Raw genomic sequence first — 57,671 nt, 5'->3', positions numbered from 1 at the left:
GAGATGCTCCCGGCTCGGTCAGAACGAAACGGGATCGGAGGACGGCTTGGACGTCCGTGCCGAGGAGGGCCGGATCACCCTGTCCGGCAGCCTGCCCCATGCAGTCCCGGCTCCGGTCCTGGAAAGGCTGGTCCGGTCCGGTCCGTGCCGGGCGTGGTCGGCGTCGAGGTCAGGCCGGGCGCCCTGGCCTGACCGAGGACGTGGTGACCGGGCCCGTCTCCGTCGGTCGGGCGTGCTGACCCCGGCCGAAGACCGGTGATGTCCCCTTGCGGGGTTACTCCCTCGTGGCGCCCACGCAGGGTGGGGCGGACTTGCGGTGCGCCGTGCGGTCAGGGCGCGCAGAATCAGTGTCACCGGTGCGACCAGTCAGGGAGCAGGCCATGGACACCACCGAACCCACCGTCTCCGAGCCGCCCGTTCGGGTGTTCCTGCTGGACGACCACGAGGTGGTCCGGCGCGGCGTGCGTGACCTTCTGGAGGCGGACCAGGACATCGAGGTGGTCGGCGAGGCGGGCACCTGTGCGCAGGCGCTCGCCCGGGTGCCGGCGTTGCGGCCGGACGTGGCCGTGCTCGACGTGCGGTTGCCGGACGGGGACGGGGTGACCGTCTGCCGGGAGCTGCGGGACCGGATGCCGGACTTGGCCTGCCTGATGCTGACCTCGTTCGACGACGACGACGCGCTGCTTGACGCAATCATGGCCGGGGCGGCCGGATACGTGCTGAAGCAGGTCAAGGGCGCCGACCTGGTGAGCGCGGTGCGGACGGTGGCCTCGGGGCAGTCGATGCTGGACCCGGAGACCACCCGCAAGCTGATGGAGAGCCTGCGCCACCACGAGGAGGACACGGCCGACTCCGCGCTCGCCCAGTTGACGCCGCGCGAGCGGGACATCCTCGTCCTGGTGGGCGAGGGCAGGACCAATCGGCAGATCGGGCGGGAGCTGTTCCTCGCGGAGAAGACGGTGAAGAACCACGTCTCGCGGCTGTTGGCCAAGCTCGGCGTGGAACGGCGTCTCCAGGCGGCCGTGATCGCCGCGCACGCCGAGTCGGCCCACCACCCCCGGTAGGTGTCGGAACCGCACCGGTCGGGCCCACCAGGGCCTCAGGGATGCGGCAGCGGGACGCGCCACTCCAGCGCCGTGCCGCCCTCGGGCCGGTTGCCGATGGCGAAGGTGCCGCCGAGCGAGGCGGCCCGGTTGGCGAGGTTGGCCAGACCACTGCGTCGGCCGTGTTCGGGGAGGCCGACGCCGTCGTCCGTCACGGTGAGCACCAGCTCCGTCCCGGCGGCGAGGGACACCTGGACGGTGCTCGCCTTCGCGTGCCGGGCGGCATTGGACAGAGCCTCCTCCAGTACCGCGACGGCGGCGTCGGCGACGTCGACGACGACGGCGGTGTCGAGCAGGCCGGTCAGCCGCACGGACGGGGTGAAACCGAGTGCCCGTGAGGCCCGCTCCACCGACTCGATCACCCGGGTCCGCAGGCCGGTGGCCGCCGGGCCGCTCTCGCGCAGGCGCAGACCGAAGATGGTCGCGCGGATGGTCCTGGCCGTGTCGTCCAAGTCGTCGATGGCCCGTAGGACGCGGTCGGTCGCCTCCGGGTGGTCGATGAAGCGGGTGGCGCCCTGGAGGGTTATGCCGGTGGCGAAGAGCCGCTGGATGGCCAGGTCGTGCAGGTCGCGGGCGATCCGGTCGCGCTCCTGGAGCAGGGCGAGTCGTTCGGAGTCGCGGCGCCGCTCGGCGAGCTCCATCGCGACCGCCGCATGGCCCGCGAAGCCCAGGAGGGGCCCGGACTCGTCCTCGTCGAACAGGGGGGCGCCGATCGCCCGGGCCAGCATCAGCACCCCGTGCACTCCGTGCTCGGGCGTGCCGATCGGAACGGCGACGGCCGGGCCGATGCCCTCCCAGCGAGGGGGTCCGACGGTGATCCTGGGGTCCTTCTGCACATCGGTGGTCGTGACTGGGCCGCCCGTGAGGACGGCCGCCCCCACGAATGACCCCTCTATCGGTAGGACCAGGTCCCGGTGTCGCTGTTCGCCCAGCCCGCAGGCCATCCGCACCTCCAAGTCGTCGGTACCCGGCAGCGGTACGGCTACTACCGCAAGGTCTGCCCCGGCGATATGGGAGGCCCGGGTGACGAGCAGGTCGAGCATCTCCTGCTCGGTACGGCCGGACAGCAGGCCGTTGGTGACCTCCGCGCTGGCCTCAAGCCAGTGTTCGCGCAGCTTGGCCTGCGCGTACAGGCGCGCGTTGTCGATGGCGACGCCGGCGGCGACGGCGAGCGTGGCCAGCACCGACTCGTCCTCGGCGTCGAACTCGCCACCGCCGTGCTTCTCGGTGAGGTAGAGGTTGCCGAACACCTTGTCCCGGATTCGGATCGGTACCCCCAGGAAGGACCGCATCGGCGGGTGCCCGGTCGGGAAGCCGTAGGAGGCCGGGTGGTCGGAGATCCGGGCAAGCCGCAGCGGCTGCGGGTGGCGGATCAGTTCACCCAGCACGCCGTGGCCGGCCGGCAGGCCGCCGATCAGCGCCGTCTGTTCGTCTGTGACGCCTACGGGGATGAACTGGGACAGCCTCCGGTCGTCGCCGATCACGCCCAGCGCGCCGTACTCGGCGTCCACCAGGGTCACTGCCGCTTCCACGATGTGCCGCAGAGCCTGGGCGAGCTCCAGGTCGCGCCCGACAGCCAGCACGGCCTCCAGCAGGCTGTGCACCCGGTCACGGGTGCCCCGGGCAGCGTCCAACCTGGTCTGAAGCTCGTCCAGCAGCTCGTCCAGTCGCAGCCTCGGGACAGCAGCGGAACTCTCCGATGCGCTGTCCAAGGGGCCCTCCTCGGCTCGCCCGATGCCACTGACCAGCGTAGACGCGGACGCGGGACCGCGCCGGGCGGGAGGCGGTGCGGATCCGGGCCGCAGGGACGTCGGTCGGCCCTCCCCTGGCGACGTTCCCGGTGTGGAGGAACGCTTGAGGCGGGAGCGGAGCCGGCCTCGCTGCTTCGCGGCCCCGGAGGAGCGAGCCGGTCGCGCTGGTCCCGATGTGACGCGCAGTGTCCGAGAGCCGAGGAGCCCACCGTGAACCACACCCCTGACCTTGGCGCCGTACAGCGGGCCGAACCCGCCGACGTCGCCCGCCGGATCAGAGACCGCCGCAGCCGTCTCGGTCTGACGGAGCAGGAACTCGCCTACCAGGCGGCCATGGCACCGCAGTATCTGCGCCATCTGCTGAAGGTGGGCCCGGCGTTCGACCCTGCCGCATTCGTCCGGATCGCGGTCGCGCTCGGCACCACGTGGCCGGTGCTGCTGGAGGGCCGTGCCGACGCTCCACCGGGCCAGACCGACGCCGGCGCGCGGCCGGTGCTGTTCCACCTCACCGAGCCCGAGTGCTGGGAGCTGATGGGCTCGCGGGGCATCGGCCGGATAGCCCTGAACGCAGAGCCAGGACCGGCGGTCTACCCGGTCAACTACGCCGTGGACTCCCGGACGGTCGTCTACCGGACGGCACCACGCGCCGCCGCTCCGGCCGACGAATCGCCGGTCTCGTTCCAGGTGGACCACATCGACGACCGTGGGAGCCGGGGCTGGAGCGTCCTCGTCGTCGGCCGGGCCCGTCACGTGGAGGATCTTGACGAACAGCAGCGGCTGTCGCGGCTCCCCGGTACCACCCCGTGGGCCGGTGGTGACCGTCCGCTGTGGATTCGCATCCATCCTGACGAGATCACGGGACGCCGTATCGGCCGCGAGTGAGGGGACCCCGAACGGGAGGATGTCGAAGGCGACGTCCTCGTGGACGAGTTCGGCGAACCGGTCGAGATCGCCGGAACTGAGGGCATCAACCGCGCGCCGTGCGATGTCGCCAGGAGCCGTCGGAGAGGTGTGCGTGCTCATTTCCTTCTCTTGGTACTGCCGGGGACGAGGAGCATCCGTATGCCCTTCCAAGCGTTGCTCGGGACGCGCGGGGAAGCCAACCGGCCGGACCTGACGGGCGCCGTCGCGGTTGAGCGGGACGCAGGTCAGAGGCCGGCAGCGGCCTCACCGAGCAGCGCCCGCGCTCTTGCGGCATCGTTCGCCCGTGTCGGGTTCGCACGCCGACCGTCCGGGTCGACGGGGCCGAGCGGTCGAGGTCCCGTCGGGAGGCGGTCGTCCTCAGCGCCCGCCGACCGGGACGGCGGGGACGGTGATGACCGGGCAGTGGGCACGGTGCAGCAGGCCGTGCGGGACAGACCCGAGCCGCATGCCGGTGAAGCCGCCCCGTCCACGGCGCCCCACCACGACGGCGAGCGCGTGCTCGGAGGCCTTGGCGAGCTCCTCGACGGGGTGGCCGCGGATCACCTCGTGCGTCAGCGTGATGTCCGGGTGCGTCGCGCGGCGCCCGGCCGTGGCCTCGTCCAGCAGCCGCCGCAGGGACTGGACGGTGGCCTCCTCGTCGACGTGAATGTGGCCGACGAGGTGGGACTGCCAGATGAGGAGGGTGCGCAGCGCGGCCTGCCTTGGCGCGGCGAGGTCGAAGGCGAAGTCGATCGCGGCGGCTGACGAGGGGCTGGCGTCCACGCCGACCACCACGTACGGAGGTTGCTGGGTGACATGCTCCGGTTCGCGGACGACGACCACGGGGCAGTGGGCCTGGGCACTCACCGGGACGGTCACCGAGGAGGCGCTCAGCACCTCTTCCAAGCGGCTGAGCCTGCGCGACCCGAGGACGACGAGTTCGGCCTGCGCGGACTCCCGGCAGAGAGCCGGCGCCGGAACGTCCTCGGTGACGGCGGTGGTCATCGGCAGGTCCGGGCGCCGGTGCCGGGCGAGGGCAGCGGCCTCGCCCAGAGCCTGTTCGCCGTGCTCACGCAGCTCCTTGTGGTGCCGAACCAGCCCGAGGACGTGCGGGTCCTGGGACAGCGGTGGAAGGGCGTGGACCAGCCGCAGAGGCAGACCGCGGCGGTGGGCCTCGTCGGCCGCCCAGGCCACCGCCATCGTCTGGGGGGCACGTGCGTCCACGCCGAGAACGATCGAGTGCGTGTTGCTGGCGGATGTCATGGTTTCTCCACCGGACCAGGGGCCGACCGGGTGCGGCCTGCCCTGTGCTCCACACTAGGGAGGTCGTGGTACCCGGCGCGAGGGTCGACCGGCCCTCGCCGTCGGGCCGGCCGCACCGGTACCGGTCGTCCGGCCTCGGAGCGGCGTCCGGGTGGGCCGCCGACCGGCGCGCTGTCGGCGGGCAGGTACCAGCGTGACTGCGGTCTGCTACGGCGGACCCGGCTCCGGCGGCGGCGCCGCGCACCCGGTGCGGTGGATTGAAGGACGGGGGAAAGCCCTCAGGAGGGCACGCCGCGGACGACGACCACGGGGCAGTGGGCGTGTTCCACGCAATGCCGGCTCACGGAACCGAGCAGGGTGCCCGTGAAGCCTCCCAGGCCTCTTGTTCCGACGACCAGGAGGCGGGCCCGGCGGGAGGCCTCCAGCAGGATGTCCGCGGGGTGGCCGTACTCGGTCCGTTGGCGGATCGGCACGGGAGGGCGTATCGCCTCCGCTTCCCGCTTCACCACGTCCGCCAGGGCCAGGCGGGCCGCCTCCTCGATCTCCGGGCCTGGGACCGACAGTCCCCAGCCGCTCAGCGGAGGATAGTCCCAGGCTGCCACGGCCTCCACTGCGGAGCCGCTCAGTCGGGCGAATTCTAGGGCCCAGCGCAGTGCCGCCATCGAGGACGGCGAGCCGTCGACGCCGACGACGACGGCCTGGGTACTCTCCTGCGTGGTCTCCACGACGTGAACCTCCTTGTGACGATGCGGCGATGGCGATGTGGGGTCGGCGAGGTCACGGCCCGACGGTGGGCCGGTGGCCGTTCAGGTCGAGGATCTCGTTGACCGGACGCCGTGGGGTGGCGGGCCCGGGAGGGCCGTAGCCGATGCCGGCGGGTCGGTCTTTTCACCGCCCTCTTCAGGCCGTGTCGGCGCGCACGACGACGACCGGGCACCGCGCGTGCTGCACGCAGTGCTGGCCGACCGATCCGAGCAGCGCGCCGGCGAATCCGCCGTGACCCCGGCTGCCCACGACGAGCAGGTCAGCCCCGTGCGACCTCTCCACCAGAACCTCGGAGGCGTTGCCGAGTACGGCTGTCTCCCGGAGTCGAACCGGCCGGACGTCACCGATCGCCTCGCCGACGGCTTGAGCGAGTACCTTCTCGGCGGCATGGTCGAGTTCGCGGTTCACCGACACGGGAGCGCGCCCGTACACCGTCGGGAGCGTCCAGCAGAGGACCGCCTCCACTGTGGCGCCGGTCAGCCGCGCCTGCTCGACCGCCCATCGGAGTGCCTGCCGCGACGAGGGTGACCCGTCCACTCCGACCACGATTGCGCGTGCCACCGGGGGGTCTCGATCCATGGCGTACCTCGCTCACCGAGTGTGCCGAGCGGCCGAAGCCCCTTGCGATGGGACCGCAGAGGGCACGGGGCCCTGTCCGTCCCACTCTCCGCCCTCTGCGGGCTCCGTGCACACGGCCGGCCGGACCTCGCGGACCTCCGGCTCCGGAGAGACCATGAAGGTGTCCGAGAACGCGCCGCACCGGCACCCGCCGGCGGCGGCGCGTCGCTCCGGAGGTGATCGCCGTGGCCGCCACGACCCCGTCACCCGTGCGGGTGGAAGCCCGGTTGGACCCGCCCCTTTCTCGCTGGCTCTGGCTGGTCAAGTGGATCCTGGTCATCCCGCACTGGATCGTCCTCTGCTTCCTGTGGGTGGGCTTCGTCCTGCTCACCGTGGTCGCGTTCTTCGCGATCCTGTTCACCGGTCGCTACCCGCGCGGGGTGTTCGACTTCAACCTCGGTGTTCTGCGCTGGTCGTGGCGGGTGTCCTACTACGCTTGCGGAGGTCTGGGCACCGACCGGTATCCGCCGTTCAGCCTCGGTGAGGAACCCGACTACCCCGCGACGCTGTACATCGCCCCGCCGGGCGAACTCTCCCGGGGCCTGGTGCTGGTGAAGTGGTGGCTGCTCGCGCTTCCGCACTACCTGGTCGTCGGAATCCTCGTGGGCGGCTACCACGAGGATTGGGGCGGGGGCGGCCTGATCGGCCTGCTGACACTGTTCGCGGGGGTGGCGCTCGCCGCCACCAGGCGCTACCCGCCGGGTCTCTTCGACCTCCTCGTCGGACTGAACCGTTGGGTGTTCCGGGTGGCTGCGTACGCGGCCCTGATGACCGACTCCTACCCGCCGTTCCGGCTGGACCAGGGCGGCCTCGATCCGGCCGCCCGAGACATCGCATGACACGGACGGCGAGCCGTCCGACCGGTCTGACCGAGGAGCGGGCAGCCCGGATTCTCGCCGAGCACGGGCCGAACGACGTCGGGGCGGTGCCGACCCCTCCGCTGTGGACCAGGGTCGCCGCACAACTGCGCGATCCCCTTATCCTCGTGCTGCTCGCGGCCGTCGTGCTGACGGTGGCGACCGGTGACCACGCCGATGCGATCGTGATCGGCCTCGTCGTCGTGGTGAACACGACCGTCGGTGTCGCCCAGGAGGTCCGCGCGGACAACGCGGTGGCAGCGCTCTCGGCGCTCTCCGCACCGGCAGCCCGGGTGCTGCGCGACGGCCGGGAGCGCGAGGTGGCGGCCGCCGCCGTGGTGCCGGGCGACGTCCTTCTACTGGCCGGAGGAGACATCGTCCCCGCCGACGCCGAGCTGTCCGAGGCATCCGCGCTGCTGGTGGACGAAGCGATGCTGACCGGCGAATCCGTCCCCGTGGAGAAGGAGGTCACCGCTGAGGGCGGTCTCAGCGCGGGAACGGTGGTGGTGCGGGGCCGGGCGATGGCGACCGTCACCGCGACCGGTCCCGACAGTGCCCTCGGCCGGATCGCGACCTCGCTCCACCCGCGGCCCCGGGCCACCCCGTTGCAGCGGCGCCTCGCCGGACTCGGCCGGGTGCTGGCCGCGGTCATCGTCGCCCTCTGCGCGGTGGTCTTCGCCCTCGGGCTGGCACGTGGCCAGGCCCCCGAGGCGATGGCGGTGACGGCCATCAGCCTCGCCGTGGCTGCCGTACCGGAGTCGCTGCCCGCCGTGGTGACCCTCGCGCTCGCGATCGGCGCCCGTCGGATGGCCGTGCGCCACGCCGTTGTCCGTCGGCTCCCGGCCGTCGAGACGCTCGGCGCGGTCACCGTGCTCGCCACCGACAAGACCGGCACGCTCACGGAAGGCCGGATGGTGGTCGAGCGGCTCTGGGCACCCGGGTGGGAGGCCGCGCTGACCGGCACCGGCTACCGGCCGCAGGGCGAGGTCCTGGTGGAGCCACCGGGCGGGCGGGCCGGGGTCGGGGCGCTGCTGCGGGTGGTGGCATTGTGCAACGACGCCTCGCTGCGGCCGCCACAGCCCGGCGTGGACGGGCCGTGGACGGCCCTCGGCGATCCGACCGAGGCGGCCCTGCTGGCGGCGGCGGCCAAGGCGGGCCTCGACCCGGCCTCGCTCGCCGAGCAGTCCCCGCGGGTGGACGAGCTGCCGTTCGACAGCCTCCGGAAACGGATGACGACCGTGCACCGGACGCCCGGCGGGCGGTACGAGATCTGTCTCAAAGGAGCGCCCGAGGCCGTCCTCGACCCTGCCGTCCTCGACGAGGACGCCGACACGCTGGCGCGCGCCGCCGACCACGCGGCGCGGCTCGCCGCCGACGGCTACCGTGTCCTCGCGGTGGCCTCCGGGACCCGGGACACCACCGACCGCCCGGTCGAGGCGGGCCTCCGGCTGCTCGGTCTGGCGGCGCTCAGCGACCCGCCCAAGCCCGCGGCCGCCACGACCGTCGCCGCCTGCCGGCGCGCCGGGATCACACCGGTCCTGATCACCGGCGACCACCCGGCGACGGCCCGTGCCGTCGCCGAGCGGGTCGGGCTCCTGGATCCCGGGACGGGCCCGGTCGGCAGCCGGGTGGCCACCGGACGTGAGGTCGCCGCGGGTGCCGTCGGCGACCTCACGTCCGTGCGGGTCTTCGCCCGCACGAACCCCCAGCAGAAGCTCGACATCGTCGAGGCCTGGCGCTCCGCCGGCGCCGTCACCGCGATGACCGGGGACGGCGTCAACGACGGGCCGGCGCTGCAACAAGCGGACATCGGGGTGGCGATGGGCCGGCGAGGCACCGAGGTGGCCCGCCAGGCCGCGGACCTCGTCCTCGCCGACGACGAACTCGCCACCCTGGTCGCGGCCGTGGAGGAAGGACGCCGGGTCTACGACAACATCCGCCGCTTCCTGCTGTACGCCCTCTCCGGTGGAGCGGCGGAGATCCTGGTCATGCTGCTCGGCCCGCTCTTCGGCCTCGCGCTGCCGCTGCGCGCCGGTCAGATCCTGTGGATCAACCTGCTCACCCACGGTCTGACCGGTGTGGCGGTCGGCGCCGAACCGGTCTCCGCACAGGCCATGCGGCGGCCGCCGCGGTCCCCCCGCGAGCCCGTGCTCGGAGCCGGTCTCTGGCAGGGCGTCCTCGCGCTGGGTGCGGTGGTCACCGCCGTGAGCCTGGCGGCCGCGCTGTGGGCCGAGTCGGCCGGGAGGCCCTGGCAGACCGCACTGTTCCTGACCTTGCTGGCGGCGCAGCTCGGTGTGGTGCTCGGGCTGCGTGAGCGGCTGTTCACCCGGGCCAACCCCTTCCTCCCGGCCGCCGTACTGGCGTCGGCGGGGCTCGCGATGGCGGCGCTGTACCTGCCGCTCTTCCAGGACGTCCTGCTGACGGTTCCGCTGTCCTGGCCGGACATCGCAGTGGCTGCGGCAGCCGGGGTGGTGGCCTTCGGCGCGGCACGGCTGGGTGCGCGTCGGCTGATCCTCCCGTCACGCCGGAGGGGCTGAGATGGATCCCGTGTTCGACTCGGCCCGGGCACGGGGTGTTCGCCTCACGGCGCGCGGCGGCCGTGTTCGGCGGCGATTCGGCGGGCGTGGGCGACGATCTCGTCGGCCGATTGCTCGCTGACACCGAGGGCGTGCGTGAGCCGGTGGGCGCTCCAGCCGTGGCGTGCGAGGAGGACGGCGAGCGGGTGGTGCCCGGAGGTCTCGGTGCTGTGGCGCACCGGCGCAGGTGCGACGGCGACCGGCGCGACGTGGCGTGCGGCGCGGTGGCGCACCAGGGCCCTGCGCAGCTCGTCCGCGCCCCAGACGACGAACGGGAACGGCACCACGACGGCCAGTTGCCCCGGGGTGAGCGCTGCCGTCCCAAAGACGTGCTGCAGCGGCGGCAGGTAGACGATCGCGGCCGCGAAGGCGAGGGAGAAGCCGATGCCGCCGAGCAGCCGGGGATTGCTGAGGACGCCGATGGAGCGCAGCGACGCGCGGTCGGTGCGGGCCGCGAAGGCGGTGCCGATCTGGCAGGTGACGATGCCGAGCCAGGTGACGGTGGTGGCCTGCTGGTAGGTGAGGTGCAGCGCGGTGCCGGTGCCGGTCGGGTCGCCGGGGTGCCAGCCTCCCAGCGTCAGCGTGAGCAGGAACCCGGCCATTACCAGGACGGCCGAGATCAGTCCGAGGAAGCCCCACGCCCGGGCCAGCATCGCGGGCTGGATCACCCGCTCGTCGCGCGGGCGCGGGGGGCGGTCCATCAGTCCCGGTTCGGCGCGTTCGCGGCCGAGTGCGAGAGCCGGCAGGGTGTCGGTTCCGAGATCGACGGCCAGGATCTGCATCACCGTGAGCGGCAGCGGAACGGCACCGCCGGCGAGGGCGAACACCAGGAAGGGGACGACCTCTGGGACGGCGTGGGCGAAGATGTAGACGATGAACTTGCGGATGTTGTCGTACGTCCGCCGTCCCGCCTCGACCGCCGCGACGATGGTGGCGAAGTTGTCGTCGGTCAGCACCATGGTCGCCGACTCGCGGGCGACGTCGGTGCCGGAGCGCCCCATGGCGACGCCGATGTCGGCGCGCCGCAGGGCGGGGGCGTCGTTGACGCCGTCCCCGGTCATCGCCACGGTGTGGCCCTCGGCGCGCAGCGCGTCGGCGATCCGCAGCTTGGCCTCGGGAGAGGTGCGGGCGAAGACCACCTCCTCGCCCCGGGCGAGCAGCGCGTCCAGCTCCGTCTCGCTCATCGCGGCCAGTTCCGTGCCGGTGACGATGCGGGAACCGCGGTGGCCGATGCCGACCTGCGCCGCGATGGCGGCCGCCGTGAGGCCGTTGTCACCGGTGACGACGTGCACGCTGATACCGGCCCGGTGGGCCAGCCCGATCGCGTCGGCGACCTCGGGCCGGGCAGGGTCGGCCATGGCGATTAGGCCGACCAGGCACAGCTCCCGCTCGGCTTCCTCCCGTCGGGCAGGTGGCGGCTCGCCGGGAGTCAGTGCCCGTCGGGCCACCGCCAGCACCCGCAGTCCCCGGGCCGCCAGGACACCGACGGCGCCGACCACCGCGGTCCTGTCGTCCGGTGTGAGGGCACGCTCCACTTCGTGGTCGAGGAGCCGGGAGGCACGGGCGAGGACCTCCTCCGGCGCACCCTTGGTGTGCAGTACGACCGTGCCGTCCACGGCGTCGGCGGTGGTCATGAGCTTGATGCGCGGGTCGAAACGGAACACTGCCCGACGGTCCAGATCGCGCCGCTCGGGCGGGCACGGCACGCCGAGCCGGGCGGCCAGCGCGAGCAGCGCGAGCTCGGTCGGGTCGCCGTGGCCGGCGGCCGGGTGGGCCGTCGTGCAGGCGGCTGCGGCCCCGGCGAGCAGCAGCACCTGTGGCGGCGCCTCCACCGTGCTGTCGACGGTGCTCTCGCCGTCCGGCGTCCACACCGTCGTCACCAGCATCCGGTTCTCGGTCAGGGTGCCCGTCTTGTCGGTGCACACGACGGTCGTGGAACCCAGCGTCTCGACGGCGGACAGCCGCTTGACCACCGCGCCGCGCCGTGCCAGGTCGCGGACCCCGGAGGCAAGGGCCAGGGTGATGGTCGGCAGCAGGCCCTCCGGAACGTTCGCCACCAGCAGGCCGATCGCGAAGCTCGCGGCGGCGGCGAGTGAGAGGCCTGCGGCGAGGCCGATGGGCAGGAAGGCCAGCCCGACGCCGACCGCGACCACCGCGATCAGCCGGGCGGCCCGCTTGACCTGGTGCTCCAGCGGGCTCTCCTCGCGCCGGGTGCGCTGGCTGAGTGCCGCGATCCGGCCGAGCTCGGTGTGCATGCCGGTGGCGGTGACCACCGCCCGGGCCTGGCCGCCCGTGCACGTCGTGCCGGAGAACAGCAGGTCCCTGGCGTCCGACAACGAGCCCTCGGCATCCACCTGGTCCGCCGAGCGGAACACCGGCACCGACTCGCCGGTCAGGGCCGACAGGTCGACCTCGACGCCGCCCGAGAGCAGCCGGGCGTCCGCGGAGATCCGCTCGCCCTCCTCGACCACCAGGACGTCGCCCGGGACCAGTGACCGGGCGGGCACGTCCCGCTCGACACCGTCGCGGACCACGGCCGCCTCCTCCGGCAGGAAGGCCGCCAGCGCCTCCACCGCACGTTCCGCCTGCTGCTCCTGGACGAAGGCGAGCGCGGCGTTGAGCAGGATGACGGCGACGATCGCCACCGCGAGCGCGGGGGCGCCGCTGGCGGCGGCGAGTGCCGCCGCCAGCGCCAGCAACACGGCCAGCGGGTGGGTGAACTGCTGGGCGAGTTCGCGCGGCCAACGGCGACCTCCGCGTCGCGCGAGGGTGTTGGGGCCGTAGACGGCCCGGCGTCGGGCGGCCTCTCGCTCGGAGAGGCCCCGGGGTGAGGTACGCAGATCACGGAAGAGCAGCGCGATCGGTTCTCGCGGGTCGGGGCCTTCGGAGCGGTCGGACGGCCGCTCGGCGGGATCCGGTGCCATGGCTTCCTCTCCGGCGCGGTCCTCGGATGTGAAGGCCCGCAGGCTCGGGGCCCTCAGCGCACCAGAACGCGCTCGCCCGAGCGCGGGACGACGGCCGTCCAGCCCAGTTCGCGGTCGATCCGGTCGCGCAGTTCCCTGGAGCCCTCCGGTTCGCCGTGCACCAGGTAGGTGGCGCTGGGTGGTGGGGCCTTCCTGAGCCAGTCGATCACCTCGGAGGCGTCCGCGTGGGCCGAGAACGCGGGCACGTTGACCACTTCGGCGCGGACCGGCACGTAGGTGCCGTACATCTTCAGTACCTTGGCGCCGTCCACCAGGTCACGGGCCCGGGTGCCGGCCGCAGCGTAGCCGACGACGACCACGGTGTTCCGCGGGTCGGGCAGGAGCCGGCGCAGGTGGTGGACGACCCGCCCGCCGGTGGCCATGCCGGAGGCGGAGACCAGGACGGACGGCACGCTGGATCGTTCCAGTTCCAGTGATTCCCGGAGCGAGTGGATCAGGGAGAAGGGTTCTGGGTCCAGGGCCGTCGTGCCTTCGCGGAGCACGTCGGGACGCAGTTCGGGGGAGTGGGCGGCGAACGCCTCACGGTAGATCTGCAGGGCCGCGAGCGCCATCGGGCTGTCGACGTACACGGGTGCTCCCGCGGGGAGCCGGCCGGCCCGCCGGAGCTCGGCGAGCTGGTGCAGGACGACCTCGGTGCGGTCGACGGCGAAGGAGGGGATGACGACGGTGCCGCCGCGGGCGAGGGTCCGCTCGATGGCGCGGGCGAACCATTCGCGGGCGGCCGTCTCCTCGTGATGGCGGTTGCCGTACGTGGACTCCATCAGCAGCACGTCGGCGCCGTCGAACGGCTCGGGCGGTCGCAGCAGTGGGTGGACGGGGCGGCCGAGGTCCCCGCTGGCGGCGAGGGTGTGCCCGTCCTCCAGCGTGACGTGTGCCCAGGCGGAGCCGAGGACGTGTCCGGCGTGGTGAAGCCGGAGGAAGGTGCCGCCGATGATCTCCACATCGGTTTCCAGCGGGAGGGGGTCGAACATCCCGATGGTGCGCTCCACGTCGTCCTCGTCGTACAGCGGCCGGGCGGGCCGGTGCTTGGACCAGCCGTGTCCGTTGGCGTGGTCGGCGTCCTCGCGGAGCAGGTGGGCGCTGTCGCGCAGGATCAGCTCGGCCAGCCGCGCCGTGTTGGCGGTGGTGAGGATCGGTCCGCGGAAACCTTCGCGGACGAGGCGTGGCAGGTAGCCGCAGTGGTCCAGGTGTGCATGGGTGAGTACCACCGCGCGGACGTCGGCGGGATCGAGCGGCAGCGCGCGCCAGTTGCGGCGGCGAAGCTCCGCGTGGCCCTGGAACAGGCCGCAGTCGATCATGATTTGGGCGTGGTCGGTCTCCACCAGGAACTTGCTCCCGGTGACGGTCCCGACCCCGCCGAGGAACGTGAGCAGGCCCGGGCGGCGCGGTTCCGGGGGAGCGGCACTGCCGCTTGTCGTCATGGCGACCTCCGGATCGGGATCCCCCCGGTCTCCCATCGTTCCCCCGTTTCGACGGGCTGTCCTGGTCACGGGTTCCCGGCTTCGGCCTCAGCGGCGGCGACGTGCCGCTTGACGGCGGCGAAGCTGTCCGGCGTCACCGAGACGGAGCCGATTCCGGCTCCGACCAGGAAACGTGTGAACCCGGGGTCGTTGCTCGGGCGCTGCCCGCACAGTCCGACGGGCGCCCCGGCGGCGTGCGCGGTGGCGATCAGGCCCTCGATGCTGCGCGTGACGGCGGGGTTCCGCTCGTCGAAGAGGTGCGCCGGCAGGTCGGAGTCGCGGTCCACACCGAGGGTGAGCTGGGTGAGGTCGTTGCTGCCGATCGAGAAGCCGTCGAAGCGCTCGCCGAACTGCTCGGCGAGCAGGATGTTGGCAGGGATCTCCGCCATCACGTGGACCCGCAGCCCGTTGCCGCCGCGAGCCAGGCCGTTCTCCGCCATCACGGCGAGTACCCGGTCGGCCTCCTGCGGTGTCCGGCAGAACGGGATCATCACCACGACGTTGGTGAGGCCGCGCTCGTCCCGGACCTCGCGCAGCGCCCGGCACTCCAGGGCGACCCGGTCGGTGAACAGCGACGCGTAGCAGCGTCGGCAGGCGTCCAGAAGGGCCCCAGGGCCCCGAACGTTCAGAAACGTCTCCTGCTGACCCGCGAAGCTCGCCTCCGGCAGGTCCTCCGCCGTCGCACTGCTGCGCACCGCCACATCGGGGTCCGACCTCCCGGTCCTCAGGGCCAACTGCCCGTAGCTCCGGACCAGCTCGTTCTCCAGACCGGTGGGCAGTCGGGTGGCCAGTACTGCGGCGCGCACGGCGGTGCCCACCTCGGCGAGCCGGGCACCGCCGTGCAGCCGGTCGATCTGCTCCCCGATCCGCCCGCGGAGCCCCCGGTGTGAAGGAACTCCCGGTACGCGTCGGACGTCGTGGCGAAACCGTCCGGCACCCGGACTCCCTGGGGGCCGAGGTTCCCGATCAGCTCGCCCAGCGAGGCGTTCTTGCCGCCGACCGAGGTGACGTCCTCGCGCCTGAGGTCGGTGAACCACATCACGCGGCGCATGTCCGCTCCCAAGGTGGTCGTCAACGAGCGCCGGCCGACCGATCCGGGCCGGGCGGCGGTCAGGAGGGGGGCTCCCGTGCCTCCAGAGCACCACCGGGGTGCTGTATCCGCCAGGACCGACCGGCCCCACCTCCCGGGTCTCCTCCGCCCGGGAGGGCCCGAACCGCGCCGAACCTGCCGGAAGCAGCCCGGGCGTGGGACGGCAGCACGCGTCGGCGGCTCCGACGTGCTCCCGATCGCGCCTCCTCTGCCCGCGCAGCACGATGGGAGGAGCGACCGACTGAGGAGATCGAGATGGCCGGGACGGACCGGAGAGCGTACCTCCGGTCCTCACCCTGACGGTGAACCCCACCGTTGCGAGTCCCGCTGCCGTCCGGCGAACCGCTCAGCGACGCCGGTGCCGGATACGGAGGCTTCCCGTGGTGTCCGGTGTTGCCATGACCGTAGGACTTCGAAAGCACTCAAACTCAAGTCCGACACCGCAACCCGGTCCGTCTGCCACGCCACGGACGGTGCCTCAGGGGCTGATGCCGGGCTCGCTCGTGAACCTTGGGTCGAACCGAGGCCCCACCAATCACCCGCCGGAGCACTCTACTGTCCGGCAGCCCTTGACGAGCATGTGAGACCCCGGGGCACAGCCGTGCCGGGAGCAGTTCGAGGGCGGCCTCTGGCTGGTGGTTGTCGCCCCTGGCTGCGAGTCTGTCGCACACCCTGCGTGTCTCGCCGATTCTCCGAAGCGGCCGGCCCAGCTGGGCGCTCGGCAGCGCTGGTCCTCGCGGCTCTGGGCTCTGGGCCGGCCGGCGGCGGCACCGGGCAGCACGGGACCCAGGGGTGTTAGGCCGGCCGGATGGCAGAAGCCGTCCGGTGGTGATCCGTAGGGGGTGTCATGTGATGGAGCGTCGTTTCTGTCATATGAAGGGCATATACGCTTTGATGATCATCCGGGAGAGCCATGCAGGTCTGCACCACCGGCAAACCGCTCCACCGTCCGGGGACCCTCGCCGTCAGACGCGCCGCCGTGGGATCCGTCGCCGTGCTCGCCCTGCTCGGGACGGCCCCGACTGCCTCGGCGGCGCAGGAGCAGCCGACCGCCGTGAACGGGACGATGGCCCAGCCACAGGCCCCGAAAGGGGGGCTCGTCACCGCGGCGCCCGACTTCTGGGAGGGCAGTGGCGACCTCTATTCCGCCGGCCTGGCCAAACACCCGTCCTACTACCAGGCGTTCGATCTCAATGACGGAGCCACCGGGTACCTCACACAGACCCTGCAGAACATCAGGAGCGGTGCCGTCATCACCGTGCGATGGGACGACTCGCCGAACCGCTACGACGGCAACACCGCCCAGCGGCGCTACGAGGTGAGCGCCACGGGCGGCGTCGCCGAGCAGTTCACCACACTCTCCGGGACGACGGTCGGCACACCCTGGCGGAACACCAACACCTACCGGTTCACCGCGGCCGGCGACAACCCGATCCTGCGGTTCACCTCACTGGAGACCGGTGTGCTCGGCGCACTGGTGTCCAACGTCCGCATCGACCAGGGCGCTGCGGCGGCGACGGATACTCCCTCACCGGCCGTCCCCACGGCGGGTACCCCCGCGCCGGAGCGGCCCGCGATCCCCTCCGGGGACAAGCCGCCGGTGGCCGACTCCGACGCCTGCGTGCCCTTCGCGGACGGCTCGCTGCCGGACGGCTGCACCGCGCAGACCGCCAACCAGCAGGCCATCGACGCCTGCCCGCCCGACAGCGCCCCGTGTGTGGCGAAGTACGCCACCGACGGTGCGGCCACCAAGCAGGACACGGCGTCCACCTCGGCCCTGGTGAACAGCATCGTCAACAAGGACCGGTACTCCGACCCGAAGACCGCGGCCGGCCAGATGTGCGCGATCTCCGCCCAGCACACCGGCGCCTACCGGCCCGACCAGTACGAGTACGACCCGAGAACCTGGAACTGCCGCCCGGGCCTGTCCGACCAGGACGGCGAGCAGACCCGCCCCACCCCGGGTGGAACGCTCACCCCGCTCCCCACCCCGTGACCTGCCGCCCCCGCCCGGCCCGCCGCCCGTGCACGCCGCGGCCCACCGCAGCACGCAGTGCGGGCGTACCGGGCCCCATCAGGAGGAACCCGTGCCGATCGGACCGATCAGGACTCCCGCCTCGTACGTACTCGGCGGGGCCGTCGCCCTCTCCCTGGCGTTCGCCGCGACGCCCGCCGCCGCCGAGGACCCGTGGACGCCCGTCGCCGTCGAGAACTCCGACTTCGCCTCCCCGCCGGTCGCCTCCGCCACCAACCCGACCGCGACGGTGCCGACCGGCTGGTACGGGGCGAACCCGACCCGGCTCCAGGTCTTCTCGGCTGCCCTCGCCAACCACCCCAGGCGGCTTCAGGCGGTGTCGCTGAACTCGGACGGCCCCGGGAGGCTGCGGCAGCGCCTGTGGAACGTGAACGCGGGCGCCCAGGTCCGCGTCCGGTTCTCCGACTCGGCCTCCACCCTCGGCTCGTGCAGCCCGGCGGAGGTGGCGGGCGGCCAGAAGTACCGGGTCAGTGCCTACCGCGAGACGGCGTACGACGCCGCCGGTGAGCCGGCCAGGGCGGCCGGCGAGATCGTCCGCACCGTGCAGTACACCCAGGACTACACCACCCTCGGGTACACCAAGGCGGCCGGCACCGTCGGCTCCGGGGCCTGGTCGCCGGCCCCCAGGGTGTTCGAGTTCACCGCGGCCGAGGACAACCCGCTGATCGTCTTCGAGTCGCTGGAGGACAATCCTCAGCCGGACGCCTCCTGCGGCCCGTTGCTCGCCGCCGTCTCCGTGGAGGAGCAGGCCGCCTTCATCGACCACCGGATCGAGCAGAACAAGCTGCCGTGGAGCGCCTACAACGGCGTCGACGAGATCTCCCTGGCCTCGGCCGCCCAGAACTGCCGGGCTGCCGCCAACGCCTGCCGCTTCACCGCCGACCCCCGGTACAGCTACCAGTTCTACGGGAGCAACCGGATCCTGGACTACGCCTACCTCAACTGCACCCGCAACCAGGTGGTGGACCGGCGCACGGTCACCTGGGCCGAGGAGGGCTTCGACAGCATCAGCCAGGAGGCCGGCCGGGTCAGGAACGCCAACTCCGCCGACCAGAACCCGGCCAACACCGGCGAGGACGACGCCGGCATGCAGTCGGCCAACCCGAACATGTTCAAGCAGGTCGCGGCCGGGTTCCAGCGCAACGAGGGCAACTCCGGCCTGGCCAACACCACCAACCCGCTGACCGCCTCCCGTTCCACCACCAAGCAGGTGGAGCAGGCCGTCCAACCGGGGGAGGCCAGCTGGATCGAGGTGCAGCCCGCGCGTGAGCGTATCGAGGGGCTCTTCCGCAGCCCTGGCGGGATCACCATCGACGCGATGTTCGACTTTCCGTCCGGCAAGGTGCCCGACCGACTCTACGAACGCACCGGCCCGCTCACCCAGGACGAGAAGAAGCACTGCCTGACCGAGCGCCCGCTCAAGGTCACCCCCGACAACGGCGGCACCCGCTCCCTTCCCGCCGCCGGGCCGCTGCGCGGCGGTTCGCTCCGCGGCGGTCCGCTCCCGGACGGCCTGCCGCGCGTTCCTGCCTCGCCGCAGAACCGGGACACCCGGCTCACCGAGCTGTCCCCCGCCCGGCCGTGAACCCAGCGGCCCGCTCTTTCGCCCACGACCCGACCGATCGAGCCGAGCTTCAGAGGAGAGGCCCCGTGCACCATCCGAAAAACCCTCCCGTCCCCACTGGCCCCCGTACGCGCCGGGCCATGGCCGCCCGCGCCGGTGCCCTCACCCTGGCGCTGACGGCCACCACCGCACTGCCCGCCTTCGCCGCACCGGCCGGCAGCGCGCCGGGCGGAGCCGCCGTCGCCAAGGCGTTCCGCAACGGCCAGAGCATCCCGGTGAAGGACGCGCTGCGGGCCTGCAGACGCAGCGACTGCAACTTCCGCGTCACCGCGGGGCCGACGGAGTACGTCACCGCCGTCACCAACGTCGGCAGCGCGGTCGTCAACTGCACCAACGAGGACATGGCCGTCGAGCGCGAAGTCACCCTCACCTCCGGTATCACCGACAACATCGAGGGCGAGATCTCGGGGAAGGCCACCATCGAGGGGACCGTCGACAACACCACCGAGGTCACCACCACGGCGGAGAAGCAGGAATCGGTCACCCAGCAGACCACCGAGACCATCACCAACACCTCCACCGCCACTACCGAGGTCGCCGCGACGGTGACCGGCACACAGACCAACGGCAGCGGCAACACCTTCCACACCGCGCCCAAGGACACCGGTCCCAACAGCGAGTTCACCAGCTCCGCCCAGTCGCAGACCCAGGCCGAGACCGCCGTGACCAACACCGCCCAGAACGAAGTCGCCAAGGAGGCCCAGAACCAGCTGTCGACCACCACCCAGGCCACCGGCACCGTCTCGGCCAGGGACGAACTGCACGTCGGCATCAAGGGAGCCTTCGAAGCCGCCTTCCGGCTCACCGCCGGAACGGAACTCGCCGAGACCTCCTCCGAGAAGATGACCTACAAGATCACCCTCAAGCCGAAGGACATCCTGGTCCTCTCCGCGCAGAACGCCATGGTGCGCACCAACGGGGTCCTGCACGTCGACGACGACGCCGGAAGCAGCACCGTGGAGAACATCACCGTCGACAGCCCCTCCACCGTCAACGCCAGCTCCCTGCTCGCCCAGACCTTCACCGGGGCCGAACAGTGCGAGACACTGCGGCCCACCCAGGACGCGAAAGACCCCCAGCCCACACAGCCCAATCGCCGAAGCAGTACACCGGGACTGCGCAACACCCCGCTCCCGCCTCCCGGAACCGCGCCGACCTCCACCCGGGTCCTCCTGGCTGCCCCCCGAGCTCCGAGGAAGTAGCGGCCGGTCGAATGTGCGGCCGGACGTGGGTTCCGCTGTCGGGAGGCAGGCGGGTGCTACGGGTTCCGCACCGTCATACGCAGGTAGCCGCCACCACGTCCGCGGAAAGGACCGGGCAGGCTGCCGAGCGTGCCCATCAGGGCGACGTTCCCGCCCTTGCCGGGGTACTTTTCGCCCAGGACCAGAGCCATCCCCGACATGATCCGGGGTCAGGGGATGACGTCCTCCCCGGAGCCACGCGCCTGTGCGTGCAGGCCCTCCGTGCTGAACTCCACCCAGGCACCACCGTCCGGCCGGCCGATGTCCCCCAGGATCCAGCGGCCGTCGACGCGTTCCAGCGGGCCCAGGGAATTAGTTGTCTCGTTCACACGCCCATTTTCGATCGCGCATTCCTCGAATCGCACCGCAGTTGCCGTCGGCACCGGGACGGAATTGGACACATACTCGTGAACCGCCCTCTGGGAAGGGCTTTGGGGCGCCAGCCGTGCGGCTGGCGCCCTTCGGTGTTGCTCTGGCCGGCATGAGGCGTGGGCGACTTCGGCCTCATGCGCGGCCAGGTGTTGTCAAGGGTTGTGCATCAGTGGAGCTGGAAGGACCACTCCTGCTTCCAGCCGCCCTCGCAGGTCCACACGCCGAGCTGCTTGTGGTCGGAGTCGTGGGTGAGGCAGTTGTCGTCGTCGATCCGGATCCGGTACTTGCCGTTGCCGAGGCTGACGAACTGCCACTTCTGGTTGGGGGTGTTGCCCCACGCCTGCTGTTCGGCGACGTAGGTGTCCGGGTTCTCGGTGAGGTTGAACCCGAGGTCGTTGACGATCCGGTAGCGGTCCCCGCCCAGCGGCTTGACCGTCCAGGTGGACCCCTTGTACCCCAGGATCCCGCCCAGGATCGGCGCACCCCAGCTCGCGGTCTCGTTGGGCGCCGTCGCGCCCAGCCCGTTGGCGAGCTTCAGGAACAGGGGCCGCTCGGTCGGGACGCCGGAACCGCCGCCGCCCGTCGGGGGCTTCGGGTCCTTCGGGTCGGTCGGCGTGGTGGGGTCGGTCGGCGTGATCACGCCGCCGGAGGTGGACTCCAGTACCCACTCCTGCTGCCAGCCGCGCTTGCACGTCCACACGCCGAGCTGCTTGAAGTCGGAGTCGTGGGCGAGGCAGTCGTCGTCGGAGATCCGGATCTGGTACCTGCCGTTGCCGACGCCGACGAGTTCCCACTTCTGCTTGGAGGAGTTGCTCCAGGGCTGGAGTTCGGCCATGTAGCCGCCGCTCTCGGTGAGTTCCAGTCCGTAGGAGCTGGTGATCCGGTAGCGGCCGCCGCCCAGCGGGGTGAGCTTCCACTTGGATTCGTTGCCGCCCCGGATTCCGGGGACGACGGACGCGCCGGCGGAGCCGCCGACCGGGACGGCGCCGAGCCCGTTGTCGAGCTTCAGGTACACGTCGGCGCCGTTGTTGCCGGGCGTGGTGGGGCCGGTGGTCGGCGGGGTGCCGCCCCAGGCCCAGTTCTGGTTGGGTGCGTCGCGGTTGTCCTCGGAGCCGCAGGCCCAGGCCGCCACGGTACTGCCGTTCGCGGTGCGGCCGCTGAAGTCGTCGATGCAGACGTCCTTGGACCGGTCGTCCAGGTCCGTGAGGTGGCGCAGGCCGCCGCTGGGTGACATGTGCCAGCGCTGGCCCGGGATCTCCAGGCAGTCCCAGACCTGGAGCTTGTTCCCGTTGGCGGCCCTGTTGTCCGCGAGGTCCAGGCACTTGCCGTTGGCGGCCCGGAGCTTGTAGCCGTTGTACGTCCACCTCTGGGCGTCCCCGCCGTTGCACTCCCACATCTGCACGGGGGTGCCGTTCGCGGTGCCGTTGCCGCTGACGTCCAGGCAGGCGTGGTAGCCGGGGGCGCTGGAGTCGGGCGTCAGGCTTCCGGTCCTGGCGCCGTAGCCGGACCGTGCGGGGAAGTGGATGGTGCGCACGTCACCGTCGCACTTGTAGGGCCGCGCGGTGCCCATCCGGCAGGTCCACGGCTCCTTCTTGACGCTGTCGCCGTCGTTGCCGACGAACGCCCAGTTCATGTAGCCGCCGTCGCCCCGGTTGCGGAAGGTCGAATCCCCCTGGAAGACCCAGATCCGGAACTTGTCATAACCGGAGGGTTCCTTTTTGTCCTTGTCCAGGAAATGGTTGAGTTTGTAGGTCGTGTCGAGCAGCACCCCCTTCATGTCGGCCTTGTGCTCGTTCGTGAACCACTCGGTGTCGTAGAGGTCGGTGCCCACGGTCTTGAACACCATGACGTTGAAACCCGGAAACTTCTGGCTCAACTTGGTCGCGGTGTTCTGGGTGAACTCCGCGTTGTCCAGCTTGTTGGCGTTGGCGGCGCTGCGCATGAGCTTGATCGTGTCGAAGGCGGAGGTGATCAGCGAGGTCATGCAGTTGCCGCCGCCCGGAACGGCCGGGGTTCCGCAGGTCTTGTCCACGGGGGCGGCCGGCGCGGCCTCGGCCTGGACGGTCAGGCCGGAGACCACCGCGACGGCGGCGACCCCGCAGGCGACGGTGCGTTTCAGGCGGGACAGGATTTCCACGTCAGGATCGTCTTTCTTCTCGGTTCGGAAGAGTATTTCTTCTCGACAAAGACGGATCGTAGACCTCGGAAATCGCCGTCCCGCGATTCCTTGCGGAATCCATACGGCAGGGTCTAGAGGTCTGCCCTTTCGTGCACCGCCCGGTCCGGGGAATTGAGGTCCAGTCGCAATACCGGTACTCGGGGATTGTTGGACAGTTGGCTGCCTGTCCGGGAGCTTCCTGGATGTCATGTCCCCGGCAGGCCGAGCCGACGACGGGTGAGCGATTCGAACAAGCCCCCGCTACGCAGAGATCCCGCCCGATCACCAGGACCGGACGGGATCTCGTGACCGTTCACGGGCCGGACTCGTGAGCGGTCGTTCGAACCGGGAGGAATCCCCAATCGGGAGCCTCCGGCGGCGAGGGGGACGGGGGCGCCGTGGCGGGCGGTGAGCTCCAGCTTCTCCAGCAGCTCGGAGGGGGACACGGTGATCACGGGGCAGGGTGCGTGGGTGCGGCAGTGGCGGGTGACGGAGCCGTGCAGCAGGTGGTCGAGGCGGCTGTGTCCGCCGGCTCCGACCACGATGAGGTCGTCCGGGCCGGCGGCGGCGACCAGGGCCGGTCCGGCCGGGCCGCGGATGACCAGGGGGTGGTGGACGAGGCCGCCGGGGTAGCCGCCGTAGGCCTGGTCGAAGGTGGTGCCCAGGCGCCTGCGGGCGGCATGCTCCAGTTCGGCGAGGGGCCGCAGGCTGTCGCGGTCCGTCGGCTCCCAGGCCGTCAGCGGGACGAGCGTCGCCGTGCGCCGGGCGGCCTCGTCGACGGCGCGGTACAGGGCGGCGAGGCTGCTCAACGATCCATTGAGTCCGACGATCACCCGCGTGGTGCCGGTCATGGCCGTTCAACTCCTTCCCGGTGTTCCGTTGCCTCCAGTGAAACCCGCCGCGAGGGTGGGGGGGCGGCTGCTGACGGGGCCCTGATGTCCCGCGCGCCCTTCTTGATGCGGCCTTGACGGTGGGCGCCTTGTCGTCAGTCGAGGCCGGGGACGAACTGGATCAGCAGGTCGATCGCCTTGATGCCGAGGAACGGGAGGATCAGGCCGCCGAGCCCGTAGACGCGCAGGTTGCGGCGGAGCAGGTCGGTGGCGTTCGCGGGCTGGTAGCGGACGCCGCGCAGGGCCAGCGGGATCAGGGCGACGATGATCAGGGCGTTGAAGATGATCGCGGAGGCGATGGCCGAGGTGGGGCTGTGCAGGCCCATGATGTTGAGGCGGGCTAGGCCGGGGTAGGAGCCGACGAACATCGCGGGGATGATCGCGAAGAACTTGGCGACGTCGTTGGTGATCGAGAAGGTGGTCAACGCTCCACGAGTGATGAGGAGTTGCTTGCCGACCTGGATGATCTCGATCAGCTTGGTGGGGTTGGAGTCGAGGTCGACCATGTTGCCGGCCTCCTTGGCGGCCGGGGTGCCGGTGTTCATCGCGACGCCGACGTCGGCCTGGGCGAGAGCGGGGGCGTCGTTGGTCCCGTCGCCGGTCATCGCGACCATGTTCCCGGCCGCCTGCTCCTGCCTGAGGTAGGCGAGCTTGTCCTCGGGGGTTGCCTCGGCGAGGTAGTCGTCCACTCCGGCCTCCGCGGCGATCGCACGTGCGGTGAGCGGGTTGTCGCCGGTGACCATCACCGTGCGGATGCCCATCCTGCGCAGTTCGGCGAAGCGGTCGGCGATGCCCTCCTTGACGACGTCCTTGAGCTCGATCACGCCCAGCGCCCGGGCGCCGTGCCGGTCGTGGACGGCGACCAGCAGCGGGGTGCCGCCGTCGGCGGAGATCCGGTCGACGACGCCCCTGGCCTCCATCGGCAGCCGCCCGCCGCTGCGCACCACCCAGTGGGCGACAGCGTTGGCGGCGCCCTTGCGGATCAGGCAGGTGGCGCCGTCGGGCCAGGCGAGGTCGACGCCGCTCATCCGGCTCTGCGCGGTGAACGGGACGGTGGTCTGCTCGCCCAGCTCGCCCTCGGCGCGCGGCGGCGTCCAGTACTGGCGGTCGGTCAGCTCGACGACGGAGCGCCCCTCGGGGGTCCCGTCGGCGAGGGAGGCGAGCCGGGCGGCCTCGGCGAGCTGCTCGACGGTGGCGCCGGGGAGGGGGTGCAGCGCGACGGCCCGGCGGTTGCCGTGGGTGATGGTGCCGGTCTTGTCGAGCAGCAGGACGTCGACGTCGCCGGCGGCCTCGACGGCGCGGCCGGAGAGGGCGACGACGTTGCGCTGCACCAGGCGGTCCATGCCCGCGATGCCGATCGCGGAGAGCAGGGCGCCGATGGTGGTCGGGATGAGCGCGACCATCAGGGCGACCAGCACGACGGTGGTCTGCGGCGATCCGGCGTAGATCGCCATCGGCTGGAGCGAGACCACGGAGAGCAGGAAGACGATGGTCAGCGAGGCGAGCAGGATGTTGAGGGCGATCTCGTTCGGTGTCTTCTGCCGGTTCGCGCCCTCGACCAGGGCGATCATCCGGTCGATGAAGCTCTGGCCGGGCCGGGAGGTGATCCGTACGACGAGGTGGTCGGAGAGGACGCGGGTGCCGCCGGTGACGCTGGTGCGGTCGCCGCCGGACTCGCGGATGACGGGCGCCGACTCGCCGGTGATCGCCGACTCGTCGACGGTCGCGACGCCCTCGATCACCTCGCCGTCGCGGGGGATCACCTCACCGGCGGGGACGAGGACGAGGTCGTGCAGGAGCAGGTGCTCGGCGGGGATGGATTCGTGGCGGTGGTCGTGGCCGCCGACCCGCCAGTGCAGGAGACGCCGGGCGGCGGCGCCGGTCTGCGTCTGCCTCAGCGAGTCGGCCTGCGCCTTGCCGCGGCTCTCGGCGACGGCCTCGGCGAGGTTGGCGAAGAGCACGGTGAGCCAGAGCCAGAAGCTGATCACCCAGGCGAACACGCTCGGGTGGACGACCGCGGTGAGCGTGGTGAGGGCGGAGCCGGTCTCGACGACCAGCATGACGGGGTTCTTCGCCATGGTGCGCGGGTGGAGCTTGCGCACCGCTGCGGGCAGGGCTTCCCGGAGCTGGCGGGCGGTGATCAGCCGGCGGCGTCCGGGCTTCGGCGTGCTGGGGCGGTGGCTCGGGTGCGGGGGCGCAGGGTCGGCTCCGGCGGCCTTCTGGCGGCGGAACCAGTCCGGCTTGGGCGGGGCCGGTTCGGTGGTGGTGGCCGGTGGGGTGAGGGCCGAACGGCGCATCAGTTCTGTGACCTTCCGGAGCCGCCACCGGGGGAGCGGTGACGGCATGTCGGCGATGAGAGGACGAACAGCGACGCCGCACAGCGAAGCACCGGACCTCCACACCCCATGGGTGTCTTGACGCCCGCTTGGCGCGACACGGGACATCCTTGACACGCCTCTGACGCGGGCACCTGACGCCCTGTGGGCCGACCGGGGTCACCGGCTCACGGCCGGGCCCGCCCAGTACACGACCTCGCGCCGGACCGCCCGGAAGCCCGCGGCCTCCGCGAGGGCCCGGCTGGCCTGGTTGGTCTCCGGAGCGGACCACGTCGGGGTCAGGCCGTGGGCGCGGGCGGCGGCGGTGGCCGAGCGGACACAGGTCAGGGCGAGGTCGAGGCGGCGGAAGGCGGGATCGGTCGCCACGGCGATCTCCAGATGCTCCCGGCCGACGAGGTACCCGCAGGCGACCGAGGCCAGATACGGGCCGAGGAACGCGCCCCAGGCGAATCCGCGGTGGCCCCGGCAGCTCCGGGGCGAACCGGACGGTGGGCGGGAGGGCGGCGGCAGGGGCGGTCACGGAGGCGGGCACCCGTCCAGTACCGCGCGCCGGACGGCCCGGTGGCCGGCCCTTGACGGAAGCCTGGCGGTGATCGGCGCGGCGCTGACGGAACCTTGGCGCGACCCGTGCCGCGGCCGCCCGTGGCACGGTGTCAAGACGGCGTTCGGACCATGGTCGGCTGCGTGAGGATCCCGTCAAGCCGGCGCGGACCGGCGGCCCTCGGCGGCGTCTCGTTCGCGTGGCGCTTCTTGCGCTTGAGCAGGTCGTCCAGAGGGATGCGGCCCTCCAACACGCACATGAGGGTCTCCGCCGTCCATCGTGATGAACGCGGTCCGCCGGTCGTACTCCTTCAACGCGTCGGCGGTGAAGCCGTTGACCGCGATGTAGAGGCCCAGTGCGTTCCTGCCCTTGCGCCGTACCTTGGCGTCGAAGATGTCGACGTGCTCCCGCCCCATCGCCTTCTTCCACCACTTCGCTTCGACGATGTAGTCATCCGTGTCGAAGAAGAACGAGCCGTCGATCTGCTCCGTCTCCAGCACGTACGACAACCGCGGGTCCAGGTCGAAAAGGCGGAACAGCTCGTTGAGGAAGGGCTCGAACAGCAGACCGGCCCTCCTGCGGTCCTCCATCCTGCGGAGCTCGGCGAATCGGTCGTCCAGCGCTACCAGCCGAGCCGCAAATCCCTGACGTGCCTGCGCACTTGCTCGATGGCTGGCGAGCTCGGACGCGAGCCGCTCGCGTTCCTCGGTCAGGCCCTGTTGACGCTCGGTCCATGTCTTCAGGGCCGTGACCGCGTCCTGTGCCTTGGGCAGTAGGGTCGCCGCGTCCTCCTCTGCCGCACTGATGAGGTTACCGAGGCCAGCCGACTGGCGGGGCAGGCTGTCACGAGAAGCGCTGGAGCCTGGACGTCAAAGGCATGCCAGGGATCCGTCAAGGGCTCGTCAGGGCCGGTGAGTGGGGCTTGCCGGTCTCCGCCGGGCAGCGTTGGATGGGGGACATGAACCGCTCGACACGCCATCACGACCGTCCGCCGCATACGCGGCCGCAGGTCGTCGCTGTCGCGGTCGCCGCCGTTCGGTAGGTCCGAGCCTCCCCGCTCGGCCGCCGATCGTGCCGCTCAACGCCGTACGCCTCTTCGCCGCCCGTGCGGGGAGGCGTACGCGCGTCTCACCGTTCCACCTCTCTCCGCACCGCCGGCCCCCGCCGAGGGCATGCTCTGCCATGTCCTCGGGGGCCGGCGGTGCCCGCCACCCTTGGATGGGTCATGTCCGACGCTGTTCTGTCCGCCACCGTGCTCGCCGCCCGCACCGCCCTGGTCACCGGCGCCTCCTCCGGCATCGGCTGGGAGAGTGCCCGCCTGCTGGCCGGGCTCGGTGCCACCGTGCTGGTGCACGCCCGCACCACCGCCGAGGCCGAGGACGCCGTCGAGCGGCTGGTCGCCGCCGGCGCGCGCCGCGACCGACTCGTCGGGCTCGCCGCCGACTTCCGCCGGCTCTCGGAGGTTGCCGTGCTGGCCGGCACGGTGGTGAAGCACTACCCGGCACTGGACCTGCTGGTGAACAACGCCGCCGTGATGGCACCCGAGCGCTGCACCCTCACCGATGACGGCAACGAGGTCTCGCTCCAGGTCAACTTCCTCGCCGCGCACCTGCTCACCAAGCTGCTGCGGGCCCCGCTCGCGGCGGCCGGCGGTGCCCGGATCGTCAACGTCTCCTCCTCGCTGCACCGCACCGCCTCGATGAACTGGTCCGACCCGCACCGGGTGAAGCGGTACTCGCGGGTCGCCGCGTACGCGCAGTCGCAGCTCGCGCTCACCATGGCGACCGCCGACATGGCCCCGGCGGGCTCGGGCGTCACCGCCGTCAGCCTCAACCCGGGCCTGTGCGACACCGCGCTGCTCCCGCTGTACGGCCGGGCGGGCGCGCCGGCGGCGGAGGGCGCGGCGGCCGTCGTGCGGCTCTGCCTGCCGGAGGTTCCGCTGCTCAACGGCGAGTACTACGAAGGCGGCGAACTCGCCCCGACGGCCGTGGTCGCCCAGGAGGAGCGCTCGCAGAAGCGCCTCGCCAAGCTCGCCGACCAACTCGTCGGCCAGGTCGCCTGAACCCCGTCCGCCGGAGGAGGAGCGACATGTCCAAGCGTGCCCGTAAGAAGAAGGCCCGGCGGAAGAAGAAGGCCAACCACGGCCGCAAGCCGGGCGGCCGGTAGCCCGGCAACCCCATGACCCACCCGGTACCGCGTGCCACCGGCACCGGGTGACCCTGGCGGCCCCCGGGGGCTCCCGTCCGATGTGCCGGACGGGCAGTCCCCCCGGGGGCCGCCGCATTCCAGGGGCCGTCAAGATGCCGTCAAGACTTCATCGGCCGCCCCGGCGAAGAAGTCACCCAAGCCCGCAACGACTGGGAAACCGGCACCCGCCTCGGCGAGGTCCACGGCTACGACGGCCCCCGCCTCCACGCCCCCGAACTCCCGGCCCTACCCCTCAAGGCCCGCGGTCGGGTGCGCTGACCTGGGGAGATGCTGGAATGGTGCGCGCAGACAGGGCTGCGACAGCATCCGGTGTGCCAGTCCTGTCGCCGCGGGCGGATGGATGTGGACGGCGGTCTTCGAATCTCATTTCCTACTGGTTGAGCTCGTAGAGGTTGAGGCCGCCGACGATGTCCCCTCCGTCCACCCAGAAGGCGCCCCAGTTGCCGTACCTGTCGTACGCGTAGATCTCCGGGGCGAACCACTCCCTCCACGTGTCCAGCGGCCCGTTCGGAAGGTGCCATCCGTTGCCGCCGGTGGTGGAGTGCACCCAGGTGAAGCACAGGTACTGATCGGGGTTGTCCCGGTTGTAGATCTTCGCGTAGTCCCACCACTTGTTGCCGTCGGGGAAGTTGACGACCTGCGCTTCGCTGCGCCCGTCGTTGTCGAAGTAGTAGGCGGAACCGTGCGGCTCGTGGTACCAGACGTAGCCGCCGTAGAAGTTCTTGTGGTGGTTGTCGGGGGTGATGTTGCAGGCGAAGAACCCGTCGTAGCCGGACCCGCTGAAGTAGTTGCTCACCGAGAACGTGACGAAGTAGTTGTCCGGGGATCGCAAGGAAAGGTAGTAGTTCCAGGCGTTCGTCGTCACGTACTTCGTGTCGTCGCCGTATTTGGTCGACGTTCGCGAGTAGTCCCAGGTGACGTCCGCCAGCGTGTACGTCACGGCCTTCCGCGGATTGAGCCTGACCTTCGCCTGGTGCGTTCCATTCAAGGAGCTCTTGATGATGTGGTCGCTGTCGGTCTTGACCTGGACGCCGATCGACTTCGGGCTCACTCCGGGGGCGCAGTACACGTAGAACGTGACCAGCTGGGTTCCGTCGTCGTCGAACGAGGCTTCGGCGCGCTCACCGGACAGGCCGGGGGAGGCGGTGAAGGCGTTGGTGGTGTCCGTGTAGCACCAGTCCGATGTGCCGTTCCAGTTGAGTGTCGACTCGGTGACGTAGTCGATCAGCCACAGGCGGTCGAGCAGGTGGGCGGAGTCGACCTCGACGGGATCCCCGTCGCCGTCGGTCGGCGCGATACTGATGATCACGCCGATCCTGTTCCGCCCGTTCGCGTAGATGTCGCACGTCTCGTCTCCGCTCACGAGGATGATCGAGAGCTTCGACACGCTGGTCCATGTCGACATGCGTGGTCTCCTTCGTTCGTCCGAGATGGTGCGGCGGCGGTGCGGCAGGGTCTCAGAGCGCCGTGTGGAATTCGGCGAAACGTGGCGAGTACGAGTAGCCGGCGTCCAGGCCGAGGAACTCCCGGACGGCGTCGTCGTTGCGGCTGCAGCAGAAGCCCACGATGATTTCGTGACTGGAGTCGCCCCGCAGGATCTCCCCGATCCGGTCGAACGACAGGCGGGGCGTGTTGTGCACGTACACGTTCGGCGACCAGAGGCTCTCCTGCCCCGTGGCGGCGTGCGGCCTGCCGCCGACGTCCTGGTGGTAGAACTCCGCTTTCACTTCCGCGCCGGTGCGCTCCCCGAGCTCGGCGCCGTGTGTTCCGCTGAGAATGTCGACCTTTTTGCCGCGCGCCGCCGCGTTCAGGGCAGCCCTCCTGACCATGACTCCGTCGACCTCGCCTTCGCTGACCCAGACCCTCGCACCGTTGCGGTTCTCGATGACGAACATGTCCCAGGGGGTCTTGTCCGGTAGGACGACCGGCAGGCCGTGGAGCTCGGGATCGGTCTTCGCGAGCTTCAGACCGAGCGTGGCCTTCCTCTTCGCCGGCCCTCCGAATCCGCGTGCGGCCTCCTCGGCGAAGCCCGGGGCGCGCTCGGCCCCGAGGCGGGCCAGGCGCGCGCCGCCTTCGGCCAGCCCGGCCGCCCCGGTGCCGAGCGAGACCCAGCCGAGGACGGCCGAGGCCTTGGGGGAGGCGGTTTCGAGGGCACCGCCCGCGATGGCGGTGACGTCGGAGGCGACGCCGAGCGTGCCGACGACCAGGGTGGTGGCGGAGGCGGCGCTGATCGCGGCCATCACCCCGCCGGCGGCGACGATGGCCATGCCGCCGGTGACGGCGGCCAGGGCGAGGCCCGCGATGCCCAGGCCGATGCCGAGCCAGGCCTGCCAGCTCAGGTGGCCCGACGGGTCGACCCGGTTGACGGGGTCGCCCGCACAGTACGCGTAGGGGTTGACGCCGCCCGCACCGAAGGGGCTCAGGGCGTCGGGGGTGGTGAACCGCAGGAGGACGGGATCGTAGGCGCGGGCCCCGTTGCCGAGGTGGTACCAGCCGGTCATCGGGTCGCTCCGCTGGCCGGTGAAGCCCAGCAGGCTGTCGGCGCCGCCCACCGGCCGTTCGCCGTAAGGGGTGCGGGCGTACGGTTCCTGGCCCTCGGCGCCGGCCGCCAGGTGGACGGTACCGGCGCCGTCCGTCGTGAGCAGCCGGGTGCGCCCGTCGCGGGACTGGGCCACGTAGGCGCCGTTGCCGAGTTGCAGGAGGCGGGCGGGCCGGCCGTCCTCGGTGACGGCGGCGAGGGATTCGCCTCGGTAGTGGAGGACGGTGGTGCGGCCGTCGGTCCGCTGGGTGAGCAGCCGGTTGAGCGGGTCGTAGCCGTACTCGTTCGCCGGGCCCGTCGAGCGCAGGCGGCCGAGCGGGTCGTAGGCGAGCGTGCGCCCGGCCCGGTCCGTGATCAGGCGCCCGGCCGCGTCGTAGGCCAGGGTGATCCGGGGCGGGTGGGTGCCGCCGGTGTGGGTGATGCCGGTGAGCTGGCACGGGTCGGACGGGTTCTCGTACAGGTAGGTCGCGGTGTCGGAGCCGTCGGCGTACTGCGACCGGCACCGGGTGACGTTGCCGAAGGCGTCGTGGTCGAAGGTCTGCGCGGTGATCCCGTTGCCCTGGGCGTCGGTCGGAGGCGTCGATCCGGCGCAGGTGTAGGCGGTGAGCCGGTTGCGGCCGTCGTAGCCGAAGGTCTCGTCGCGCAGCAGCGTCGTGCCGGAGGTGGACGTCCTGCGGGCGAGGAGGCCGTTGTCCAGCCACTGCTGGGTGAGCGACCAGGTGCGGCCCCGGCTGTCCCGGGTCGAGCGCGTCACCTCGCGGCCGAAGTCGTCCAGCGTGAGCGTGGTGGTCAGGGTGTACCCGGACTGCGGGTCGCTGACGGTCCACGAGGTCGGGCGGCCGTCGGAGCCGTAGCCCAGCGACACGCCCATCGCCGGGTCGGTGATGGCGGTGATCCGGCCGAAGGTGTCCCGCAGGGTCTGCCGGGCGGTGCCGTCCACTCCGGTGTAGCCGGTTTCCAGGCCGCCGGGCGTGAAGGTCCATCGCGCGGTGACGCCGGGACCGCCTGATCGGGTGGTGGTCTCGGTGCGGGGCAGGCCGGCGGGGGTGTAGTCGCGCGTCACCGTGACGTCGGCCTCCTGCGCGCTCGTCAGGAAGCCGGAGACGGGGTCGTGCCCGAGGCTCTGGGTGAGGGAGTCGGCCTGGACCCGGGAGACGGCGTTGCCGAGTTGGGGGACGAAGGCGTAGGTGATCTGCCGCTGGTCGGGGGTGGTGACCTGGGTGGGGAGGGGGTCGCTGTCGTGGGCGTACCGGTAGGACCAGGTGCGTCCGCCGGAGCTGGTGCCGGTCAGTCGTCCCAGGCCGTCGAAGGCCTGTGCGCCGTAGGGGATTCCGGCCACGGTGAGTGTCGTGGCGAGGCCGCCGGAGGAGAACGGTGCGTAGGCGCGCGTGACGGCCGTGCCGTCGGGCAGGGTGGTGCGGGTGAGCCGGCCGCGCATGTCGTAGTCGTACTGCGTGGTGTTCCCCAGCTCGTCGGTCTCGCGGCGCAGCCGGCCCCGGCCGTCGTGCTCCAGTGTGCGCCGGCCGGAGGGGGCGCCCTTGAGGTCGAACCGCTCCGTCGCCACCGGCTCGCCCCGCGTGTTGAAGGTGGTCACCCCCGTTCCGGACACCGGGCTTCCGCCGCCCAGTTGCTGGACCGTGGCCGTCAGCGAGACCGGGTCGATCCGGGTGAGCCGGCCGGTGCCGTCGTCGCAGGCGATTGCCGACAGCCGGCCCCAGTCGTCGTAGGACAGGGTCCGGGTCAGCTCGGCTGCTCTGCCGCCGCCGTCGGGCAGGTGGTCTGTCACCGACTCCGATGCCGTGCGGCCCAGTTCGTCGTAGCTCACGCGCTGGACGACCTGCCAGGTGCCGTCGCCGCCGGTGTGCCGGCGCTCGCCGACGACCGGCCGCCCCGCGCCGTCGAAGCTGACGCGCCGCTGGTTGCCCAGCGGGTCCGTGGATGTCGTGACGAACGGGGCGGAGGTCCCCACCTCGTAGGTGTGGGTCTCGGTCGCCTCGTACGGGGTGCCCGGGTGGGTGGTGCGGGTCAGCATGCGGCCCAGGCCGTCGTAGCTCGTGGTCACGGTGTTGCCCTGCGGATCGGTGGCCGACCACAGGCGCCCGGTGAAACGCGATCGTCGCTGCGAGCGCATCGTCGTCAACCGGTCGTGGGTGGTCAGACGGTGCGTCTGGACCAGCGCCTCACCGTCCGTCCGGAAGGTGAAGGCGTGGGACGCGGTGTAGGAGTCGCCGCCCTCGCCGTCCGGGAACTCGACCTCGGCCAGCGCGGTGATGCGGCCGAACTCCGCGCCCGAGGTGCCGTAGGCGAGGTCCTCCCTCCGCAGGAGCCGGCCGTCGGCGTACTGCCGTTCCGAGGACTTCACCACCGCGGTGGGCACCCGCGCGTCCGGTGTCGCGTACGAGGTGTAGGAGTAGGACGTCCTGACGGCGGGTGCGTCGAACCCGGTGCCCGGCGGCGTGTGCGTGACGGCCCTGAGCCACCGGGTGAATCCGTGGGGATCGGGCGGGCAGTCCGATCCGCTGCCGCCCGTGGGGTAGAACTCCCAGTCGGTCCGGGTCCCGTCGGGATCGGTGCGGCTGCGCGGGTTGCCGGCGTCGTCGAAGTCGGTCTGTGTGACCTCGTCGCGTGATCGGCCGTCCGGGTCGGTCCAGGTGACGGTGCGGGTCTTCGGGAGCTGGAAGCGGTCGTCCTGCTGCTCGAACCGCCGGCCGACGACCGCGTGGTAGTCGGTGCGAACCTGCCGGGAACAGCCGTTGCGGCTTGTCGTCTCGTCCGTCTGCAGGTGGTAGGTGTTGAAGGTGCGGGTGGTCCTCGCGGTGCGGCCCCCGGTGGTGACCGACTCGGTGGAACCGTAGGTGTAGCCGGTCAGGACCCCGTAGAGACTGTCGAGGTCGGAATTCCAGGCAGCACCGGAGCGGCCGCCGAGGAAGTTGTTGTCGGTGTAGCTGTAGTCCACCTCGGTCTGCGGCTGGTCGCCGCCCGGTCTGCGGACGTACCGCGTGACGTAGGGCAGGGCCGGCAGTCCGGCGGAGTCCGGGAACCGGTGACCCGTCCCGCCCTGGGAGTAGGAGACGGTCTCGGACATTCCGCCGGGCATGCCGACCCGGGTGATCCAGGAACCCCACGCCCCCTGCCGTCCCACCGGTTCGGAGCTGAAGCTCCATACCAGCGGCGCGTCCGCGCCGAGCCCGAAGTGGTGCACGCTCGACAACAGGCCGTCCTGGAAGCGCAGTTCCACGCGGTACCCCTCGGAGTGCCCCGGCAGCACCGTCAGGGTGGCCTTGGCGCTCCCGGTGTAGTCCACGGTCAGCAGGGTGTCGTTCTCGTCGTTCACCGCCTTGAGGCGCGGCACCGAGCCGTGGCCGAAGTCCCAGGTCAGGCCGAGGGCGTGCCCGGCGGGCGTCAGCAGCGTGGTGGGCACCTTGAGGCCGAACGCGTTTCGCGGCCCGGTGAGGATCTCCACGTCGCCGGACTTGTGCACCAGGCGGTACGCGTCCCGGTCCTTGGTGACGCGCACCGTGTCCAGCTTCTTCTGCCTCAGGACGACCGTGCTGTCGGTCTCCTGGACCTTGTACTGCTCTCCGGAGGCCAGGACCAGCAGCCGGTTGTCCCGGTCGTAGGCGGTCAACCCCAGCGAGACGCCCCGCCCCAGGCCCGCATCGGTGCCGTTGAGCGGTGAGTAGCCCAGTACCAGCGGCAGCGACGGCCCGAGATTGCGGTTGCCGACCAGATTCCCCAACGAGATCCGCACGTTGAACAGTCCGGTCCGCGGATCCACACCCCCCGCGACCGCACTCCCGAAGTTTCCGGCCTGTGAGTAGAACGACGGCGGTGAACTCATGAAGAACACTTCCGGCAGAGGCGGACAGGGCGGACAGGGCGGAACGGGCAGACAGGGCCCTGGCGCCGGCCCCCTCAACCTCTCACCAGACTGACGGCTCCGATGCTCGCGTGTGGTGCGGACACGCAGAATGGCTGATTCCCTTACAGGACAACAGACTTGAGGGGACCAAGGGGCCATCGGGGCCCGCGGGCAGGGCGGCGGTCCTGCCGGACCGGACCCGTACCCGTACCCGTACCCGGACCCGGACCCGGGTCAGGTCTGCGAGGCTGCCTCCGGGCCCGGTCCGGGCGTGAACCGTACTCGCGTGACGGCGTCGTGGAGGGCCTGTGGGTCGTCCGCGTGCAGCCTGATCACCGTCACGAGGCGGGGTGCGCCGAGGAAGGTCGGTGCGTCGACCGGTTCGGTGAGTTCGAGTGTGACGGAGGTCTGTGAGGCGATGGGGAGGTTGAGTTCGCCGTCCTTCTTCTCGTGGGTGAAGCGGGTGTCGCGGCGGACGGAGGCGATCCGGTCGAGGGGGAGGCGGATGTCGACGCCGGCCGCCTGCCGGATCCGCAGGGTGCGGCCGGCGAGGACGTGCGGCCGGGTGCGGGAGGCGGCGTGCAGCCCGAGGACGAACAACACGGTGTAGACGTCGACCACCAGGAGGACGGCGTGGAGGACGGGTAGGCCGGCGAGGAGGAGGGACAGGGCGCCGGTCTCGACCACACAGGCGAAGGTGAGGGCGTACATGGTCGTGGCCTGGTCCCGGCCGTGGGTGAAGACCGCGTCGGCTCCGTCGGTGCCGTGCGGCCGGCGGGTGACCCACCGGACCAGGCTCTCCATGACACGTCGCTCGTGTGCGAGGACGCGCAGCACGGGTACCGGAACGATCCGTGGGCGCTTCGGTGGCGCGGTGCCGGCGGGCTGCGGCCGGGGCGCCGGGGGCGTGGAGGTCATGCGGACTCTCCCTGTCGTCGCTTGAGGAGTCCGAGCGCGCGGCGCACGGCCGCGGCCTGGGCCGGGGCCAGGTCCTCGTAGAGGGCCCCGGCCGGGCCCCACGCGCCTGCGCCGGGAACGTGCGCCGCCAGACTGTCGGGCAGAAGAGCCGCCAACGCTTCGGCCGCCCGTGCCACCTGCGGACTGTCCGGCGCCTGACCGACGAGGTCGTCCAGCAGGCCGTAGACCTGTCCCGCGTGCTCGGACATCTCCTGCAGCGCCGCCATCAGCGACACCCGCCGTTCCTCCGGGGTCGCGGCGTCGAGGAACGCCAGGTGCTCGCGGTCCTTCACGGCCGCGGGCGAGTCATCGGCGCCGCCGAGCGAGGCCAGCAGACCGGCGATCTCCGGCGAGACCGGTCCCCCGGGGAGCAGGGACCCCTCCTGCGCCTGAACCAGCAGCGCGGCCAGCCGCGACCGTCGCTCCCGCAGGAGGGCCTCCTGCCGTGCCAGGTCGGCGTCCAGCTCCTCCAGGACCTCTCTCAGGTCATGGCCTTCGGCGTCCGCCAGGACGTCCCTGACCTCGTCGAGTCCGACTCCGAGCTCGGTCAGCCGACGGATCCGGGCGAGCAGGACGGCGTCCCGTATGCCGTACTCGCGGTACCCGTTGCTGCGTCTCAGGGGTTCGGGCAGCAGCCCCAGATGGTGGTAGTGCCGTACGGCCCGCGGGGTGACCCCGACCAGCGCCGCGACTTCGCCGATTCTCATGAACCCAGTGAAAACCATGACGTTGCGGCAAGGTCAAGGACAGGCGCGCCTGCCCCCGACCCGGCCGCGTCGGTCCGTCGGCGAACTCTTCCGTTCGTCCCGACGATTCCGGCCTTTGGTTCGACGAGCCGCTCAGGAGAAGGACCGGCCCGGAGAATCACATGATCGACCGGACGGATCCTCAGGCCCTCTCGTGCCGCCTCAGCCATTCCGAGATCGCCCGGTTCGTCTCTACCGGCTTCTCCTGCTGGATCCAGTGGCCGCAGTCCAGGCTGACCACGTCCACCTGGGGCACGAACTCGGCCAGGTTCTCGGACCTGCGCACCGCGTCCCGGTCGCCGTAGATCATGAGTGTGGGCTGCCGGACGATCGGGTCCACGTCCGCCAGCAAGCGCCAGTTGCGGTCGAGGTTCCGGTACCAGTTCACACTGCCCGTGAACCCCGCCGATTCGAAGGCGGAGACGAAAACAGCCAGTTCGCCGTCGCTCATCACGGGCTCACCGAGCGGCTTCTCCGCCCTGGCGAGATCGATCAGTGCCATACCCGGCCGAGGCTCCCTGGGGGGCTCGTTCTTCCGGTAGATATTGCGAAGGAACTGGAAGGTGTTCTCTTCGAACACGGCGTCCGCGACGCCCGGCTGCCGATTGAAGTGGACGAAATAGAAGTCGCCGCCGAGTACCTCCTCCATGGACTCGATCCAGGGCCTTTCTCCGCGCTCCTGGTAGGGCAGGCTCAGGTTGATCACCTTGTTCACACGGTCCGGATGCAGCAGGGCCAGTCCCCAGACGACCATGGCACCCCAGTCATGACCGACAAAGGTGGCGTCCTCGTACCCGTAGTGATCGAGAAGTCCGACGAGATCACCCGACAGGTGCGCAAGGTCGTAGTCCGTGACGTCGGCCGGGCGGGACGAATTGCCGTAACCCCGCTGGTTCGGGACGATGACGTGGTATCCCTCTGCGACGAGGGCGGGCACCTGGTGGCGCCAGGAAAAGGCGTGCTCCGGCCAGCCGTGGCAGAGCACGATGGGCTTTCCGGCATTCTGTCGACCTGCTTCGAAAACTTCGAGCTCCACGTCGTTGACCGGAACAACGGTGGGCTCGGGGAAATCGGATGGATTGAACACTGAATTTCTTCCTCATCTTTTCGGGATTCGGGACGATCAGGCGGCGAAGGGTCCCGACGACGGCGTCGGCGCAGCCCCGGCAGGCCGGGGGCCGACACGGTCGCGGGTGCTGCGACTCGCCCCTGAGGCCATGTCGCCATCCTGCCGACGAACCCGGTCACCCCATGACCGGTTTTGTGTGGAAGTGTTGCCGGCGTGCGAACCGACCGGCTGGTGGCCGTCCTCCTCCTGTTGCAACGGCGCGAGCAGGTGACAGCGGCGGAGGTCGCCCGAGAGCTGGAGGTGTCCGAGCGCACCGCCCGCCGCGACCTCGACGCCCTGGCCACGGCCGGGGTGCCCGTGTACTCCGTGCAGGGCCGGGGCGGCGGCTGGCGCCTCGTGGGCGGCGCCCGCACCGACCTGTCCGGGTTGACCGCGGGTGAGGCCCGTGCGCTGTTCCTGGTCGCAGGCCAGGCCTCGGCCGCGACGCCGGCCGTGAGAGCGGCTCTGCGCAAGCTCGTCCACGCCCTGCCGGAGCCCTTCCGGGTGCAGGCCGAGGCCGCGGCGTCGTCGCTGGTCATGGACCCGCAACGATGGGGGTCGAGCCCGGTCGAGCACCGGCCGGCCCGCTTCCTCGACGAGCTCCAGGACGCGGTGATCCGAGGCGTCCAGGTGCGGCTCGGGTACGTCGACGGCAAGGGCGCCGAATCCGCGAGGACCGTCCACCCGCTGGGCATCGTGGCCAAAGGTCCGTCGTGGTACCTCGTCGCCGACACCGGGGCCGGCCGGCGGACCTTCCGGATCGACCGCGTGTCCTCCGTCGACCCGACCGGCGATCCCGCGCGGCGACCCGCGGACTTCGACCTCGCCGCGAGCTGGCGCGAGATCGCCGACGAGGTCGACCGCAGGCGGACGCCCCTGGAGATCCAGGCGGTGTGCGCGCCCGACGGGATGGGCCTGCTCCGAATGATGCTCGGCCCTCGGCTCGTCGTGGGAGGTTCCACGACCGACGGCCGCGTCGAGGTCGTGATCCGCGGCTACAACGAGTACGCGCTCGCCGGCGAGCTCGCCGGACTGGTCGAATGGCTCGACGTGACCGGCCCTCCGGGTGTGCGGGACCGCCTGGCCTCGATCGGCAGCGCGCTCGTCGAGCGGTACGGCTGAGACCCTGATGCGGCGCCGGCCGGCGGGCGGTACCAACTCGTACGGCTCGGACAGAATCCCGGCCTACCCGCCCCGACCTTCTGCGGCAGGCTTCAGGTGCCCATGATCCTCGCGAAAGTCGCCGGATCGGCGTCGAAGCCGTAGACCCCGGGCCGGAATCCCCAGACCCCTGAGCTGTCCCGGACGAACTCCGCGACCCTCGCCGCCGTGGCCTCACCGGTGCCGGAGAAGTCCACGACCGCGAACTCGTCGCGCCCGTTCCGGATCTTCAGCACGGGGTTCGCTATGTCCCCGAACGTCAGCCGGCCGGCGTTCTGCTGGATGGCGACGCCCACGACAACCCGGCGGTAGCGGTCCGCCAGACGGTCGAGCTCCAGGACCAGGCGCTCGTCGACGCCGAGGCCCTTGCCGTCGCGGCTGTCCCTGGTGAGTGTGATGGTGCCGTCGGGAGCGCGGCTGTCGAAGTGGACCAGGTAGGAGGGGGCGACGGACGGGGCGTCGGCGGTGTACGTCGCGGCGACGAGGTCCAGATCGTGACGTGCCGAGCCGGCTGGGCTCGGATCCCACAACAGGCCTACTTCGATCCGCTCCAGACCCTTGTTGAGACTGCTCACCGGACTCTCCCTTCGTCGTCACACCGACCCACGGCGCCATGGAGTACCCACCCGATGGTGGGCAACGACAGTGTACTGACATGTGATTGACAGGAAGTGAGCTTCGCACGGGCGAACCTCGGGCCCGGCTGACCGTCCGACCCGCGCGGACCCGGCCCAGGGGCAGGGCCTCCGCGTGGTCGGGCGGCGAGGCGGAGGCCGAGGAGCCGGGCGGCGCGGCCGACGGAGCCGGGCACGAGGTGGCGGTAGATCTCGAAGGCAGCTCCGGCCCGGACCACCGCGGTGCCGGTCGCCGCCCACGGGCCGAATCCGACCGCGGGTCCGGCGTTGCGGTCGCGGGCGGCGCGCAGCCACTCCACGGATCCCGCGGCGGCCCGGCGGCCCGGCGGCCCGACGCCCGACGGCCCGGGGGAGCAGGGAGCGCCCGGCGGATCACCCGCCGCGGCGACGGCCCGCAGGTGCGGTCTGCCGTTCCGGATGCGGCGGGCCGAGTTTGGCGGTGCCATGGAGAGACGCTGTCGGGCGCCTGATCCTTCCGCCGTGAAAAGAGGCCAGCTCCCGTGACCGAGGATCCCGCCGCCGGCGAACACGCCCGTCCTGCCCGGTCGGGCGCCGGCTCACGCATGCTGGCACCACTCGCGCTGGCGCAGTTCATCTGCAGCTTCGCGGGCTCCAACATGAACGTGATGATCAACGACATCAGCCACGACCTGGACACCACCGTGCAGGGTGTGCAGGTCGCGATCACGGTGTTCCTGCTCGTCATGGCCGCGTTGATGATCCCGGGTGGCAAGGCGACCGACCGGTTCGGCCGCAAGCGCTGCTTCCTCGCGGGCCTCACGGTCTACGGCGTCGGCGCGCTCCTCAGTGCGGTAGCCCCCGGACTCGGCGTGCTGATCCTCGGCAACTCGCTCCTCGAAGGCGTCGGCACCGCCCTGCTCATTCCCCCCGTCTACATCCTCACCACGCTGCTGTACCCCGACCTGACCTCCCGCGCCCGTGCGTTCGGGGTCATCATGGCGGCCGGCGGCGTCGGTGCGGCCGCGGGCCCGCTGATCGGCGGCCTGATCACCTCCGCGATCAGCTGGCGCGCCGCGTTCGTCTTCCAGGCCCTGGTGGTCGCGGTGATCATCGCACTGAGCCGAAACATCGCCGACCCGCTCCCCGCCGACCCCGATCGCCACTTCGACGTGCGCGGCGCCGTCCTGTCCGCGGGCGGGCTGGTCCTGATCGTCACGGGCATCCTCGCCGCCGACGACAACCTGTGGCTGACTCTCGGCCTGATCACCGCCGGCGCCCTCGTCCTGGGCTGGTTCCTGCACTGGATCCGCGGCGAGGAGCGCGCCGGGGTGGAACCACTGCTGTCCACCAGCCTCTTCCGCAACCGCACAGCCAACCTCGGCCTGGTGACCCAGAACGCCCAGTGGCTGCTCCTCATGGGCACCTCGTTCACCGTCGCCACCTACCTGCAGGTCGTCCGCGGCTACGACGCCATCGAGACCGGCGTCATCTTCACCGCCGCCACCCTCGGCGTGCTCGCCTCCTCCCTCGCCGCGGAACGCCTCGCCAGGCGCTTCCCCCAACGGACCCTGATCATCAGCGGGTTCGCCCTCGCCGTGTTCGGCATCGCCCTCCTGCTGGCCCTGGTCGCCGGCCGACCCGGCGCCTGGGCGTTCGCCCCCGGGCTGCTGCTGATCGGCCTCGGCCTCGGCGTCATGCTCACCCCCTCCGTGAACATGGTCCAGTCCGCCTTCCCCGAGGACCAGCAGGGCGAGATCTCCGGCCTGTCCCGGAGCATCTCCAACCTCGGCTCCTCCTTCGGTACCGCCGTCGCAGGCACCATCCTCGTCGCCAACCTCACCCAGAACGCCTACGCCGCCGCCATGGCCGCGCTCGCCCTCGCCGCCCTCATCGGCCTTGCCGCAGCCGTCCGGCTCCCCCGCACCGCTCCCACCGCACCGACCCGGGCCGGGACCCGGCCCCGACCGTGACTCCGGCGGGGTACCACCCACCTGCTGGTCGAACCAGTCGTAGGTGTCGGCTGTGAGCTGCTCGTAGGAGGTGCCGCCCGGGACCTTCCAGGACACCAGGTTGCCGGTGTTGATGTCTCCGGAGGTGCCGCCCGCGGTACTGGTGTTGGTCGGGTTGAACTGCCAGTACAGGCGGGCCGACAGGACCTCCGCCCCGGCCGGGATCACCAGCTGCGCGGAGGACGCGTTGTCACCGGGCGCGTTCGGGTCGGTCTTCACGAACTTGGTACGGCCGTTGTTGGTGCCCTCGGTGTCGTTGCAGACCGAGCCGTCGCTGTCGTCGCAGGTCAGAACCAAGTTGGAGGCCATCGCCAGGTTGCCGTGCGCCAGCAGGTCGACCACCGGGTCGGGGCCGATCGGGCGCTGCGTCCCGGCCCCCCGGGGCTTCGGCCCGGCCGCTTCGGGCACCGGCTTCGAGTCCGCCCGGACGGCTCCGGCCCTCGGGGTCCCCGCGGAGGCGGCCTGGGAGGTGACGGCCAGCTAGGCGGCGCCCGTACCGAGCGCCACCGCCAGCAACGCGGACAGGACGTGCGGCGGACGCAGCCGCCGTTGTCGGACAGGTGACACAGGAACCTCGCTGTCGGGAGGCGACACGAACAGCAGGACCTCGGACCTTCGCTGACCGGCTCCGATGCCCGGCGGAGGGGACCTTCACCCGCCCGGGCCAACACCAGTAGCCGGGATCGCCCTCACGAGGGGGCCGATCGGCGGCGGCCGGTGTGTGCCGGGCCGTGCGGCGCACCGGCCGCCACCGTCCCCGGTCCGGGCGGCGAGGGCAGGGGGCGCTGCCCTCGCCGCCGGACGGTCAGGACGCGTCGACCAGCAGGCGGCCTTCCGCCCGGTCGACCGTGGCGGTGCGGCCGGCGTAGGCGGACTCGACCCGGGACCGCTCGGCTGCGTTGGGGACGGCGTTCTTGCAGGTGGTGCCGGCGCTGGAGCCCGACATCAACTGGGAGCACGGTCCGGGCTTGGTGTCGGGCAGGCCGAGGTTGTGGCCGATCTCGTGGGCGGCGATGCGGGTCTTGTCGTGGCCCTCCGTGACGGCCTGGTTCCCGAGTTCCACCCGGGCCTGGCCGCCCGGACGGACCGGGCCCAGCGTGGCCTGCGGCCAGCCGGTGGTGGCGACGATCTGGATCTCGGCGCGGGTGCCGGGCCGGGCCGCCACCAGCTTGACGTTCTTGGTGTTCGCGTTCCAGGAGGCGACGCCGGCCGAGACGGCGGCTTCCCAGCCGGCGGCCCGGGTGGCGTCGTAGTAGAGGGTGGTCACGGCGGCGGTGCCGGTCCGTGCGGCGTCGGGTGTGGACACGGCCTGCGCCGCAGGCGCCATGATCACGGTGATGGCCGCGGCGGTGCCGATGGCTGTGAACCACTTCGAGTGGGACATGACGGTCCTTACGTGGGGTCGGTCTCCCCGGGACGAAGGGGAGGGGGTGGCGCGGGCGGTGGGCATCGCCACCTCCGCGAAGGGGCGGGCGCCCCTGATTTGGCGGTGAACTGTCAAGTAAATCGACGGCCGGCCCGCGGGTGTTACGCCCGTTCCCGGCAACGGCGCCCGGTCGCGGTTGCCGCAGACGGACTCGAAGCCCGGGGGTGGTGGGCGAGCCGCTCTCCCGCCGGGGCGTCAGTCCGGCTTGATGCACCGGGCATCGAAGGCGTCCCGGACGAGGGCCAGCAGCAGCGACCGGGCGCCGATGAGGGGTGACTCGCGGTGCAGGGCCAGCACGTGTCTTCCGAGGAGCGGGTCGCCCGCGAGTCTTCGCATGACCACGCCCTCCCGGGCTCTGGCCGATCCCTGCAGCAGGGTGAGGCCGACGCCCTGGGTGACCAGGTCGCACAGGACGCCCACCTGTCCGATGCGGAGCGGTGAGACGCGCGGCGCGAATCCAGCGGCTCCGCAGGCCGCGACGAGCGCCCCGTAGTCGTCGCAGCCGGGATCGTGGGGCGGGAGGAGCCAGGTTTCGCCGACGAGGCCCGCGAGGTCGACCCGCTCCTGTCGGGCGAGGGGGTGCCCGGCAGGGAGGACGACCACCACGGGTTCGAGTCCGATGACGTCGACGACGACCCCGTCGGGCGGTGCCGTGCCGAAGCCGTCCAGGTCGACCAGGCACCCTGCGGCGATGGACCGGTCCGCGACCCGGCTCATGGCCTCCCCCGTGGTCGCGCACTGCACGAAGCTCACGGGGTTGCTCAGGGAGGCCGGCAGGTGGATCGCCAGATGGCCCAGGAACGGGCCGGAGCTGCCGCCCACCGTCACCGGCTCCAGGTCGGCCGCCGACCGGCGGCGGCAGCCGCGAATCCGGTCGGCGCTGGCCACGGCGTCACGGGCGTGCAGGATCACGAGTTCACCGGCCGGTGTGGGGGCGACCCCGCGAGCCGAACGCTCGAAGAGGGGCTGGCCGAAGGAGGCTTCGATTCTGCGCAGTTGGGTGGTCATCGCCGGCTGGGAGAGCATCAGGGTGGCAGCTGCCCTGCTCAGACTGCCCGCGTCGGCGATCGCCAGCAGGATGCGGAGGTGCCGCAGTTCCAGTTCCATGGCTGAGCGAGGCTAGTTCACGCCCCCATGTCATGTCCACGGTTCCGGCGTGAGACGCGAGACGTGAGGCGTGAAGTGTGGGGCGCTGGTCCATACCTGGCGGTCTGTCAGCTTTCGGACGGCGGACCGCGGCCGGAGCGGGGTCGTGCGACCCGGGCCGGCCGCGGTCCGGCGGCTCGACCCCTCGTGCGGGGGGTGCGCCGCAGGAGCGACGGCTCAGAGGGTGCCGGTGTACTCCTGGATCCAGGGACGCCAGGACGCCAGGTCCGTGTAGATGGCGCCGCCGACTCCGCAGGTGTCGCTGTCGGTGCCGCTGCGGCTCGTGGCGCCGGCCAGTTCGCGCCGGCCGTTACGGGTGATCAGGGCCGGGCCTCCGGAGTCGCCGTAGCAGGCGGTGGCGGAGGTGGTGCCCGCGATGCACAGCTCGCGACTGTTCACCATGTCGTCGCAGGAGCTGTCGGGCAGCACCTTGGTGTCGAGCTGCTTGAGGTAGCGGGGCGCGGAGGTGGAGCAGCCGGCTTGCGGGCAGGTCTGCCCCCAGCCGAGCAGCCGGGTGGCGGAGCCGTCGGGCGGGGTGGTGGCGGTGATCGGCACGGGCGTGTTGGTGACCCTGCTGCTGAGGCGCAGGAGTGCTATGTCCTGGCCTGCCATGCTCTGGTCGTCGGAGGGGCGGACGATCCGCGAGACCCCGCTCAGGGTGCCGCCGCCGAGGTGGTCGTTGGAGCCGATCCGGACGCGCAGGGCGGACGGCTGGAGCGGGCCGCTGCGGCCGTACGTGCAGTGCAGGGCCGTGACCATCCACTCGGGCGAGATGAGCGAGGCGCCGCAGTAGTGGCCGCCGTTGACCTGGATGGATCCCATGAACGAGTAGGTGGAGGTGGCCTGTTCGCCGCCGACGATGGGGGTCGGGGCGGCCGCGGCGGTGCCGATGAAGGCCGGTGCGGTGATGACCAGGCCGAGGGCGATTCCCGCGGCGGACAGGGGTCGGGAAGGGCGCATGAGGGTTCCTTCGGTGAGGGTGTCGGGGGAGCGGAGGGGGGGAGGGCCGGACACCCGTTTCGGGTTGTCGGTGGCCCATCAACCTGCCGTTCACAGGAGTATGTGAGCGGCGGCACCGGCCGCGCCAATGTCAGCGGCCCATAACATCCGGGGGTGCGGGCGCAGGCTTCGGCAGGTCGGACGGGGCGGCGCCCCCGGCTCGGGCGGCACGCGGTCGTCGCCGTGGCAGGGCGTCACCGCGCGCCGCTACGACCGCGAGGCCGGCCCCGGCCCCGAGAACGGCGACGACCAGGGTTCACGCACCCGCAACCCCGGGGACGCCCTGCGGCCACCCGTCGAGCCGGGAGTGATGGATGGATGTGCGCCAGCAGTGATCGCTTTCAGCCGTCGAGCCGCAGGAGAACCATGAGCACCGGCCCCGTCCCCGCGCCCGTCCCCCCGCGCCGCAGCCCGGGCCGCAGCGCGCTCGTCGCCGCGGCGGCCGGCATGCTCGCGCTGGGCGGGCTGGCGGGTCTCGCCACCCCGGCCGGAGCGGTTGCCGCCGGCGTGGCCACCGCCCCGGCGGGCCCGGCCGGCGCGACAACGCCGGGAGGGGCGTCGGGGGCCCGGCCGGGCGACCTGCTGGACGTGACCCTGGACCAGGTGCGCCCCACCCAACCCTCGGTCGGCTACGACGAGGTGTACTACAAGCTCGGCCGCTACACCTCTCCCAAGGACGAGCTGAACGGCGCCGCCAACAAGCGCTTCGACGACTGGTGCGAGACCAACGGCCAGGGCGTGGCCGCCACGGTGCTGCCGGGCGCGCGGCTCGCCGACCCGGCGACGTTCACCTGCACCGTCCCGCTGGGCCAGGAGACCGAGGCGAGTCGCGCGGAGATGAAGACCGTCGTGGTGGGCCCGGGCGGCGCGCTCTACCTGACCGACGGCCACCACACGCTGACCTCCTTCCTGGAGGCCCCGGACGGCGGGCCGGAGCTGCACCTGCGCCTCATCGTCCAGGCCAACCTCAGCGACCTGTCCCCGGCCGCCTTCTGGCAGGAGATGCGGGCCCGCAACTGGGTCCGCCTGATCGACGAGCAGAACCGGCCGATCACCGTCGAGCAGCTGCCGCAGCACCTGGGCCTGGCGTACTTCCACGACGACCCGTACCGCAGCCTGGTCTACTTCACCCGGGACATCGGCTACTCGGTGCCGGACGGCGCGGCCGAGTACCTGGAGTTCCTCTGGGGCGACTGGCTCCGCGGCCAGGGCATCGGCCTGCCCGGCTCGTACAGCACGACCGACCGCACCTCGTACCTGGCCGCGGTCCGGACGGCCTCCCAGGCCATGTCGGCCGTGCCGGGGGACACGGTGATCACCGGAGGCCGCACGGCGGACGAGCTGGGCCGGCTGAACCCGTGGAACGCGGGCAAGAAGCCCACCGGCGGCGAGTTCGGCAAGCTGAGCGCCCCGATCACCGAGGCCAAGCCCGGCAAGCTCGCCTACGCCCTGGACTTCCGTGCCAAGGTTCCGACCGGTCCGGCCTGCACCGAGACCGTGACCGGCCGACACACCGGGCCGCTGGTCGTCTCGCGCGGCACCACCTGCCTGACCGGCGCCCGGCAGACCGGGCCCGTCGTGGTCCGCGCGGGAGCGAGCCTGGTGGTCAAGGGCTCGGACATCACCGGCCCGGTCCAGGCGGTGGGCGCGGGCACGGTGCAGCTCTGCGGCACCGTCCTGACCGGCCCGCTGAGCGTGGTGAACACCCGTGACCACCTCACCCTGGCCGCTCCGGGCTGCACCCCGAACACCCTGAACGGCCCGGTCCAGCTCGTCGGGAACCCGACCTCCTGAACCCGGTGGTACCTCCGGCCGCCGGCCGCCCTCCACCCGAGGGCGGCCGGCGGCCGCGTCGTTGTCCGCTCCCGCGCAGGGGCGGGCGAACGCGGCCTCCGACAAGGCCGGGGAGCGCGCGGACCGCGCCGGGCGGGCCCCTGCCGCCTCGCCCGGTACGAGAATGTCCGGTTATCGATCGTACCGGGAGCAGCAATGACGGTTCATCAGATGATGGCGCGTGCGGGCCCCGCCCGCGCCCTTCCGAATTAGCGATCATTCGATGAACGACCTGGAGACTGTCGTGCGCATACTCTTCACCGGCCCGGGCGCGCCCACCCACCAGTTCCCGATGGTGCCGACCGCGCAGGCCCTGCGGGCCGCCGGGCACGAGATCCTGTTCGCCGTCCCGAAGCCGTTGGAGCCGATCCGGGGGGCCGGCTTCCCGATCGTGGAGATCGGCGACGGCCGGTCCCTCAAGGACTCCTTCGAGGCCTTCGAGGGCGAGACCATGCGCTTCGCCCGGCCGGAGATGACCCAGGACGAGATCCTCGAACGGGCCGCGGCGGCCTTCGCCCACGCCTCGCGCTCCACCGTGGACGACCTGCTGGCCACCGCCGACGGCTGGGGCGCGGACCTCCTGGTCCACGACTCCTGCCTGGCCTCCGCCCAACTGGTCGGCGCCAAGCTCGGGATCCCGACCGCGCTCCAGAACTTCGGCGTCATCTCCGGCCTCTCGCTGGCCGCGCGGCTGGCAGGTCACTTCACCGACGTCTACGAGGCGTACGGGGTGGCCGCCCCGGCCGAGTCCACCGCGCTGAACGTCGTCCCGGCCTCGCTCGGCGGCGACCCGGGCGGGCTGCGGATGCGCTACCTCCCCTTCAACGGCGGCGGCGTGGTTCCGGCCGGCCTGCTGCGCCGGAGCGTCCGGCCGAGGGTCGCGGTCACCCTGGGCACCGTGGTCACGGAGGTGGACGGCGTCCACGCGATCGCCCGCCTGATCGAGGCCGCCGCCTCGGTCGACGCGGAGTTCCTGCTCGCCGTCGGCGGCGCCGACCTCAGTGACCTCGGAACCCTTCCGGACAACGTCCGCCCGCTGCCGTGGACCCCGCTGGCGGAGTTGCTGAGGGTCTGCGACGCGGTGATCCACCACGGTGGGTCCGGCAGCACGCTCACCGGCATGCAGGCCGGCGTGCCGCAGCTCATCCTCCCGCAGGGCGCCGACAGCTTCGCCGTCGCCGACGCCCTCGCCGCCACCGGCGCGGGCCTGCGCTCCGCGTCGGGCGACGTGGACGCCGCCCTGCTCGCCCGCCTCGTCGCGGACCCGGAACTCCGCGCCGGCGCGCTCCGGCTCCGCGCCGAGAACGACGCCCTCCCCACGCCCGCCGCCGTCGTCCCCGAGATCGAAGCCCTCGTCACCGCCGCCGCCCGCTGACCCCCGGGCCCCGACCGGCGCACCCGTGGCGCGGTCGCCGAAGGGTTCGAGCGGCCGGATCGTTCGCAGGCGGGCGGGCTCCTGACGTGACATCGGTCACACCCGCGGCTTCGAACACCGGCCGGCTGTCGCTCGCAACACCCGAACGCGCAGGCCGCAGGCCCTGTTCGGGGTCTCGGACGAACCCGGGCCGTTCGAAACGATTCTGGCTACCGGAGGAGGATTGAGCCTAACCTGCCCGCCATGTCCCAGAACACGAACACGCCCGGTATCCCCGGGCAGCCGGCCGCTCCGGTCGGCGATTTCGCCAAGGTCCAGCGCCAGGTCCAGCAGCAGGCGGGCGTCGGACCGGTCCACGGTGGTGGCGGCACCCTCTTCTCCGAGCCGGTCCTGGTGGTGAACCAGAAGGCCAAGCTGATCGAGCTGACCAACGAGTACTCGGTCTTCGACCAGCAGGGCGCCACCCTGGGCTCGGTGGTCCAGGTCGGCCAGAGCGGACTGCGCAAGGCGATACGGCTGCTCACCTCCCTCGACCAGTACCTGACCCACAAACTGGAGATCCGCGACGCGCAGGGCACTCCGGTGCTGCTGCTCACCCGCCCGGCGAAGTTCATCAAGTCGCGGGTGGTCGTGCAGCGTCCGGACGGCCAGGAGGTCGGCCAGATCGTTCAGCAGAACGCCATCGGGAAGATCAATTTCGCGCTGGAGGTCGGCGGGCAGAAGGTCGGCGCCGTCAAGGCGGAGAACTGGCGGGCCTGGAACTTCTCCATCGTCGACGGGACGGACACCGAGATCGCCCGGATCACCAAGACCTGGGAGGGCCTGGCGAAGACGATGTTCACCACGGCCGACAACTACGTGCTCCAGATCCACCGCCCGCTCGCCGACCCGCTGCTCAGCCTCGTCGTGGCGACCGCGCTGACCGTGGACACGGCGCTGAAGCAGGACGCCCGCGGCTTCGGATAGCCGTTGCCCGCACGGTGTTCACGGCCCCGCCTCCCGACCGGGAGGCGGGGCCGTGCACGTGGAACCGCCGTGTGTGGCGTCGGTGTCGGCCTCGGCTTCGAGAGCAGTCGTTCGAGAGCAGTCAAATGACTGATGCCGCCCGTGCGGCCCCGACGGCACAGTGGAGTTGCTCCGAGGGCGGACACGCCGGAGCGACACCCCTGGCAGCCGGCGCGGACGCGCCGGTCAGGGCCGACGGAGAAGGCGGAGGAGATCATGAGGAACCTGCGGCGAACGGTGATGCGGGTGGCGGTGGGCGCTGCCGCGCTGGTCGGGGCGGTCACCGCCACGACGACGAGTGCGAACGCCTACGTCCTCACCGACATTCAGACCGGATCCGGCAAGTGCCCCGCCAACTGGGTGTGCCTGTGGAGCGAGAACAACTTCGTCAGGGGGAATCCGGCGAGCGGGTACGACTACGGGGCCGTGGGTTCGGACCAGAACGTCTCGGACATGGGGAAGTTCACCTACGAGAGCAAGCTCTTCCGCTGGAAGGGCATGCAGGATTCCGCCTCCTCGGTCGTGAACAACACGGGGAGCAGCATCTGCTTCTACGAGCACAACGGGTACTCCGGCCTGGAGTTCAGGATCGGTCCCTCGGAGAAGTGGGCCTCCGTCCCGTCGTGGATCAACGACAGGATCAGCTCCTTCAAGTTCTGCTGATCCGGCCCCGTCGGCCCTGTGGACGACGAACGAACCGGTATCCACCAACCCACTGAGTCAACCACCCGAAGCACAGGATCGGCACGGTCGGGCCGAATCCGGAAGAGAGGGACCATGTTCTCGAAAAGCACGATGACGAGGCTCGGAGTGTGTGCTGCTGCCGCGGCCGGGCTGTTCGTGGCCACGGCGACGTCCGCGAGCGCCACCAGTGTCTTCGACATCGGCCACGGGGCCGGCTCGTGCCCCAGCGGCTACGTCTGTCTGTGGTCGGAAGGCAACTTCATTCAGGGGAAGTTCGTCTATGACCACAAGTTCGGGTCCTTCGCGTCGAACCAGAACGTCAGTGACATGGGAAAGCTCGCCCGGAGCTCCACCGGGGACAAGGGCATGCAGGACGTCACGTCGTCGGTGCTGAACAACACGGGGAGCAGCATCTGCTTCTACGAGAACAACGGGTACTCCGGCCTGGAGTTCAAGATCGGCCCCGGGGAGCACTGGCCCTCCGTCCCGTCGTGGATCAACGACAGGATCAGCTCCTTCAAGTACTGCTGACGCTTCCCGGACCTGAACGGACGGTAAGGAAATTGCCCAAGAATTCGGTCAGGCTCGGACTGTGTGCCGCCGCCGTCATCGGACTGATCATGACGGCGGCGCCGTCCGCGAGCGCCACCACGATCCTCGGCATCGGGCAGGGCGCCGGAGCGTGCCCCGGCAATCACGTCTGCCTGTGGTCCGAGAACGACTATGTCGGCGCCACCAGCGGCTCCAAGTTCGGGTCGATCGCGTCGGACCAGAACGTCGCGGACATGGGGAAGCTGAAGCGGGACGGAGCCCTGTGGACGGGGATGCAGGACACCGCGTCGTCGGTGCTGAACAACACGGGGAGCAGTATCTGCTTCTACGAGCACAACGGGTACGGAGGGCTGGAGTTCAGGATCGGCCCCCGGGAGCACTGGCCCTCCGTGCCGTCGTGGATCAACGACAGGATCAGTTCCTTCAAGTACTGCTGACGTGTCGTTGATCCCGCAGTCCGCAACGGGGCGGTCGCGCTCGCGGGTCACGCCCCTGCCGGGCCGGGGTGACCGCGGGTCGCGGCCGTCAGCGCTTCCAGACCGTCGCGCGCGGAATCGCCGGCGCGCCGGGCACGTCGACCAGGCTGGCGTGCCCGGCGATCACTCCCGCCTCGTTGAGGAGGGAGGTCCGGGCCGTCCGGCGGGAGGGGCGGACGGCCTCGGCCTCGTGCGCGGGCGGGTGCGGTCAGGGACCGCCGGTCAGAGGAGTTGGAAGGACCACTCCTGCTTCCAGCCGCCCTCGCAGGTCCACACCCCGAGCTGCTTGTGGTCGGAGTCGTGGGTGAGGCAGTTGTCGTCGTCGATCCGGATCCGGTACTTGCCGTCGCCGAGGCTGACGAACTCCCACTTCTGGTTGGGGGTGTTTCCCCACGCCTGCTGTTCGGCGACGCAGGTGTCCGGGTTCTCGGTGAGGTTGAACCCGAGGTCGTTGACGATCCGGTAGCGGTCCCCGCCCAGCGGTTTGACCGTCCAGGTGGACCCCTTGTACCCCAGGATGCCGCCCAGGATCGGCGCACCCCAGCTCGCGGTCTCGTTGGGCGCCGTCGCGCCCAGGGCATCCATACGACGGGGCCGGCCGGATTGCCCTTTCGTGCACGACCCCGGCCCGCCGGGCTTTGCGGACCGGCCTCGATACCGGTGACGTCAGGATTGCCGCCGACGGCCCGTGCGTCCGGCCCGGGCCGGGAACGACCGGCGGCCGTGGCCGCCGGTCGTGGTGGGGGCGAGCCGGGGCCGCCGGTTCAGCAGGAGCAGCCCCAGTGCGGGGTGGGCGCGGTCGCCGGGTCGGCCGCCGGGGGCTCGGAGGCCCGGCCGGTCGGTGCGGGCGGGTGGACGGTGGCGCCGGCCTTGATGGTCTCGACGACCTCGATGTCGCGGATCTCCTCCGGATCGACGGTCAGCGGGTTGGCGCTGAGGACGACCAGGTCGGCGAGCTTGCCGACCTCGATGCTGCCCTTGCGGTCCTGTTCGCCGTACTGGTGGGCGGCGTTGATCGTGATCGCGCGGACGGCGTCCAGGGGCGACACCCGGTGCTGGGGCCCGAGGACGGCGCCGGTGCGGGTGCGCCGGGTCACCTGGCTGGACAGCACGGCGATCGAGTTCGGCAGGGCGACCGGCGCGTCGTGGTGCGAGGTGTAGCGCAGGCCCCGGTCGAGCGCCCAGCGGGCGGGGGAGATGGCCTCCGCCCGCTCCTCGCCGAGGACCACCGAGCGGTACCAGTCGCCCCAGTAGTAGGTGTGCATCGAGAAGAAGGAGGGCACGATCTCCAGCCGGGCGAACGCCTCGACCTGCTCCTCGCGGGCCGTCTGCGCGTGGATCGCCACGGTCGGCCGCCGCCCCGGCCCGGCGGCCTCGACCGCCCGGAGGAACTGGTCGATCGCCGCGTCGCCGTTGACGTGCGCCAGGACCTGCCAGCCCCGCTCGACCGCCGTGCCGACCTGCTTGGCGACCACCGCGTCGTCCGGCACCGTCGGGTACCCGCTGTAGCCGTCCGGCTGCCCGGCCGGCGGCGTCAGGTACGGCTTGGTCAGCCACGCGGTGCGCCCCTGCGGCGAGCCGTCGAGGACCAGCTTCACCCCGGCCGCCCGGACGCGGTCGACGTACGTGTCGCTCACGCCGATCGGGTCGTCCAGCGCGGAGGCGAGGGCATCCTCGGCCTTCACGTACGCGACCACGTCGACCGGGAGCAGCACGGCGGCTGCCGTGTCCCGCAGGGCCTTGAGGTTGGCGAGGTTGGTGCCGCCCTCCTGCACCGTGGTGAAGCCGAAGGCCGCCGCGGTGGCCGCGCCCGTGACGAACAGCGCCCGCAGTTCGCGTTCCGGCAGCCCCGCGAGTGCCGATTCCGAGGCCGGGGTGAACGCCTTCTCCTCCAGGACGCCGTCGGGCTCGCCGTACGAGGGCGGGACGGCGAGTTCCCGCCGCCGGATCACCCCGCCCTCGGGGTCGCGCGTGGCGGCGGAGAAGCCGAGCAGCCGCAGGCCGAGGCTGTTCACCGCGCCGAGGTGGAACGACTGGTGGATGGCCAGCACCGGGCGTTCCGTGGACACTTCGTCGAGGTCGTCGCGGGTGGGGTGCCGGCCCTCGTCGAGCATCGCGTCGTCGTACCCGAACCCGATGATCCACGCGGAGTCAGTCCCCGTCGGGCCGTCGGCCCAGGCGCGCAGCTTGTCCTTCAGCGAGCCGATGTCGGTGACGTCGCCGTCCGGCGCGGCCAGCAGGTTGGCGATGACGGTCTGCAGGCCGATGCCGCCGAGGTGTCCGTGGGCATCGATGAACCCGGGCAGGAGGGCGCGGCCTTCGAGGTCCCGTACGACGGTCCGCGGGCCGCTCCAGTGTTCCGCCTCCTTCCGGGTGCCGACGAAGACGATCGTGCCGTCCTTGACGGCCACCGCTTCGGGCGACGCGTCGCTGTGCTCGGCGACGGTGACGATCTCGCCGCCGTGGAGGATGAGGTCGGCCTGTTCGGCCATGCGGGTCTCCCGTTCGGTAGGGGGTGCGAAACCAGGTCCCAACCTAGGAGCCCGGTGGCCGAACGTCGTTGAGAACGGCCGACGTTCACCGGGACGGGTCAATCACCTGCCGGTCCCGCCGGGCCCGGCCGCCACGCGGTCCTCCGGCGCCCGCCGCCCCCGGTGGGGGGAATCCGGCCACCGGGCCACGCCCGTGACGGCCGGCGGCCGGAACTCGCCTGCGGTCGGCCGGTCGAGGGAGGCGGCGGTGGGCGTGGCCACCACCGGGCCGCGGACCGGGTGATCGGTACAACTGCCTTCACCTCCAGTGTACTTGTCGGCCCTTCCGTGCGCGGACCCTCGGCGGGCCGCCCTCGCTCGACCGGGCCGCGCCTCCCGGGATTGGTCCAGACCTATTGACGGGCCTCGCCACCCCTTCTACGATCCGGTCCGGCACAGCCCCACATGTCCCCACCTCACCCAGAGCCGGGCGTCACGCCCCCACGCGTCGGTCATGTCCATGGCGCTCGGCGGGAAGGGAGCACAACATGTTCCGTCGGAGGTCCCGTACTCCGCGTCTGTCGGGCGATTCCCGCCCTGGTGCGAACCCCGGCCGCCTCGAAGGCGACCGGGCCGGGAGCGAGTCGTCCCGAACCCCCCGCCCGCAGCGGGCGGCCGTGGAGCGCGCATCGCACGTGAACCGGACCGGCCGCACCCGGCCCGGACCGGCCGTCCTGCGGCGCTCCCTCGCCGGGATGAGCGCCGCGGCCGTCATCGGCGCCGGCCTCGCGGTGGCCGGCACCGTCACGGCCGGGGCCGTCACCCCCAACCTGGTGGCCAACTCCGGATTCGAGAACGGACTCGCCGACTGGACCTGTTCCGGCGGATCCGGCGCGGCCGTCGGCAGCCCGGTCCGCTCCGGCACCTCCGCGCTCAAGGCGACGCCGACCGGCCTGGACAACGCCCAGTGCGCCCAGACCATCAGCGTGCAGCCCAACTCCCAGTACACGCTGAGCGCGTACGTCCAGGGCAGCTACATCTACCTGGGCGCCACCGGCACCGGCCTCACGGGCACCACCTCCACCTGGACGCCGAGCAGCTCGTCCTACAGCCAGCTCAGCGTGGCCTTCGCCACCGGGGCGAACACCACCTCGGTGACCGTCTTCCTGCACGGCTGGTACGGGCAGCCCGCGTACCACGTGGACGACGTGTCGCTCGCCGGCCCCGGCGGCAACAGCCCGTCGCCGACCACTCCGACGACGCCGCCCACCACGCCGCCCACGACGCCTCCGACCACCCCTCCCACGACACCTCCCACGACACCTCCCACCACGCCGCCCACGACGCCTCCGACCACGCCGCCGGGTGACACCTGCCCGACGAAGCCCAAGCCGTCGGGCAAGGTGCTGCAGGGCTACTGGGAGAACTGGGACGGTGCCGCGAACGGCGTGCACCCCGGCATGGGCTGGGTCCCCATCACGGACAGCCGGATCGCCGCGCACGGCTACAACGTCATCAACGCCGCCTTCCCGGTGATCCTCTCGGACGGCACCGTCCTGTGGCAGGACGGCATGGACGCCGGCGTCAAGGTCTCGACCCCGGCCGAGATGTGCCGGGCCAAGGCCGCCGGCGCCACGCTCCTGATGTCGATCGGCGGTGCCGCCGCCGGCATCGACCTCAGCTCCAGCACCGTCGCCGACAAGTTCGTGGCGACCGTCGTCCCGATCCTCAAGAAGTACAACTTCGACGGGATCGACATCGACATCGAGACCGGCCTGTCCGGGAGCGGCAACATCAACACCCTGTCCGCCTCCCAGTCCAACCTGATCCGCATCATCGACGGCGTCCTCGCCCAGATGCCCGCGGGCTTCGGTCTGACGATGGCCCCCGAGACCGCGTACGTCACCGGCGGCAGCGTCACCTACGGGTCGATCTGGGGCTCCTACCTCCCGATCATCAAGAAGTACGTCGACAACGGTCGGCTGTGGTGGCTGAACATGCAGTACTACAACGGCAGCATGTACGGCTGCTCCGGTGACTCCTACCAGGCCGGCACCGTCCAGGGCTTCACCGCGCAGACCACCTGCCTGAACAACGGCCTGGTCATCCAGGGCACCACGATCAAGGTGCCGTACGACAAGCAGGTGCCCGGTCTGCCGGCCCAACCCGGCGCGGGCGGCGGCTACATGGCGCCGGGCCTGGTCAGCCAGTCGTGGAACGCGTTCAGCGGTTCACTCAAGGGGCTCATGACGTGGTCGATCAACTGGGACGGTTCCAAGGGCTGGAGCTTCGGCGACAACGTCAAGTCCCTCCAGGGCCGTTGATGTCCCGCTGATGTCCCGCTGATTCCCGGGGCTCCGGTGCGCCGTTGCGCGCCGGAGCCGATCACGGACCGAAACCACCCCTGCGGGTGATCCGAGGCCGCCGAGGGCCCGGATCACCCGCAGGGGTGTGTGCTTCGCAGGGGAAATTCGCAGGGGAAGGGCGGGGCGACCGCGGCTGTCAGGTGTCGGAGTAGCTGAGGTCTCCGACCGTCCAGGCGTTGACGTCCTCGATGGCGATGCGGTACATGCCCCCGGTGTGGGGCAGCGCGAAGTCGCCCTGGAGGATCTTCGCCCGGTGGAGGTGGAGGTGGGTGGGACGCGCGGGCGGGCCGTCTGCGGGCTGGGCGAAGAGGGCGGCGAACGGCTTCAGGTGATCGGACGCCTGGAGGACCTCCGCCACCCGCTCCCACCACAGGGTCACCGGCGCGAGCCTGCCGGTGATGACCGCGCCTGGGACCACCACGGTCAAGGACATCTGGTTGCTGTGCTCGGATTCGACCATCGCGGCGATGTCGACGAGCAGCCCGTCGGGGTTCGACATGACTCCCAGCCTAGGACACCGTGCCGGGGCCGCCTAGCCTTGCCCGGGGTGGTCTCCACGGCGCTGCCACGGCGCGGCGTTCCCACGGCGCGACCCGTGGGCGTGCCGCCGGCCGATCGGCCGGACGCCCGGCGTCGACGACCGCCGGTGCGTCGGCCGGAGCCGGAGGGACGGGGTGAACGGCGAGGTGAGGCGCCGGGTCAGAGCTTGTGCATCGAGGTGTAGGGCTGGGTGATGCGTTCCTGTCGGGATCCGAAGTCGACGAGAACCGCGATGTCGCTGTCGCCCTCGACCCCGATGGCCCGGCCGAGGCCGAACGTGTCGTGGCTGACGCGGTCACCGACGGCGAAGTGTTTGCGCGGCGCTTCGACCCGGGCCTTGAAGGGGCTGGTGGGCAGGTGGCGGTGGACTGCTGCAGATTTCCTCATCCCTTCCAGTATGCGCCGGATATCGCGGGGGTGGGACTTTCCCGAAGCATTCGGGTTGCGCGGGCCGTAACGCCGCGTGTGCCGACGGATCTCCCCGGAACGGGGCGGGGCGCCGGCCGGGGTGGGCCGGACGGGCCCGGGCGGGCCCGGGGCGCGCCCTGGGGGGGCTGTCGCGGCGACGCCGGGCGCGCCGCACCCGGGCGAGTCGCGCCCGCCCCGGAGGGCCGCGGGCTCGGACGGTGCGGCTGACCGCACCAACAGGCCTACCCCCGGAGTGCGTTGGCCGTCCCGGAGCCCCGGTGCCGGCGACCCCGGGGCGAGGTGTCGAAAAACCCGGGGCGAAATATCCGCCCGCAGCGGGCCGGGGCCTGCTAGAGTCGTTTTAGTTGCAGTAGTGGTTCCCATGAACTTTGTGTGCGCCTGCTGATGTATCGCAGGCGCATTTTTGTTTCCCGGATATTTCCGGGTGGGTGCTCATCGCGGCGACTCGAAGCACGTGCTGTACGTGTTTCGGACTGCCCTTGAAGGAGATTTTTTTTATGGCTAATGGCACCGTGAAGTGGTTCAACGCGGAAAAGGGCTTCGGCTTCATCGAGCAGGAGGGTGGCGGCCCGGACGTCTTCGCCCACTACTCGAACATCAACGCCAACGGCTTCCG

The 57,671-nt window shown here is 71.5% G+C and carries 44 protein-coding genes and 1 pseudogene; 18 read left to right on the top strand and 27 right to left on the bottom strand.

Translation table 11 applies throughout. From position 1 onward, the window contains the following. Window positions 1-380: 380 nt before the first annotated feature. The gene (locus PUR56_RS40895; protein WP_329952695.1) at window positions 381-1,064 is read left to right on the top strand and encodes a response regulator transcription factor; all 684 of its coding nucleotides are present in this window, start codon (window positions 381-383) and stop codon (window positions 1,062-1,064) included. A gap of 35 nt (window positions 1,065-1,099) precedes the next feature. Here PUR56_RS40895 and PUR56_RS40890 read toward each other — a convergent pair whose 3' ends face one another. Continuing rightward, on the bottom strand, window positions 1,100-2,815 hold the full coding sequence (locus PUR56_RS40890) for a sensor histidine kinase (protein WP_329952694.1): 1,716 nt from the start codon (window positions 2,813-2,815) through the stop codon (window positions 1,100-1,102). 249 nt (window positions 2,816-3,064) lie between these two features. Between PUR56_RS40890 and PUR56_RS40885 the strand changes: the two genes are divergently transcribed. Then, window positions 3,065-3,736 (top strand): pyridoxamine 5'-phosphate oxidase family protein, encoded by a 672-nt coding sequence (locus tag PUR56_RS40885; RefSeq protein ID WP_329952693.1) that lies wholly within the window; start codon window positions 3,065-3,067, stop codon window positions 3,734-3,736. 399 nt (window positions 3,737-4,135) lie between these two features. Here the strand turns inward: PUR56_RS40885 and PUR56_RS40880 are convergent, their stop codons facing one another. The 3 genes from PUR56_RS40880 to PUR56_RS40870 form a co-directional block, all read right to left on the bottom strand. Continuing rightward, the gene (locus PUR56_RS40880; RefSeq protein ID WP_329952692.1) at window positions 4,136-5,020 is read right to left on the bottom strand and encodes a universal stress protein; all 885 of its coding nucleotides are present in this window, start codon (window positions 5,018-5,020) and stop codon (window positions 4,136-4,138) included. Window positions 5,021-5,298: 278 nt separating this feature from the next. Further along, on the bottom strand, window positions 5,299-5,745 hold the full coding sequence (locus PUR56_RS40875; protein ID WP_329952691.1) for a universal stress protein: 447 nt from the start codon (window positions 5,743-5,745) through the stop codon (window positions 5,299-5,301). Window positions 5,746-5,920: 175 nt separating this feature from the next. Further along, entirely contained in the window at window positions 5,921-6,346 is a 426-nt protein-coding gene (locus PUR56_RS40870; RefSeq protein WP_329952690.1) for a universal stress protein, read from the bottom strand. 242 nt (window positions 6,347-6,588) lie between these two features. On the opposite strand from PUR56_RS40870, the gene PUR56_RS40865 reads away from it, so the two are divergent. Both PUR56_RS40865 and PUR56_RS40860 read left to right on the top strand, forming a co-directional pair. Continuing rightward, window positions 6,589-7,242, top strand: coding sequence for a DUF4389 domain-containing protein (locus PUR56_RS40865; RefSeq protein WP_329952689.1), 654 nt, complete (start codon window positions 6,589-6,591; stop codon window positions 7,240-7,242). Beyond that, window positions 7,239-9,797, top strand: coding sequence for a cation-translocating P-type ATPase (locus PUR56_RS40860; RefSeq protein ID WP_329952688.1), 2,559 nt, complete (start codon window positions 7,239-7,241; stop codon window positions 9,795-9,797). Before PUR56_RS40865 ends, PUR56_RS40860 begins: the two co-directional genes overlap by 4 nt. A gap of 44 nt (window positions 9,798-9,841) precedes the next feature. On the opposite strand, the gene PUR56_RS40855 is transcribed toward PUR56_RS40860, so the two are convergent. The 3 genes and pseudogenes from PUR56_RS40855 to PUR56_RS43725 form a co-directional block, all read right to left on the bottom strand. Beyond that, the gene (locus tag PUR56_RS40855; RefSeq protein WP_329952687.1) at window positions 9,842-12,760 is read right to left on the bottom strand and encodes a cation-translocating P-type ATPase; all 2,919 of its coding nucleotides are present in this window, start codon (window positions 12,758-12,760) and stop codon (window positions 9,842-9,844) included. A gap of 53 nt (window positions 12,761-12,813) precedes the next feature. Beyond that, complete coding sequence (locus tag PUR56_RS40850) at window positions 12,814-14,241, bottom strand: MBL fold metallo-hydrolase (RefSeq protein ID WP_329952686.1); 1,428 nt, start codon at window positions 14,239-14,241, stop codon at window positions 12,814-12,816. Between the two features lie 65 nt (window positions 14,242-14,306). Beyond that, window positions 14,307-15,319, bottom strand: a pseudogene (locus PUR56_RS43725) (PEP/pyruvate-binding domain-containing protein). A gap of 964 nt (window positions 15,320-16,283) precedes the next feature. Here PUR56_RS43725 and PUR56_RS40835 point away from each other — a divergent pair. From PUR56_RS40835 to PUR56_RS40825, 3 genes are all read left to right on the top strand, one after another. Further along, window positions 16,284-17,366 carry a hypothetical protein gene (locus PUR56_RS40835; RefSeq protein WP_329881512.1) on the top strand — a complete coding sequence of 361 codons (1,083 nt, stop codon included), beginning with the start codon at window positions 16,284-16,286 and terminating at the stop codon, window positions 17,364-17,366. Window positions 17,367-17,457: 91 nt separating this feature from the next. After that, the gene (locus PUR56_RS40830) at window positions 17,458-18,990 is read left to right on the top strand and encodes a hypothetical protein (RefSeq protein ID WP_329952685.1); all 1,533 of its coding nucleotides are present in this window, start codon (window positions 17,458-17,460) and stop codon (window positions 18,988-18,990) included. A gap of 119 nt (window positions 18,991-19,109) precedes the next feature. Further along, a complete protein-coding gene (locus PUR56_RS40825; protein WP_329881510.1) occupies window positions 19,110-20,231 on the top strand; it encodes a hypothetical protein in 1,122 nt (373 codons plus the stop codon). Window positions 20,232-20,287: 56 nt separating this feature from the next. Here the strand turns inward: PUR56_RS40825 and PUR56_RS40820 are convergent, their stop codons facing one another. From PUR56_RS40820 to PUR56_RS40790, 7 genes are all read right to left on the bottom strand, one after another. Beyond that, a complete protein-coding gene (locus PUR56_RS40820; protein ID WP_329881509.1) occupies window positions 20,288-20,422 on the bottom strand; it encodes a hypothetical protein in 135 nt (44 codons plus the stop codon). 18 nt (window positions 20,423-20,440) lie between these two features. Next, the gene (locus PUR56_RS40815; RefSeq protein ID WP_329952684.1) at window positions 20,441-20,599 is read right to left on the bottom strand and encodes a hypothetical protein; all 159 of its coding nucleotides are present in this window, start codon (window positions 20,597-20,599) and stop codon (window positions 20,441-20,443) included. 209 nt (window positions 20,600-20,808) lie between these two features. Beyond that, window positions 20,809-22,779, bottom strand: a complete 1,971-nt coding sequence (locus PUR56_RS40810; protein ID WP_329952683.1) for an RICIN domain-containing protein — start codon at window positions 22,777-22,779, stop codon at window positions 20,809-20,811. Between the two features lie 227 nt (window positions 22,780-23,006). Next, complete coding sequence (locus PUR56_RS40805) at window positions 23,007-23,651, bottom strand: universal stress protein (protein WP_329952682.1); 645 nt, start codon at window positions 23,649-23,651, stop codon at window positions 23,007-23,009. Between the two features lie 134 nt (window positions 23,652-23,785). Then, a complete protein-coding gene (gene kdpB / locus PUR56_RS40800) occupies window positions 23,786-25,987 on the bottom strand; it encodes a potassium-transporting ATPase subunit KdpB (protein WP_329875248.1) in 2,202 nt (733 codons plus the stop codon). 198 nt (window positions 25,988-26,185) lie between these two features. After that, on the bottom strand, window positions 26,186-26,536 hold the full coding sequence (locus PUR56_RS40795; RefSeq protein WP_329952824.1) for a GNAT family N-acetyltransferase: 351 nt from the start codon (window positions 26,534-26,536) through the stop codon (window positions 26,186-26,188). A gap of 186 nt (window positions 26,537-26,722) precedes the next feature. Next, window positions 26,723-27,157, bottom strand: a complete 435-nt coding sequence (locus PUR56_RS40790; protein WP_329875250.1) for a restriction endonuclease — start codon at window positions 27,155-27,157, stop codon at window positions 26,723-26,725. A 635-nt stretch (window positions 27,158-27,792) separates the two neighbouring features. On the opposite strand from PUR56_RS40790, the gene PUR56_RS40785 reads away from it, so the two are divergent. Further along, entirely contained in the window at window positions 27,793-28,629 is an 837-nt protein-coding gene (locus PUR56_RS40785; RefSeq protein ID WP_329875252.1) for an SDR family NAD(P)-dependent oxidoreductase, read from the top strand. A gap of 516 nt (window positions 28,630-29,145) precedes the next feature. Here PUR56_RS40785 and PUR56_RS40775 read toward each other — a convergent pair. From PUR56_RS40775 to PUR56_RS40755, 5 genes are all read right to left on the bottom strand, one after another. After that, window positions 29,146-30,180 (bottom strand): hypothetical protein, encoded by a 1,035-nt coding sequence (locus tag PUR56_RS40775; RefSeq protein WP_329952681.1) that lies wholly within the window; start codon window positions 30,178-30,180, stop codon window positions 29,146-29,148. A gap of 52 nt (window positions 30,181-30,232) precedes the next feature. After that, entirely contained in the window at window positions 30,233-35,155 is a 4,923-nt protein-coding gene (locus PUR56_RS40770) for an RHS repeat-associated core domain-containing protein (protein ID WP_329952680.1), read from the bottom strand. Window positions 35,156-35,410: 255 nt separating this feature from the next. Next, complete coding sequence (locus PUR56_RS40765; protein WP_329875258.1) at window positions 35,411-36,094, bottom strand: hypothetical protein; 684 nt, start codon at window positions 36,092-36,094, stop codon at window positions 35,411-35,413. Further along, window positions 36,091-36,840 (bottom strand): MerR family transcriptional regulator, encoded by a 750-nt coding sequence (locus PUR56_RS40760; RefSeq protein ID WP_329952679.1) that lies wholly within the window; start codon window positions 36,838-36,840, stop codon window positions 36,091-36,093. Before PUR56_RS40760 ends, PUR56_RS40765 begins: the two co-directional genes overlap by 4 nt. A gap of 181 nt (window positions 36,841-37,021) precedes the next feature. Further along, the gene (locus PUR56_RS40755) at window positions 37,022-37,966 is read right to left on the bottom strand and encodes an alpha/beta fold hydrolase (protein ID WP_329952678.1); all 945 of its coding nucleotides are present in this window, start codon (window positions 37,964-37,966) and stop codon (window positions 37,022-37,024) included. Window positions 37,967-38,161: 195 nt separating this feature from the next. Between PUR56_RS40755 and PUR56_RS40750 the strand changes: the two genes are divergently transcribed. After that, the gene (locus PUR56_RS40750) at window positions 38,162-39,109 is read left to right on the top strand and encodes a helix-turn-helix transcriptional regulator (protein WP_329952677.1); all 948 of its coding nucleotides are present in this window, start codon (window positions 38,162-38,164) and stop codon (window positions 39,107-39,109) included. A 92-nt stretch (window positions 39,110-39,201) separates the two neighbouring features. On the opposite strand, the gene PUR56_RS40745 is transcribed toward PUR56_RS40750, so the two are convergent. Continuing rightward, window positions 39,202-39,723 (bottom strand): TerD family protein, encoded by a 522-nt coding sequence (locus PUR56_RS40745; RefSeq protein WP_329952676.1) that lies wholly within the window; start codon window positions 39,721-39,723, stop codon window positions 39,202-39,204. A gap of 560 nt (window positions 39,724-40,283) precedes the next feature. Here PUR56_RS40745 and PUR56_RS40740 point away from each other — a divergent pair. Beyond that, window positions 40,284-41,714: an MFS transporter gene (locus tag PUR56_RS40740; protein ID WP_443034629.1), complete on the top strand. Its 1,431-nt coding sequence runs from the start codon at window positions 40,284-40,286 to the stop codon at window positions 41,712-41,714. Between the two features lie 844 nt (window positions 41,715-42,558). On the opposite strand, the gene PUR56_RS40735 is transcribed toward PUR56_RS40740, so the two are convergent. From PUR56_RS40735 to PUR56_RS40725, 3 genes are all read right to left on the bottom strand, one after another. Beyond that, window positions 42,559-43,137, bottom strand: a complete 579-nt coding sequence (locus PUR56_RS40735; RefSeq protein WP_329875268.1) for a snapalysin family zinc-dependent metalloprotease — start codon at window positions 43,135-43,137, stop codon at window positions 42,559-42,561. A gap of 237 nt (window positions 43,138-43,374) precedes the next feature. Further along, on the bottom strand, window positions 43,375-44,286 hold the full coding sequence (locus PUR56_RS40730; protein ID WP_329875270.1) for a LysR family transcriptional regulator: 912 nt from the start codon (window positions 44,284-44,286) through the stop codon (window positions 43,375-43,377). A gap of 216 nt (window positions 44,287-44,502) precedes the next feature. Continuing rightward, complete coding sequence (locus PUR56_RS40725) at window positions 44,503-45,285, bottom strand: S1 family peptidase (protein ID WP_329875272.1); 783 nt, start codon at window positions 45,283-45,285, stop codon at window positions 44,503-44,505. Window positions 45,286-45,690: 405 nt separating this feature from the next. Between PUR56_RS40725 and PUR56_RS40720 the strand changes: the two genes are divergently transcribed. From PUR56_RS40720 to PUR56_RS40695, 6 genes are all read left to right on the top strand, one after another. Beyond that, window positions 45,691-47,118 carry a ParB/Srx family N-terminal domain-containing protein gene (locus PUR56_RS40720; protein WP_329952675.1) on the top strand — a complete coding sequence of 476 codons (1,428 nt, stop codon included), beginning with the start codon at window positions 45,691-45,693 and terminating at the stop codon, window positions 47,116-47,118. Between the two features lie 262 nt (window positions 47,119-47,380). After that, window positions 47,381-48,532 (top strand): glycosyltransferase, encoded by a 1,152-nt coding sequence (locus PUR56_RS40715; RefSeq protein ID WP_329952674.1) that lies wholly within the window; start codon window positions 47,381-47,383, stop codon window positions 48,530-48,532. 243 nt (window positions 48,533-48,775) lie between these two features. Continuing rightward, the gene (locus tag PUR56_RS40710; protein WP_329952673.1) at window positions 48,776-49,498 is read left to right on the top strand and encodes an LURP-one-related/scramblase family protein; all 723 of its coding nucleotides are present in this window, start codon (window positions 48,776-48,778) and stop codon (window positions 49,496-49,498) included. 255 nt (window positions 49,499-49,753) lie between these two features. Beyond that, window positions 49,754-50,200, top strand: coding sequence for a peptidase inhibitor family I36 protein (locus PUR56_RS40705; protein WP_329875280.1), 447 nt, complete (start codon window positions 49,754-49,756; stop codon window positions 50,198-50,200). A 114-nt stretch (window positions 50,201-50,314) separates the two neighbouring features. Next, the gene (locus tag PUR56_RS40700) at window positions 50,315-50,752 is read left to right on the top strand and encodes a peptidase inhibitor family I36 protein (protein WP_329952672.1); all 438 of its coding nucleotides are present in this window, start codon (window positions 50,315-50,317) and stop codon (window positions 50,750-50,752) included. A gap of 32 nt (window positions 50,753-50,784) precedes the next feature. Continuing rightward, window positions 50,785-51,210, top strand: a complete 426-nt coding sequence (locus tag PUR56_RS40695) for a peptidase inhibitor family I36 protein (protein ID WP_329875284.1) — start codon at window positions 50,785-50,787, stop codon at window positions 51,208-51,210. Window positions 51,211-51,471: 261 nt separating this feature from the next. On the opposite strand, the gene PUR56_RS40690 is transcribed toward PUR56_RS40695, so the two are convergent. After that, window positions 51,472-51,834, bottom strand: a complete 363-nt coding sequence (locus PUR56_RS40690; RefSeq protein WP_329952671.1) for an RICIN domain-containing protein — start codon at window positions 51,832-51,834, stop codon at window positions 51,472-51,474. Between the two features lie 179 nt (window positions 51,835-52,013). After that, window positions 52,014-53,741, bottom strand: coding sequence for an amidohydrolase (locus tag PUR56_RS40685; protein ID WP_329881506.1), 1,728 nt, complete (start codon window positions 53,739-53,741; stop codon window positions 52,014-52,016). Between the two features lie 734 nt (window positions 53,742-54,475). On the opposite strand from PUR56_RS40685, the gene PUR56_RS43720 reads away from it, so the two are divergent. Then, window positions 54,476-56,044 carry a carbohydrate binding domain-containing protein gene (locus tag PUR56_RS43720; RefSeq protein ID WP_443034632.1) on the top strand — a complete coding sequence of 523 codons (1,569 nt, stop codon included), beginning with the start codon at window positions 54,476-54,478 and terminating at the stop codon, window positions 56,042-56,044. Between the two features lie 178 nt (window positions 56,045-56,222). Here PUR56_RS43720 and PUR56_RS40670 read toward each other — a convergent pair whose 3' ends face one another. Together PUR56_RS40670 and PUR56_RS40665 are read right to left on the bottom strand one after the other, a co-directional pair. Next, on the bottom strand, window positions 56,223-56,585 hold the full coding sequence (locus tag PUR56_RS40670; protein ID WP_329881505.1) for a hypothetical protein: 363 nt from the start codon (window positions 56,583-56,585) through the stop codon (window positions 56,223-56,225). 200 nt (window positions 56,586-56,785) lie between these two features. Further along, entirely contained in the window at window positions 56,786-57,013 is a 228-nt protein-coding gene (locus tag PUR56_RS40665; RefSeq protein WP_329952670.1) for a hypothetical protein, read from the bottom strand. A gap of 539 nt (window positions 57,014-57,552) precedes the next feature. Here PUR56_RS40665 and PUR56_RS40660 point away from each other — a divergent pair. After that, window positions 57,553-57,671 (top strand): cold-shock protein (locus PUR56_RS40660; RefSeq protein ID WP_329952318.1); only part of this gene is annotated, 119 nt, incomplete at its 3' end.

The organism is Streptomyces sp. BE303, from assembly GCF_036290945.1.
In the GTDB taxonomy this organism is placed as follows: domain Bacteria; phylum Actinomycetota; class Actinomycetes; order Streptomycetales; family Streptomycetaceae; genus Kitasatospora.
The sequence above is the reverse complement of the archived record's forward strand: the minus strand, read 5'-3'. Positions and strand labels throughout refer to the sequence as shown.

What these genes read in the sequence shown, in the direction of transcription:
- PUR56_RS40705 (WP_329875280.1), top strand. Translation starts at nt 49,754, where the DNA reads ATGAGGAACCTGCGGCGAACGGTGATGCGGGTGGCGGTGGGCGCTGCC.
- PUR56_RS40775 (WP_329952681.1), bottom strand. Translation starts at nt 30,180, where the DNA reads ATGTCGACATGGACCAGCGTGTCGAAGCTCTCGATCATCCTCGTGAGC.
- PUR56_RS40710 (WP_329952673.1), top strand. Translation starts at nt 48,776, where the DNA reads ATGTCCCAGAACACGAACACGCCCGGTATCCCCGGGCAGCCGGCCGCT.
- PUR56_RS40690 (WP_329952671.1), bottom strand. Translation starts at nt 51,834, where the DNA reads ATGGATGCCCTGGGCGCGACGGCGCCCAACGAGACCGCGAGCTGGGGT.
- PUR56_RS40665 (WP_329952670.1), bottom strand. Translation starts at nt 57,013, where the DNA reads ATGAGGAAATCTGCAGCAGTCCACCGCCACCTGCCCACCAGCCCCTTC.
- kdpB (WP_329875248.1), bottom strand. Translation starts at nt 25,987, where the DNA reads ATGCGCCGTTCGGCCCTCACCCCACCGGCCACCACCACCGAACCGGCC.
- PUR56_RS40825 (WP_329881510.1), top strand. Translation starts at nt 19,110, where the DNA reads ATGGCCGCCCGCGCCGGTGCCCTCACCCTGGCGCTGACGGCCACCACC.
- PUR56_RS40850 (WP_329952686.1), bottom strand. Translation starts at nt 14,241, where the DNA reads ATGACGACAAGCGGCAGTGCCGCTCCCCCGGAACCGCGCCGCCCGGGC.
- PUR56_RS40670 (WP_329881505.1), bottom strand. Translation starts at nt 56,585, where the DNA reads ATGTCGAACCCCGACGGGCTGCTCGTCGACATCGCCGCGATGGTCGAA.
- PUR56_RS40820 (WP_329881509.1), bottom strand. Translation starts at nt 20,422, where the DNA reads ATGGCTCTGGTCCTGGGCGAAAAGTACCCCGGCAAGGGCGGGAACGTC.
- PUR56_RS40715 (WP_329952674.1), top strand. Translation starts at nt 47,381, where the DNA reads ATGAACGACCTGGAGACTGTCGTGCGCATACTCTTCACCGGCCCGGGC.
- PUR56_RS40770 (WP_329952680.1), bottom strand. Translation starts at nt 35,155, where the DNA reads ATGAGTTCACCGCCGTCGTTCTACTCACAGGCCGGAAACTTCGGGAGT.
- PUR56_RS43720 (WP_443034632.1), top strand. Translation starts at nt 54,476, where the DNA reads ATGAGCGCCGCGGCCGTCATCGGCGCCGGCCTCGCGGTGGCCGGCACC.
- PUR56_RS40730 (WP_329875270.1), bottom strand. Translation starts at nt 44,286, where the DNA reads ATGGAACTGGAACTGCGGCACCTCCGCATCCTGCTGGCGATCGCCGAC.
- PUR56_RS40860 (WP_329952688.1), top strand. Translation starts at nt 7,239, where the DNA reads ATGACACGGACGGCGAGCCGTCCGACCGGTCTGACCGAGGAGCGGGCA.
- PUR56_RS40735 (WP_329875268.1), bottom strand. Translation starts at nt 43,137, where the DNA reads ATGTCCCACTCGAAGTGGTTCACAGCCATCGGCACCGCCGCGGCCATC.
- PUR56_RS40805 (WP_329952682.1), bottom strand. Translation starts at nt 23,651, where the DNA reads ATGACCGGCACCACGCGGGTGATCGTCGGACTCAATGGATCGTTGAGC.
- PUR56_RS40785 (WP_329875252.1), top strand. Translation starts at nt 27,793, where the DNA reads ATGTCCGACGCTGTTCTGTCCGCCACCGTGCTCGCCGCCCGCACCGCC.
- PUR56_RS40790 (WP_329875250.1), bottom strand. Translation starts at nt 27,157, where the DNA reads ATGGAGGACCGCAGGAGGGCCGGTCTGCTGTTCGAGCCCTTCCTCAAC.
- PUR56_RS40760 (WP_329952679.1), bottom strand. Translation starts at nt 36,840, where the DNA reads ATGAGAATCGGCGAAGTCGCGGCGCTGGTCGGGGTCACCCCGCGGGCC.
- PUR56_RS40835 (WP_329881512.1), top strand. Translation starts at nt 16,284, where the DNA reads ATGCAGGTCTGCACCACCGGCAAACCGCTCCACCGTCCGGGGACCCTC.
- PUR56_RS40725 (WP_329875272.1), bottom strand. Translation starts at nt 45,285, where the DNA reads ATGCGCCCTTCCCGACCCCTGTCCGCCGCGGGAATCGCCCTCGGCCTG.
- PUR56_RS40685 (WP_329881506.1), bottom strand. Translation starts at nt 53,741, where the DNA reads ATGGCCGAACAGGCCGACCTCATCCTCCACGGCGGCGAGATCGTCACC.
- PUR56_RS40720 (WP_329952675.1), top strand. Translation starts at nt 45,691, where the DNA reads ATGAGCACCGGCCCCGTCCCCGCGCCCGTCCCCCCGCGCCGCAGCCCG.
- PUR56_RS40895 (WP_329952695.1), top strand. Translation starts at nt 381, where the DNA reads ATGGACACCACCGAACCCACCGTCTCCGAGCCGCCCGTTCGGGTGTTC.
- PUR56_RS40880 (WP_329952692.1), bottom strand. Translation starts at nt 5,020, where the DNA reads ATGACATCCGCCAGCAACACGCACTCGATCGTTCTCGGCGTGGACGCA.
- PUR56_RS40765 (WP_329875258.1), bottom strand. Translation starts at nt 36,094, where the DNA reads ATGACCTCCACGCCCCCGGCGCCCCGGCCGCAGCCCGCCGGCACCGCG.
- PUR56_RS40700 (WP_329952672.1), top strand. Translation starts at nt 50,315, where the DNA reads ATGTTCTCGAAAAGCACGATGACGAGGCTCGGAGTGTGTGCTGCTGCC.
- PUR56_RS40855 (WP_329952687.1), bottom strand. Translation starts at nt 12,760, where the DNA reads ATGGCACCGGATCCCGCCGAGCGGCCGTCCGACCGCTCCGAAGGCCCC.